The sequence below is a fragment of the Pseudoalteromonas sp. NSLLW218 genome (assembly GCF_015864775.1).
In the GTDB taxonomy this organism is placed as follows: Bacteria; Pseudomonadota; Gammaproteobacteria; order Enterobacterales; family Alteromonadaceae; genus Pseudoalteromonas.
Map to the genome: position 1 here is coordinate 115,344 of NZ_JADYWO010000002.1, position 57,671 is coordinate 173,014.

General features: G+C 39.4%; 50 protein-coding genes (1 of these 50 only partly in view). 32 read left to right on the top strand and 18 right to left on the bottom strand.

Annotation, left to right across the window (positions count from 1 at the left end; all coding sequences use genetic code 11):
- From I6E80_RS03280 to I6E80_RS03320, 10 genes are all read left to right on the top strand, one after another.
- Positions 1 to 364 carry the 3' portion of a hypothetical protein gene (locus I6E80_RS03280; protein ID WP_169044704.1) on the top strand. 59 nt of this gene lie to the left of the window's left edge, so only the last 364 of its 423 coding nucleotides appear in the window; its start codon lies off the left edge, out of view; the stop codon is at positions 362 to 364.
- Positions 365 to 691: 327 nt separating this feature from the next.
- Positions 692 to 1,096 (top strand): GNAT family N-acetyltransferase, encoded by a 405-nt coding sequence (locus I6E80_RS03285; protein ID WP_024599991.1) that lies wholly within the window; start codon positions 692 to 694, stop codon positions 1,094 to 1,096.
- A 777-nt stretch (positions 1,097 to 1,873) separates the two neighbouring features.
- Positions 1,874 to 1,996: a hypothetical protein gene (locus I6E80_RS20530; protein ID WP_269435573.1), complete on the top strand. Its 123-nt coding sequence runs from the start codon at positions 1,874 to 1,876 to the stop codon at positions 1,994 to 1,996.
- A gap of 129 nt (positions 1,997 to 2,125) precedes the next feature.
- Positions 2,126 to 2,428 (top strand): hypothetical protein, encoded by a 303-nt coding sequence (locus I6E80_RS03290; protein WP_165721720.1) that lies wholly within the window; start codon positions 2,126 to 2,128, stop codon positions 2,426 to 2,428.
- Between the two features lie 115 nt (positions 2,429 to 2,543).
- On the top strand, positions 2,544 to 2,861 hold the full coding sequence (locus I6E80_RS03295; protein ID WP_197184786.1) for a hypothetical protein: 318 nt from the start codon (positions 2,544 to 2,546) through the stop codon (positions 2,859 to 2,861).
- Positions 2,862 to 3,362: 501 nt separating this feature from the next.
- On the top strand, positions 3,363 to 3,659 hold the full coding sequence (locus I6E80_RS03300) for a YcxB family protein (protein WP_007584346.1): 297 nt from the start codon (positions 3,363 to 3,365) through the stop codon (positions 3,657 to 3,659).
- A 502-nt stretch (positions 3,660 to 4,161) separates the two neighbouring features.
- Positions 4,162 to 5,700, top strand: a complete 1,539-nt coding sequence (locus I6E80_RS03305; protein WP_197184787.1) for a glucan biosynthesis protein — start codon at positions 4,162 to 4,164, stop codon at positions 5,698 to 5,700.
- A 239-nt stretch (positions 5,701 to 5,939) separates the two neighbouring features.
- Entirely contained in the window at positions 5,940 to 6,302 is a 363-nt protein-coding gene (locus tag I6E80_RS03310; RefSeq protein WP_197184788.1) for a 2OG-Fe(II) oxygenase, read from the top strand.
- Positions 6,296 to 6,544 (top strand): DUF1272 domain-containing protein, encoded by a 249-nt coding sequence (locus tag I6E80_RS03315; protein WP_170071260.1) that lies wholly within the window; start codon positions 6,296 to 6,298, stop codon positions 6,542 to 6,544. The genes I6E80_RS03310 and I6E80_RS03315 overlap by 7 nt, the downstream gene beginning before the upstream one ends.
- A gap of 44 nt (positions 6,545 to 6,588) precedes the next feature.
- Positions 6,589 to 6,891, top strand: a complete 303-nt coding sequence (locus I6E80_RS03320) for a hypothetical protein (RefSeq protein ID WP_024599980.1) — start codon at positions 6,589 to 6,591, stop codon at positions 6,889 to 6,891.
- 127 nt (positions 6,892 to 7,018) lie between these two features.
- On the opposite strand, the gene I6E80_RS03325 is transcribed toward I6E80_RS03320, so the two are convergent.
- From I6E80_RS03325 to I6E80_RS03355, 7 genes are all read right to left on the bottom strand, one after another.
- Positions 7,019 to 8,302 (bottom strand): allantoate amidohydrolase, encoded by a 1,284-nt coding sequence (locus I6E80_RS03325; protein WP_197184789.1) that lies wholly within the window; start codon positions 8,300 to 8,302, stop codon positions 7,019 to 7,021.
- A 14-nt stretch (positions 8,303 to 8,316) separates the two neighbouring features.
- Positions 8,317 to 9,546 (bottom strand): alanine--glyoxylate aminotransferase family protein, encoded by a 1,230-nt coding sequence (locus I6E80_RS03330; RefSeq protein WP_197184790.1) that lies wholly within the window; start codon positions 9,544 to 9,546, stop codon positions 8,317 to 8,319.
- Between the two features lie 3 nt (positions 9,547 to 9,549).
- A complete protein-coding gene (locus I6E80_RS03335) occupies positions 9,550 to 10,374 on the bottom strand; it encodes a sulfite exporter TauE/SafE family protein (protein ID WP_024599978.1) in 825 nt (274 codons plus the stop codon).
- A complete protein-coding gene (locus I6E80_RS03340) occupies positions 10,362 to 11,963 on the bottom strand; it encodes a gamma-glutamyltransferase family protein (RefSeq protein ID WP_197184791.1) in 1,602 nt (533 codons plus the stop codon). The genes I6E80_RS03335 and I6E80_RS03340 overlap by 13 nt, the downstream gene beginning before the upstream one ends.
- The gene (locus I6E80_RS03345) at positions 11,960 to 13,165 is read right to left on the bottom strand and encodes an amidase family protein (RefSeq protein WP_197184792.1); all 1,206 of its coding nucleotides are present in this window, start codon (positions 13,163 to 13,165) and stop codon (positions 11,960 to 11,962) included. The genes I6E80_RS03340 and I6E80_RS03345 overlap by 4 nt, the downstream gene beginning before the upstream one ends.
- A gap of 337 nt (positions 13,166 to 13,502) precedes the next feature.
- Positions 13,503 to 13,985: a putative 4-hydroxy-4-methyl-2-oxoglutarate aldolase gene (locus tag I6E80_RS03350; RefSeq protein ID WP_197184793.1), complete on the bottom strand. Its 483-nt coding sequence runs from the start codon at positions 13,983 to 13,985 to the stop codon at positions 13,503 to 13,505.
- Positions 13,986 to 13,988: 3 nt separating this feature from the next.
- Positions 13,989 to 14,642, bottom strand: coding sequence for a TetR/AcrR family transcriptional regulator (locus I6E80_RS03355; RefSeq protein WP_024597735.1), 654 nt, complete (start codon positions 14,640 to 14,642; stop codon positions 13,989 to 13,991).
- A 448-nt stretch (positions 14,643 to 15,090) separates the two neighbouring features.
- Here I6E80_RS03355 and yddG point away from each other — a divergent pair, with 448 nt between their 5' ends.
- Entirely contained in the window at positions 15,091 to 16,011 is a 921-nt protein-coding gene (yddG, locus tag I6E80_RS03360; protein ID WP_197184794.1) for an aromatic amino acid DMT transporter YddG, read from the top strand.
- Positions 16,012 to 16,073: 62 nt separating this feature from the next.
- Here the strand turns inward: yddG and I6E80_RS03365 are convergent, their stop codons facing one another.
- A complete protein-coding gene (locus I6E80_RS03365) occupies positions 16,074 to 17,624 on the bottom strand; it encodes a PepSY domain-containing protein (protein ID WP_197184795.1) in 1,551 nt (516 codons plus the stop codon).
- Positions 17,621 to 17,917, bottom strand: a complete 297-nt coding sequence (locus I6E80_RS03370) for a hypothetical protein (protein ID WP_101216360.1) — start codon at positions 17,915 to 17,917, stop codon at positions 17,621 to 17,623. The genes I6E80_RS03365 and I6E80_RS03370 overlap by 4 nt, the downstream gene beginning before the upstream one ends.
- A 378-nt stretch (positions 17,918 to 18,295) precedes the next feature.
- Here I6E80_RS03370 and I6E80_RS03375 point away from each other — a divergent pair, with 378 nt between their 5' ends.
- Complete coding sequence (locus I6E80_RS03375; RefSeq protein WP_197184957.1) at positions 18,296 to 20,347, top strand: TonB-dependent receptor; 2,052 nt, start codon at positions 18,296 to 18,298, stop codon at positions 20,345 to 20,347.
- A gap of 116 nt (positions 20,348 to 20,463) precedes the next feature.
- On the opposite strand, the gene I6E80_RS03380 is transcribed toward I6E80_RS03375, so the two are convergent.
- On the bottom strand, positions 20,464 to 21,144 hold the full coding sequence (locus I6E80_RS03380; RefSeq protein WP_076924275.1) for a LytTR family DNA-binding domain-containing protein: 681 nt from the start codon (positions 21,142 to 21,144) through the stop codon (positions 20,464 to 20,466).
- Positions 21,138 to 22,646, bottom strand: a complete 1,509-nt coding sequence (locus tag I6E80_RS03385) for a sensor histidine kinase (protein WP_076924274.1) — start codon at positions 22,644 to 22,646, stop codon at positions 21,138 to 21,140. Before I6E80_RS03385 ends, I6E80_RS03380 begins: the two co-directional genes overlap by 7 nt.
- A 343-nt stretch (positions 22,647 to 22,989) precedes the next feature.
- On the opposite strand from I6E80_RS03385, the gene I6E80_RS03390 reads away from it, so the two are divergent.
- Both I6E80_RS03390 and I6E80_RS03395 read left to right on the top strand, forming a co-directional pair.
- Positions 22,990 to 23,853 (top strand): ABC transporter ATP-binding protein, encoded by an 864-nt coding sequence (locus tag I6E80_RS03390; RefSeq protein WP_197184796.1) that lies wholly within the window; start codon positions 22,990 to 22,992, stop codon positions 23,851 to 23,853.
- Positions 23,847 to 27,002 (top strand): M1 family aminopeptidase, encoded by a 3,156-nt coding sequence (locus I6E80_RS03395; protein ID WP_231616706.1) that lies wholly within the window; start codon positions 23,847 to 23,849, stop codon positions 27,000 to 27,002. Before I6E80_RS03390 ends, I6E80_RS03395 begins: the two co-directional genes overlap by 7 nt.
- A gap of 72 nt (positions 27,003 to 27,074) precedes the next feature.
- On the opposite strand, the gene I6E80_RS03400 is transcribed toward I6E80_RS03395, so the two are convergent.
- The gene (locus tag I6E80_RS03400) at positions 27,075 to 27,590 is read right to left on the bottom strand and encodes an ankyrin repeat domain-containing protein (RefSeq protein WP_197184797.1); all 516 of its coding nucleotides are present in this window, start codon (positions 27,588 to 27,590) and stop codon (positions 27,075 to 27,077) included.
- A gap of 134 nt (positions 27,591 to 27,724) precedes the next feature.
- Positions 27,725 to 29,251, bottom strand: a complete 1,527-nt coding sequence (locus tag I6E80_RS03405) for a catalase (protein ID WP_197184798.1) — start codon at positions 29,249 to 29,251, stop codon at positions 27,725 to 27,727.
- Positions 29,252 to 29,678: 427 nt separating this feature from the next.
- Here I6E80_RS03405 and I6E80_RS03410 point away from each other — a divergent pair, with 427 nt between their 5' ends.
- From I6E80_RS03410 to I6E80_RS03430, 5 genes are all read left to right on the top strand, one after another.
- Positions 29,679 to 30,353 carry an HAD family phosphatase gene (locus I6E80_RS03410; RefSeq protein WP_024597786.1) on the top strand — a complete coding sequence of 225 codons (675 nt, stop codon included), beginning with the start codon at positions 29,679 to 29,681 and terminating at the stop codon, positions 30,351 to 30,353.
- Between the two features lie 280 nt (positions 30,354 to 30,633).
- Positions 30,634 to 32,355 (top strand): cytosine permease, encoded by a 1,722-nt coding sequence (locus I6E80_RS03415; RefSeq protein WP_024597785.1) that lies wholly within the window; start codon positions 30,634 to 30,636, stop codon positions 32,353 to 32,355.
- Positions 32,356 to 32,415: 60 nt separating this feature from the next.
- Positions 32,416 to 33,939, top strand: coding sequence for a mannitol dehydrogenase family protein (locus tag I6E80_RS03420; RefSeq protein WP_024597784.1), 1,524 nt, complete (start codon positions 32,416 to 32,418; stop codon positions 33,937 to 33,939).
- A gap of 2 nt (positions 33,940 to 33,941) precedes the next feature.
- Positions 33,942 to 34,859, top strand: a complete 918-nt coding sequence (locus tag I6E80_RS03425; RefSeq protein ID WP_076924267.1) for a carbohydrate kinase — start codon at positions 33,942 to 33,944, stop codon at positions 34,857 to 34,859.
- Positions 34,860 to 35,116: 257 nt separating this feature from the next.
- The gene (locus I6E80_RS03430; RefSeq protein WP_024597782.1) at positions 35,117 to 36,586 is read left to right on the top strand and encodes a carbon starvation protein A; all 1,470 of its coding nucleotides are present in this window, start codon (positions 35,117 to 35,119) and stop codon (positions 36,584 to 36,586) included.
- A gap of 88 nt (positions 36,587 to 36,674) precedes the next feature.
- Here the strand turns inward: I6E80_RS03430 and I6E80_RS03435 are convergent, their stop codons facing one another.
- Entirely contained in the window at positions 36,675 to 37,193 is a 519-nt protein-coding gene (locus I6E80_RS03435; protein ID WP_024597781.1) for a TetR/AcrR family transcriptional regulator, read from the bottom strand.
- Between the two features lie 389 nt (positions 37,194 to 37,582).
- On the opposite strand from I6E80_RS03435, the gene I6E80_RS03440 reads away from it, so the two are divergent.
- The 4 genes from I6E80_RS03440 to I6E80_RS03455 all read left to right on the top strand — a co-directional run bounded on the left by I6E80_RS03440 (position 37,583) and on the right by I6E80_RS03455 (position 40,026).
- Positions 37,583 to 38,203, top strand: coding sequence for a glutathione S-transferase family protein (locus tag I6E80_RS03440; protein WP_024597780.1), 621 nt, complete (start codon positions 37,583 to 37,585; stop codon positions 38,201 to 38,203).
- 41 nt (positions 38,204 to 38,244) lie between these two features.
- Positions 38,245 to 38,937: a cupin domain-containing protein gene (locus tag I6E80_RS03445; protein WP_101163233.1), complete on the top strand. Its 693-nt coding sequence runs from the start codon at positions 38,245 to 38,247 to the stop codon at positions 38,935 to 38,937.
- 98 nt (positions 38,938 to 39,035) lie between these two features.
- Positions 39,036 to 39,416, top strand: coding sequence for an STAS/SEC14 domain-containing protein (locus tag I6E80_RS03450; RefSeq protein ID WP_002960091.1), 381 nt, complete (start codon positions 39,036 to 39,038; stop codon positions 39,414 to 39,416).
- A 157-nt stretch (positions 39,417 to 39,573) separates the two neighbouring features.
- Complete coding sequence (locus I6E80_RS03455) at positions 39,574 to 40,026, top strand: nuclear transport factor 2 family protein (RefSeq protein WP_024597778.1); 453 nt, start codon at positions 39,574 to 39,576, stop codon at positions 40,024 to 40,026.
- Positions 40,027 to 40,110: 84 nt separating this feature from the next.
- Here I6E80_RS03455 and I6E80_RS03460 read toward each other — a convergent pair whose 3' ends face one another.
- Positions 40,111 to 41,004 carry an AraC family transcriptional regulator gene (locus tag I6E80_RS03460; protein ID WP_197184799.1) on the bottom strand — a complete coding sequence of 298 codons (894 nt, stop codon included), beginning with the start codon at positions 41,002 to 41,004 and terminating at the stop codon, positions 40,111 to 40,113.
- Between the two features lie 172 nt (positions 41,005 to 41,176).
- Between I6E80_RS03460 and I6E80_RS03465 the strand changes: the two genes are divergently transcribed.
- The 8 genes from I6E80_RS03465 to I6E80_RS03500 all read left to right on the top strand — a co-directional run bounded on the left by I6E80_RS03465 (position 41,177) and on the right by I6E80_RS03500 (position 49,726).
- Positions 41,177 to 42,697 carry an aldehyde dehydrogenase family protein gene (locus tag I6E80_RS03465; RefSeq protein WP_197184800.1) on the top strand — a complete coding sequence of 507 codons (1,521 nt, stop codon included), beginning with the start codon at positions 41,177 to 41,179 and terminating at the stop codon, positions 42,695 to 42,697.
- 747 nt (positions 42,698 to 43,444) lie between these two features.
- Positions 43,445 to 43,792: a DUF2282 domain-containing protein gene (locus tag I6E80_RS03470; RefSeq protein ID WP_076924258.1), complete on the top strand. Its 348-nt coding sequence runs from the start codon at positions 43,445 to 43,447 to the stop codon at positions 43,790 to 43,792.
- The gene (locus I6E80_RS03475; RefSeq protein WP_197184801.1) at positions 43,782 to 44,705 is read left to right on the top strand and encodes a DUF692 domain-containing protein; all 924 of its coding nucleotides are present in this window, start codon (positions 43,782 to 43,784) and stop codon (positions 44,703 to 44,705) included. Before I6E80_RS03470 ends, I6E80_RS03475 begins: the two co-directional genes overlap by 11 nt.
- Positions 44,705 to 45,532: a DNA-binding domain-containing protein gene (locus I6E80_RS03480; protein ID WP_197184802.1), complete on the top strand. Its 828-nt coding sequence runs from the start codon at positions 44,705 to 44,707 to the stop codon at positions 45,530 to 45,532. The genes I6E80_RS03475 and I6E80_RS03480 overlap by 1 nt, the downstream gene beginning before the upstream one ends.
- A gap of 32 nt (positions 45,533 to 45,564) precedes the next feature.
- Positions 45,565 to 46,107: a DoxX family protein gene (locus I6E80_RS03485; RefSeq protein ID WP_231616707.1), complete on the top strand. Its 543-nt coding sequence runs from the start codon at positions 45,565 to 45,567 to the stop codon at positions 46,105 to 46,107.
- Between the two features lie 189 nt (positions 46,108 to 46,296).
- Entirely contained in the window at positions 46,297 to 47,535 is a 1,239-nt protein-coding gene (locus I6E80_RS03490) for a sodium:proton antiporter (protein WP_197184803.1), read from the top strand.
- Positions 47,536 to 47,635: 100 nt separating this feature from the next.
- A complete protein-coding gene (locus tag I6E80_RS03495; RefSeq protein ID WP_197184804.1) occupies positions 47,636 to 48,190 on the top strand; it encodes a GNAT family N-acetyltransferase in 555 nt (184 codons plus the stop codon).
- 63 nt (positions 48,191 to 48,253) lie between these two features.
- On the top strand, positions 48,254 to 49,726 hold the full coding sequence (locus I6E80_RS03500; RefSeq protein ID WP_197184805.1) for a S41 family peptidase: 1,473 nt from the start codon (positions 48,254 to 48,256) through the stop codon (positions 49,724 to 49,726).
- A 34-nt stretch (positions 49,727 to 49,760) separates the two neighbouring features.
- On the opposite strand, the gene I6E80_RS03505 is transcribed toward I6E80_RS03500, so the two are convergent.
- Positions 49,761 to 50,663, bottom strand: coding sequence for a LysR family transcriptional regulator (locus I6E80_RS03505; RefSeq protein ID WP_169060758.1), 903 nt, complete (start codon positions 50,661 to 50,663; stop codon positions 49,761 to 49,763).
- Positions 50,664 to 50,793: 130 nt separating this feature from the next.
- On the opposite strand from I6E80_RS03505, the gene I6E80_RS03510 reads away from it, so the two are divergent.
- Positions 50,794 to 51,552, top strand: coding sequence for an SDR family NAD(P)-dependent oxidoreductase (locus I6E80_RS03510; protein WP_076924250.1), 759 nt, complete (start codon positions 50,794 to 50,796; stop codon positions 51,550 to 51,552).
- A gap of 242 nt (positions 51,553 to 51,794) precedes the next feature.
- Here the strand turns inward: I6E80_RS03510 and I6E80_RS03515 are convergent, their stop codons facing one another.
- Together I6E80_RS03515 and I6E80_RS03520 are read right to left on the bottom strand one after the other, a co-directional pair.
- A complete protein-coding gene (locus tag I6E80_RS03515; RefSeq protein WP_197184806.1) occupies positions 51,795 to 54,728 on the bottom strand; it encodes a TonB-dependent receptor in 2,934 nt (977 codons plus the stop codon).
- Between the two features lie 65 nt (positions 54,729 to 54,793).
- Positions 54,794 to 57,454 (bottom strand): glycoside hydrolase family 16 protein, encoded by a 2,661-nt coding sequence (locus I6E80_RS03520; RefSeq protein WP_197184807.1) that lies wholly within the window; start codon positions 57,452 to 57,454, stop codon positions 54,794 to 54,796.
- Between the last annotated feature and the right edge of the window lie 217 nt (positions 57,455 to 57,671).

Below are 57,671 nucleotides of genomic sequence, written 5' to 3' on the forward strand. Positions count from 1 at the left end.
GGCAATTGAAATGAAATTTACTATTATTCCTTTTGGTATATTTATTTGGACGTTAATAGTTGTTCTAATTTTGGTTCCAGTAACAGCATTTCCCATTTATAAATTTATCACTAAAAGCTGTGGTTATTCGCTAAATACAGTGCTCAAATCTTCAGTTATATCTACTTGCTTAGTTTCTTTCTTTTTTGTTTTCCCTTCAGGTTTAGATAGCTCAATTATTAATGGTAAGGTATTGGTCGAAAATGGTTCAATTACGTTAATAGGTTATGGATATAGCTTTTTACAATTGTTTTTATTTTCTATAGTAGGTCTTGTTGCTGGTATTGTATTTTACGTTTCAAAAATAGAGTTAAACAAAAGCTAAAGAATTAGGATGAAATTCATTCTAACTTTTACATAAATAATAAATTAAAGCAGCGGGTTAAGTGAGTTTTATAAAAATGAATCACGCAAAAAGCTGAGCTACAATGAAAGAAAGAGTAAAAAGCCAACCACACTAAACTTTCCCGTAATACCTTCCAAAACACCAATTAAAACAACAGCTAACAATTTTTTATATTCCACGTGAAATTCAGTAAAAGATTGAACCAAAATAGGAACTCAGCTATGGTTTGTTTATCAATAAAAACAAATAAAAAAACGAGTTAATCTACAGGCTCGTTATAAGCCTATGGAGGCTCTGCAAAATCATATGGAAATTCGCAATATTTCCTGGGAGCAAACAATCCCGCTTCGACAAAGTGTTCTTTGGCCAAACAAGCCTCCTGAATATTGCCATGTTGATGGCGATCATGACGCAATGCATTTTGGTGCCTTTGTTAATGACGAGCTTGTTTGTGTTGCCTCCGTATACATAAAATCAGATAAAGCTCGCCTACGTAAGTTTGCTACTAAAACTGATTATCAAGGGCAAGGCATTGGCTCTCAAATGCTAAAGTTTATTCTTCACTCTCTTAATAATACGGTTGTAAATTTTTTTTGGTGTGATGCTAGAGAATCAGCTTTAAGTTTCTATCAGCGCTTCGGTATGCAGCCATACGGGGAACGTTTTTATAAGGCTGATGTTTCTTACTTTAAAATGGAAGTTGCTTTATAGTAAGTTTAAAGCGGCATATAACAACACGCGCTGAGGTGGGCAGCAAGCGCTAAAAGTTAGGATGACACCCATTCTGACTTTTACGTCAATTATCAATGATAGCAGTGAGTTAGGTTACATCCATGAAAGTGCATCACGCAAAAGTCTGAGCTGTATTGACAAGATGAAAGTAGTAATTGGTAGCCCGATAGACGACAACAATTTTTATTAAAAAATGGTAAATAACTCGGCTTCATTGAGCCTAACTTCCTTTAAAATAAAAGTGGAATATTACCAACGTTATGATGATCCTCAACTGCTAGGTTTTTTCTGCTGCATCACTTATTTTAACAAATATATTTTGCCCATCAGAGTAAAAAAACACCCACACCAAATTTTCTAGTAATTCCTTCCAAAACGTCAATTAAAACAACACCAAACTCTTTTTATATTCCACGTAAAATACAGTAAAAGATTGAACCAAAATAGGAACTCAGCTATGGTTTGTTTATCAATAAAAACAAATAAAAAACGAGCCAATCTATAGGCCCGTTATAAACCATAAGGAAGTGTCATGAAAAAATATTTGTCGGAGCAATAATTCTGGTTAGTTCTAGTGTATTCGCTAACCCATATAAAAGTGGGTTCGTTGATGTTTCAATTCAAACACAAGAAGGTAAAGAAACTTTTAAACTAGTTTGTCAGCCTAAAATCACTGTGGGGAAATTACCAAAAAACTGGGTTAGTTCTTGTAACGATATCGGCAAGAAACTTCTGGAGTTAGCTGTCGAAAACGGAGTGAAAGTCGATCCAGTTGACAAAGTATTTGGTATGGCTGGTGACTTTGCTCAAAAGGCTTCTAGTGATCTACCAGAAGATATTGTCCCCGCAGCAATTGTTAGCCGAGAATTTGGTAGTTAATGGTTTATAACAAGTAATAAACTAGGACAAATAACATTTTTCTGCGTCTCTATTTTAACTTACTATTATTTGGCTGTTAGAGCTATTCTACAGCCTCGTTATACGCTTCTAAAGCTCGGTGTAAATAAAATGTTTGATGATGCAATTAGACTTGCTACCAAATTACTTGAAAGCGATGATGATTACTTAAATATAGTTATGAATCTTTGTCAAATTGGAAATAAAAAGTATGGTCAATGCTGGAATACTGAGTTTCATGTATTTGGTGTAATTTCATCTGATACAGATCATTTACCTTTAATTCATGTTAGAGAAAGATGTTCCGCTGAGTTCTTAGTTAAATCAGATAAAGAGTTAGCTGAAATTGTAGAGTATTACCGATCTGATGTGGTGATAGCTTGTAATCTAATAGTGAGTAGTAAAAACGTATAACAAGTCGTAAAGCAGAACAAAAAAAATCTGGTTTTTACTGCTATGTCGCTTACTTTAGCAAATATATTTTGCCTATTTAAGGCAGTACTAGATATAAAAATACAAGGATGCATGATTGAATTATTTAAATTGGTTACAAAAGACATACCCAAAGCTAAATGAGATATCAAATGAAACTATTAACTCTCATATCGACAAAGCAAAGTCTGATACAGAGCTTTTTAGGGAATTCATTAAAGTATTAGGTAGCTTATTTTTTATTATCCCGTTCAACTTATACCTTTATATTTCGGGTATTCAGGCATCTAACAGCTCTTTATATTGGTTGTTGGTTGTGGCTTCAATTGCTGTTGGTGGTTTTATCGGGCTTTATTGCGAGCAAAAGGTCATTAAAAAACGTCTTAAAAAAATAATACAGTTAAAGGCGTTTTAAATGACTAATGATGAAGGGCAGTTAGGGTGACTTTATTCTAACCGTTACGGAAATTATCAATTATAGAATGGTAAACAACTTGGCTTTATTAAGCCTGATTCTCTTTAAAATAAAAAGCGGAATATTACGGTCAATAAATGCATGAGTAAATTGATTTTAAGTTGATAGGAACTCAGCTATGGTTTGTTTATCAATAAAAAATAAAAAACGAGTTAATATACAGGCTAATTATACGTATCTCAGATTATGGAGAATCTTTTGAATCTTAAAATTAAAACATCTAAAGCCGACTATGACGCTTTTTACGCTCACACAGCATCTAAGGTGTTGAAATCCTATACATGGATACCCATGCTTAAAAATGTGTGTCTTTGGTTGGTGCTAACTTTTAGTTTTATGTCCTTCTTTCAGTTTCAGTCTGGCGGAATAGAAAATAAGTTGTTCTTTTCTGTTTTCACATTATCCATTTTATTTTTTATTTACGTCGCTCTCAGTAAATTTATGGAAGTGAAAATTGCGCAATGTTTTACACCAAATGAAAATGGAATAATGATTGGTCCTAAAGAGTTTGAAATAAGCGCTGATGGTATAAAAGAAATCCACCAATATGGTTATAACTTTTATGACTGGGATGTTGTAGAGCATATCGAAGAAGTTAATGGTTCAATCTATGTATATGTTGATAAAGTACTTGCCATAATTTTCAACCCTGAGTCGTTGAAACCTGATAAATGTAAAGAAGATCTTTTAGCTACGATGAACAAGCACGTAACAACACGCCCTGAGGTGGACGACTAGTCAAATTTAGCTATTAATTGCAAATTTTAAAAGTGGTGAGCCTCTTTGTTTTTCAACACCTAAATGTAATTCTTATCGATTTAAATACCAGAGTTCTATATAGGCTTACCCTTCACTTTTTACTGCTTATAATACGCTTTAGCCCAAATCAACTATGTAACTACAACGAATAGAAAAACCAGCCACTCTACAAATATTTGCCTTGGAATAGTGGGCAACTAAAACCTAAATATATCCATACCTCTTGACGGCTTCGTCCAATAAACAGCGCAATCTCCGTTTATTTTCACTTCAGCGATATCATTAAACGCGCGCAATTTCCCTTAAAACCAATTCCCGTAAAAACAAATTAATTATGGGAGGTCCTGTAGTCAAATAACAATACTTTAGTAAACGCTAGTTCATATTACGTCACGTAATATCCATACAGAACTTTAAGTTAAACATACGTTCGTGCAGCGTTCCCATTTTTATTTGACTCAATTTATTGGACATTCTTTTTATGAAATTAAAGTTATTTATCGCAATTATTTTTAGCACTTCGATGTCGTCTTACGCGACAGAAGCAGTAGATCAAACGGAGTTTTCATTCGAAGACTTAAAAGCGCTGGCAAAAGCCTCAGCCGAAAAGCCCTATACGCCAACTAAGGTGCCAGCGCCGAAGTTAATTGATAAAATTACGTATGACGAACACTGGAAAATACGCTTTAAAGAAGATGAAACCTTATACCCAAGTGGAAAAAAGGCGCCCGTACAATTATTTTACCCTGGGCGATATTTTCCTGAGCCAGTAAGTATTTACATCAGAGATGATAAAAATCAGGTTCAAAACATACCTTTTAGTAATGACGTTTTTGATATGCCTGATGATAGCCCAGCTCACGACCTCCCTGAAGGATTTGGATTTGCAGGCTTTAGAATAATGCGGCCAGATATGAAACCAGATTGGATATCTTTTTTAGGCGCGTCTTATTTTCGTACCGACGGGCCAGAGGGGCAATATGGACTGTCGGCTCGAGGTATCGCGATTAATACGGGTATGAATCAGCCAGAAGAATTTCCGCGTTTTTCTGCATTTTGGATTGGTCCTGCAGAGAAAAAAGGTGAAAGTGTGTCTGTTTGGGCATTGCTTGAAGGGCCTTCTATCACTGGTGCTTATCGATTTGGTTTAAGCAAAGATAACAAAGAAGCTAAAGGGCACATCACCTCTGTAACGGCTAATTTGTATATGCGCGCCGATGTTGAACGCTTAGGCGTAGCACCGCTAACCAGTATGTATTGGTACTCACAAAAAGATAAAACAACTGCCAAAGATTGGCGCCCAGAAATTCACGACAGCGATGGCCTGGCGATTCACACCGGATCGGGTCAATACGTTTGGCGCCCATTAAATAATCCTCAGTCGGTTTCGACCAATAGCTTTATTGATGAGAACCCAAAAGGGTTTGGCTTAATTCAAAGAGATCGTGACTTTAATAACTACCAAGACGATGGCGTATTTTATAATAAGCGCTCATCTGCGTGGATAAAACCTACTGGCGATTGGGGTAAAGGGGCTGTTCAGTTAATCGAGATCCCTACAAAAGATGAAACGTTTGACAATATTGTTGCTTATTGGGTGCCTGAAAAAGAGGCGCGTAAAGGTGATGAGTTTACCTTTTCTTATGATATTGAGTGGCGTCCACTCGATCCAAAATCAAAAACACTTGCAAGCGTTGTTAATACTCGCCAAGGCTTAGGCGGAATTCCTGGCCAGCCTATTCCTGAAGGCGTTAACAAAATGGTGATTGATTTTGAAGGCCCAGTGTTTAAAGGCTTAGATAACAAAAGTGGTATAAAGCCGATTGTTGAAGCCAGCAACGGTGAAATACTAGAGCCTATTGGGGTTTATCCGGTAGTTGGTACAAATCAATGGCGATTAGCATTTGACTACAAACAAGCTAACAATAATCCGGTAAACATACGCGCGTATTTAGTTGATAAAAATGATGAAGCTATAACCGAAACTTGGGTAAGTGATGAAAAGGTAACGATTAAATAAGTCTTTAAATAAGCATTAAAGTAAAACGGGTGGCTATATTTTGATTTGCTAGGTAATTATAGCCACCATAATGTCTTTTAAAACATCAATCAAAACACCATTAAAACTCCCTTTTATATCCCACGTAAAATACAGTAAACGATTGAACCAAAATATGAACTCGGCTATGGTTTATTTATCAATAAAAATAAATAAAAAACGAGTTAACTTGCTGTTTGTTAGCTGTTTCGAGGGATTGTATGTTTTTTTTGAGTAAATTATTTTGCTGGGAGCGAGGCCGACAAAAATCAGGCTACGATAAAATGTTGATTTGTGGTGCTACGTGGCCAATTAAATTTGATACATATTTGCTTAAGTTCCCACAAGGGAGTGAAATAGCACCACACACAGACAAAGTTGAATCTGGTAAACACTATCGATTGAATATAGTGCTTAAAAAAGCAGATTTGGGTGGTGAGTTTATTTGCAGTAATCCTATATTTGAAACAAAGCGAATTAAGCTTTTCCGCCCTGATGTAAGTAAGCATCAGGTATCAAAAGTCATAAAAGGTAATAGATATTTACTCAGCATTGGGTGGATAAAACGGAGCTCTAAATGCTAGATTTAAGACCTAATTGTGAATGTTGTGATAAGAATCTACCTGCACAGTCCACAGAGGCTTTTATTTGTTCATTTGAATGCACGTTTTGTTTTGGCTGTGCCCAAACGCTGTTAAATAACGTGTGCCCAAACTGCTCAGGTAATTTGGTTCAGCGGCCAATTCGCCCTTTGGCTGCACTAAAAAATTACCCAGCATCGACTAAGCGGGTATTAAAAGAAAGTGGTTGTGCGCCAAACACATAAGAACATAAAGTATAATAATTACATTTTCTGAATATGGAGAACTGATGAGAAAATCCTTTGAATTTACCGTTAAGTCAATCAAAGTTAAAATAATTAACGCTTGGTTTAGTGGTGCTAAATTATACGTGAATGGTGACTTACGAGATACTGACAAGACTTTGTTCGCCTTTAGGAATAATACTTTACTATCTGCAAATCTAGGTGAGTTGGGTATTCTTGAAATCAAGCCATTATCGGGGCTAATTACTGTTGAAATGGATGCATATTTGGTCAATGATAAAAATATTCAACATGTATATAGCTCACATAAACGCCTTAGCCTAAAAGAGCAAAGGGCAGCTCGATAAAACTACTCTAAATAACGTGTATTCCTGCGTTTTTCTGGGTTCAGTAACAACCTCCCAATGACTTTAGGAGGTTTTAATTCCAAAGCATACCAAGTTAATATACTTGGTTTACTCGATTACCTTAAAATCACTCACACTCTTTCACATAAAGTAAAAGCGCGCTGTACATTACACTGAGTGCCTTTGTTACATCGCCGTCGATAACCGCTTCTGCTGGGTGATGGCTTATACCGCCAGGGCTGCGTATAAACAACATGCCAACGGGGCAAATTGGAGCGATTGCCATTGCATCGTGCCCTGCGCCAGAGGCAAGTGAAGGCGATGCTTGGTTGTTGAGTTTACATGCGCTTGAAAACAAATGCTGAATAGTGGTGTCGCACGCAACGGCACCGGCGGCATGAGTCCATTGCCAATCGAGTGTTAAATTGCGTTTGCTTGCTATAGATTGAGCGCTGCTTTGTATGGCGCTTAGTAAGTTAGCGAGATCGGTGTCGCTTTGTGCGCGTGCATCTAGGCTTATGGTTGTTTTACCTGCAATCACGTTTGTAGCCCCTGGGCGAGATTGTATTTGCCCCACGGTGGCAACTTCGCCATTACTCGCGTTTTTTGCTAGCTGCTCTATGGCAAGAGTAAGTTCGGCGCAGCCTGCTAACGAATCCTGCCTCAAGTTCATTGGCGTTGTACCCGCATGACCACTTTGCCCTGTTAGGGTAAGCATAGCGCGTTTTGCTCCTGCGATTGCAGTTACAACGCCTAACGCTTGATTAACCGATTCGAGTACAGGACCTTGCTCTATATGAGTTTCCCAGTAACCTAGTAACTCGCTTTTATTTAGTGCGGCTTTTGCGTAGTTGTTGGGATTTAAGCCAAAGTCGAGCATGGCTTGGCGCATAGTTATGCCGTTTGTATCTTCAATGTTTAGCCACTGTGGGTCGAATTCGTTAGCGAGTGCTTTTGAGCCAATTAAAGTAGTGGCAAAGCGGGTGCCTTCTTCATCGCAAAAGCCGACTACATCTAAATGAAAGGGCAGGTCGAGCTCTAGTTTATTTGCAAGCGCGGCTATTTCTATTCCCAGTAGTACACCTAAAATACCATCAAACGCTCCTGCGTTTGGTACTGTGTCGAGGTGTGACCCTATAATTAAACGTTTAGCATGTGGGTTTGATGATTTTAGTCGCCCCCAAAGGTTGCCCACTTCGTCTTGCCACGATTGCATGCCCGCCTCAACCATCCATGATGCAGTAACAGCGTTACATTCTTTGTGCTCTTTTGATAAGTACACGCGGTGAATACCATCTTGCATTTGCGATAGTGCGCTGAGGGTTTTACAGCGAGATAAAGCGCGTGTTGCGTATTCATCAGCAAGTTCTTTATCTAATAAAGGGCTGTGTTGTGGGCTTACAATCGTCATGCTAAATCCTTTTTTTATTTATAGTGAGCAAGGGCGGCAATGGCGGCTTCGCCTTTAGGACCTTTGTAACCGTTGGCATGTAAGCAAGCGTCTAGGCTAGCAAGAGTCTGTAGTACGGTGTCTTTTCGGGCGTTGTAGCCCATAGTGCCAATACGCCAAATTTTGCCATGCAGTGGCCCAAACGAGGTGCCAATTTCTATTCCAAAATCGGTTAGCATTTGTCCGCGTACGTGGTCGGCGTTAATGCTCTCGGGTATATAAACACCCAGTACGTTGTTCATTTTATGTGTTAAATCGCCAAATACGTTTAAGCCTAATGCTTGAATGCCTGTTAGCATGGCATCGCCATGTAACTTGTGGCGCGCAACGCAGTTATCTACACCCTCTTCAATTACTATGCGGGCGCATTCTGAGGCGCAATACAGCATGCTGGTGGCTTCGGTATGATGATTAAGGCGCTCCTCTCCCCAGTAATTCATGATCATACCTAAATCAAAATAGTTGGAGCGCACAAAGGGCTCTGTACCATCGGTATGTTCGGCTGTGCGAATGCCTGCTTCTACCTTTTTACGTTTTTGGATCCACTCAGCGCATTTGTCGCTTAGTGTTAATGGCGCAGACCCAGAAGGGCCGCCTAAACATTTTTGCAAACCGACCGAAAGTGCATCGAGTTTCCATTCATCGGCGGGTAAATCGTTACCTACAATCGATGCGGTGGCATCGCAATAAAATAGTACATCGTGCTTTTGGCAAATATCGCCAATATGCTCAAGAGGTTGGTTCATGGTGGTTGATGTATCGCCTTGTACCATGGCAAGTACATGGGGTTTTACATCAATAATGGCTTTTTCGATTTGTTCTGGCGTAAACACTTCGCCCCACGGTACGTCTATTGTGTGCACCTTTGCGCCAACGCGTTCTGCTATTTCAGCAAGTAAGTGGCCAAAGCGCCCCATAATTGGCACCAATACTTTATCGCCTGGGCGTAAAATTGAGCATAATACGGCTTCAATCCCTGCGCGCGATGTGCCATCTATCAGCATGGTCCATTCGTTTTTAGTTTTAAAAATTTCGCGGTAACGCGCCATGGTTTCGTTCATAAAGCCGGTCATTACTGGGTCGTATTGACCTATAAGTTGCGCTGACATAGCACGTAAAACACGAGGATCTGCATTAATAGGGCCTGGGCCCATTAATAAACGCTGTGGTGGGTTTAAGGTTTGAACTTGCGTGTTATTAAACATTTTTTAGGCTCCCAGAGTCTGAATAAGCATGCGTATGCCGGTTATCATTAAGACAACGGCAAAAGCGCGTTTTAGTTGTTTTTGATCCAGCTTGCTACCAATTTTTACGCCAATAGGCGCAAATAAAATAGTTAGCGGAATAATAAGAAAAAAGGCAGGGAGGTTAACTAACCCCCACGTACCTAGGGGAGCATCGGTTGGCGTTGTGCCAATACTTAATAAGGTAATTACGCCAGGTAGCGCAATCAATAAGCCAAAAACGGCCGCAGTACCTACTGCAACGTGGGCACGTACATTAAATGCGTTAAGCATAGGTACGCCAATAGTACCGCCGCCTATGCCAATCATTACTGATAAACCGCCTACAATACTTGCCATAATGCCTTGCCCAAATTTACCTGGTAGTTGGTTTACAAGTGCGGGTGCGCCGGCTCTAAATAACATGTTTAAACTGACTAAAATAGCAATGCAGGCAAACATGAGCACTAATGCGTTACCGCGAACGGTATGAGCAATAATACTACCGACTACCGCCATAACTAATATAAACGGTGCCCAGTATTTTATTAGCGCAAGGTCAATATTTCCTTTGCTATGATGCGAGCGAATAGATGAAAGCGAAGTAGGTACTATGGTTGCAAGTGATGTAGCTGTGGCTATCATCATTGCCGACTCTGGGCTTACGCCAAAGCCTTGCAGTAAAAAATACAGCACAGGTACGATAACAATACCGCCGCCTACACCAAAAAGTCCTGCTAAAATTCCGGCAAAAATACCGGTTGCTATTAAGGCTACTACTATTGGCCATTGGTTTATTATTTCTGACATTGTGTTCCTGCTGTAGTTACGGTTGCACGTCCATCTGAACGAGGATCTGTTGCTGCTTCAAGGCTTGTAGGTGTATCTAAAATAGCCCCAGCGTGCCCCATCATTTCGTTATTATTATCAACGCTTATCCAATCGTGGTCACGTTGATTTAATTCATGTTCTATATGAAAAACTAAATCTTTTTCAATTTTTAAATTTGTACTTGTATCGCCCCATGTGCGCCCAAGCAACCAACGAGGGTCGCTAATTGCTTGCTCTATTGGTTTATTTCGCCACGCGTAGCCTGCAAAAACAGCGGCTTGGGTTTGTGGTTGCCCTTCACCGCCCATAGTGCCGTAGGCAAGGCGACGACCATCGCTAAACTTTGCCATTGCTGGGTTAAGTGTATGAGCCGGCTTTTTATTTGGCGCAAGGGCGTTAATATTGTTATCCGCATCAATACCTTCATTGTTTAAACTAAAGCTTAAACCACGGTTATTCCACACAAAACCGCCTTCGCTCATTAATATTCCGCTGCCAAATTCCCAATAAATACTTTGAATAAAGCTGACTAATTGGCCGTTTTTATCTCTAGCTGCCATCCACACGGTATCGCCAGGCTCTGCGCTAAAAGGCCATTTTTTGGCTTTGGTCATATCAATATTGTTAGCAAGTTGGCTTAAGCAATCATCGGTTAGTGCGTTTTTATAATCATCTCCTAATACTTCAGGGTCAGCCCAAAGAGTAGGGCGGTGGGTAAAGCTTTGTTTGGTTGCCTCAACAATTAAATGCATCCAGTCGGCATCGGTTTTAGCTTTGTGTTTTAGTTTATTTACGGCACCAATTATTTGCAGTGAATGCACGCCTTGTGTTGGTGCGGGTAAGTTATAGCAATCAATACCACTGAGATTTGCATTTAGCGCAGTAACGACCTCGGCTTTAGTATTTGCAATATCACCTGCGGTAATTGAGCTGCCTGCTTTTGCTAAGTCTGCGGCAAATGAGTTGGCAAGTGGGCCCTCATAAAATGCGTTTAAGCCATGTTTTGCTAGGTATTCAAACGTTGCTGCAAGTTTAGGGTTTTTAAAATTTTGACCTGCTTGCAAGGGTTTACCATTTGGTATGTAGAGGTTTTTAAATGCGTCATTGGTATTATTTGCAGCAGCTAGCTTTTCGCAGCCAGCTTGCAAGCTTTCTGTAACGGTAAAGCCCTCGCGAGCAAGTGCGATAGCAGGCGCTAAAATTTTTGACAGTGGTAGTGCTGCGTGTTCATCTAGCTCAAGGGCTTTTTGCCAACCGCGTATTGTACCCGCTTGAGTCAGTGCGCTTAGTCCGCCGCGCTCTGGTATTTGCGTGAGCGTGTTATACGCCGTTGTATTAGTTGCTGCGCGGCCGCAGGCGTCAATAGCAGTGGGCGTTTTTTGGTGTGGGTTATCGATAAGCCAAAAGCTGTCGCCACCAATTGAGTTCATATGGGGATACACTACGCTAATAGCTGCCGCTGCTGCTACCATAGCTTCAGTGGCTGTCCCGCCTTGTTTTAATATATTTATACCCGCCTCAGTGGCCGAAAAATGAGACGAGGTAAATGCAATGTTGTGTGTGGTCATGCCGGTGTATCCTGTTTAAAGTGTGCAGCTAGGTGCTTAACGCAAGCAAGTAAGCTTTTATCGTTACCGTGGCTCATCATTAATGAAAAACCATACGGATGATCATTTGCTAAATCAGCCAGCGGTAAATGCACTTGCGCTGAGCCACTCAGCCCTGCAATTGCCGAAAGCGTAATAATTTGCATGCGTAAGGCGCTTGTGTCGGCGCCTAATTTAGGTGCAGTTGTAGGGGTGGTGGGTAAAAATAAGCAGCTGTGCTTGTTTAAGTTTTTAGCGACGACTGTTTGCCACTCGTGCTGTATTTTTAACGCCTCTTGTTCTTCTTGCTCGGTTAAAGCCAGTGCCATTTTAAAACGAGCTGCAATTGCTGGCGCAAAATGAGAAAGCTGATCTGGGAGTTCAATCCAATCTCGGTGCGTTTTAGCAATCGCACGACCTTGTAATATTCTAAAGGTATCGGCAAGCTCACTTAGTAAGCCAACGTTTGGGAGCTTAAAATCGATATGATGATTAAAATAAGGTTTGGTTTTTTCTAAAAGATTACCCAGTGGTGCTTGTAAAGAGGGGTCAACAAGTTCAAAGAGTGCTTCGCAAATAACTAACGTATTTACTTTATTAATAGGTTGTTGTGGTAACAATACATCGCCAACGCTGCTTAATAGCTCAGCGCTTTGGGTAAGCCAACCTATGGTATCAAAAGGCGGTGCTAACGGTATTAGGCCGTCTTTTTCAATCACGTTATGGCTTGGTCTTATACCAAATAAACCACAATAGCTGGCGGGTATTCTAATTGAGCCGCCAGTGTCGGTCCCTAAGCCAATATCGGCTAAGTTAGCAGCAACGGATGCAGCAGACCCCATACTCGAACCGCCACTTGCATGACCGCTAAGTTTTGGATTTTGTGCTGCACCATAGTGAATATTATTACCCTCTAAGCTATAAGCCAGTTCGTCTGTGTGGGTAAAGCCTATAAAGTTACAACCAGCGGTCATGAGCTTATTAACCGAGCTTGCCGTATTTTGAGCCGGTTTAGCCGTTTTAAACCAGTGTGGGTTGCCAGCGCTATTACGCTCGCCTTTTACTGCAAATACATCTTTTATTGCAAGACGCTTATTAATAAGCGTGCCTTGGTAATGTGTTTGCCATGCCTTAGGACCATGGTCACAAAAAATACCGGTCGTATTATTATTTTTGGTACTCATATCACCACTCGTTATAAAAAATCTGACCAAGCAGTTCAGATTTAGAGTGATTAAAAAGACGGATTAATTTTTATTATTTTTCAGCTCACTGCGTAACATCTTGTTTTTATTTTACAGAGCCTGATCCGCTTTTTAATCGGTTAGCTTATTATATTGTTTAAAACCTAAGCAAGAGGAATGCCATAAATTAAAATCCTGTCCAATTGGTCAGGATTTGGCGAGTTGTATGAGGTTAGTAAATATGGGCTGTAAAAATAGTGGTATTAAAATGAGCTAAAACAAACCAATTTGGTGCGCAGATGCACCAAGTTGGTCTTTATTTATATGGTTTTGAGTGCTAAATAAGGGGCGTTTTACTGATGATTAAACCATTAATATCGGCGTAAACCCAATCGTTAGGTTCTAGGGTGGTGCTAAGCATGGTAACAGCTTGGTTTTTATCACCAAAGCCGCGCTTTAAGGTACTACGCGGTGTAGAGCCTAGCGCCATAACTGGTAAGTCCATAGTGGCAAGTATTTCTATATCTCGGCAACAGCCATTTATTATTACGCCTTCCCAGCCATTATTTAAGGCACGTTCAGCCATAATGTCGCCAATAAACGCAAAGCGTTTGCTCGCAAACCCGTTAATAACTAATACTTTACCTTCACCATTTTCATGCAATATATCGGCGGCAAAAGAGTTGTCTTCTGGGCAGGTAACGGTAACGACTTGACCGTAAAACGTGGTTTTTTTACCAAAGTGATAAAGGCCACTGTCGGCTACTTGTACGCTATCGCGATGATCGTCAAATAAATCGGGTGTAGTAAAGGGTGTCATGGGTTAAGTCTCACTTTGCTCAGGTATTTTAAGACCAATACCTTTTAAAATTATGTGGGCAATTGATTGCGTAATTTGTGCCACATCGGTTTTGTCGTACTCTAATTTGTTCATTACGAGTAAAACCTCAGCCTGAAAGTCGGCGTAATACTGCGTGGTAGACCAAATAGTAAAGAGCAAATGGTAGGGATCAACCTTATCCATTTTATCTGCGTCCATCCATGCTTGAAGTACATCAACTTTTTGCTTAACCCAAGGGCGGGTATTGGTTCTAAAGTAGTTTTGTAAATAAGGGGCACCGCGCAGTATTTCGCTGGCAAATAAGCGAGATTGCATTGGCTGATTTACGGCGAGTATTACTTTACTTTTAATATAGTTATAAAGCACGGTAGCTGGATCGTCGTTAATTGTGACGTTATCGAGCCCTAAGTTCCAATTAGCTATTATGCGGTCGATCACAGACTCGTACAGACCATCTTTACTTTTAAAGTAATACAAAATATTAGCTTTTGGCACCTGCGCTTCTTTAGCAACCATGCTCATACTTGCTCCGTCGTAACCTAATTGCGAAAACAATTGCTCGGCGGCATCTAAAATTAGTTTTTGGTTTTTTTCGCGTGTTACTTCTTTTTTATTTGGTTTTATTTGTGTGGTCATTGTTGAGTTTGCGTGTTTAACGTATTGATTGATTGTAGCTTTACTGACCAAAAGGTCAATTACTAAAAAGTGTGAATGTAAAAAACAGGGGAAGAGGTTTAAGCTATAAACTTTAGGGTCTGTTGATCTTTGCGGATTAAAATTTGTTCAAACTAGGGGCTATTTAATCGCGGCGCGAGATTTGTAACCTAGTGGGCTAAGTAAAAACCGAGCAACAAAGAGTAAGTAGTCCCTAGGAAGAACCCTTTGGGCAGCGCCTGTTTGGCATTAATGCTACGTTATCGCCCATTTATGGGGAATAACCACACTATATAGGCTCTGCCTTGCCTAAATACCAAACAGACTGCTGCAAATTTAACCTTGAAAGATCAACAGACCCTAATTGTTTAATTAAATAATTACTGTTAGTTTAGTTTCAAATTTATGAGTAGTACTTTTGGATTGGCAAATGGAGCTTTTAAGCAAAAATAAATACACGCTTTATGGAGTTGCTGCAATATTACTGTGGAGTTGCTTAGTGGCATTACTACGGGATATTTCTGAGTTGTTTAGCCCCATCGGTGGTGCTGCGGCTATGTACTCTGTCAGTGCGATATTTTTAATTTTGGTTATGGGAGTACCTAAGTTTAGTGGGTTTTCAAGACGCTACCTGGTAGTAGGTACTTTATTATTTGTATCGTACGAAATTTGCTTGGCGCTTTCTATTGGTATGGCAAATAGCCGTCATCAGGCAATGGAAATGGCGGTTATTAATTATTTATGGCCCACGCTAACTATATTGCTCTCTATTATCATTGGTCGCAAAAAAGTAAGTTATTGGGTGTACCCAAGCATGATTATTGCTTTTTTAGGGGTTGCTTGGTGTATTACGGGCGATCAAGAAATGTCATTCGATACGCTTGTCGCTAACTTTGCTGATAATCCTGCTACTTATTTAATGGCATTAACTGCAGCGTTTATATGGGCTATTTATTGCGTGGTTACGCAAAAGCTGAGTAATGGCAAAAATGCCATTACGTTATTCTTTACTGTTACGGCAATGAGTTTATGGGCGCAATATGGTTTTAGTAATGAAGCGCCATTAACGTTTTCACTCAGCTCAAGCATAACATTGCTATTAGCAGGAGTAGTGGTAGGGAGCGGGTATGCACTGTGGAACCAAGCTATTATTGGCGGTAACTTAATGCTGCTTGGCACACTTTCGTACTTTACACCGGTGTTTTCTACTATTATTTCAGCGCTGTATTTATCTATTACGCTGAGCGCTTCGTTTTGGCAAGGAGTTGTACTGGTAACCGTGGGCTCGCTAATTTGCTACTTTGTAACGCGAGAAAAGTCTGTTACAGAGCCAGCAAAAACACTAAACTAAATTATATTTATATGTAACTCGATTAATGAGGCGTCCAATACGCCTCATTAAGTTTGTGGCAACTATGCAGGCATAACGGCATAGCTTGCTGATTTGTATCTAACTTTTTTTGCACAATAATAAAATATTAACGCAAATACTGCAGCGCTAATATCAACAATACCGCTTTGATAATATTTAAAAAAATCATCAGCTAATAAAGCCTGTACAAGTGTTGAAACTCCCATACTAGCAGATAAAAATGCAATGCCGATTAAGCCCCAATAGCTAGCGTGGTGAGTTCCTTTAAAAAAGGTATAAGCAACAAAAACAAAAAATACCAAATAGTAACTATAAAGGTAACTGTAATTTGCGTTCTCTATATATAGGTTTGTCCATTTAGCTTGCAATAACGTGGCAACCACGGCAATTATTGAACCTACACACACACCAATTGTTAAATTTGCCATAAATCGTGTGCTTCGTTTATTTGGATCTTTTTTAAAGCGTTTGTCTAACCACAATAAGTTACCAGAATAAAATAAGAATGCGCCAAGCAGTCCCATAATAAAATACCCCCAACGCCCCCATTCACCTCCATAAGTACCAAAGTGAAGTGAAAAGAAACTTCCTACTATATTACCCCAAACACCATCATCTCCTTGCGGATAGCTTGAGTTAAGTACTTCTAATGTATAAGGATGTAAAAATAAGTAGTCAGTATCAGGTCCGCGAACGACAGCGCTGCTATTACTCATTTTTAATGTTGCTGTTGGACTGTTTGTGTTTAAACGATTAAACGCAATATGAATTGGCTCATAACCTGTAGCGTAGTTTTTTGCCGCTAGGATCTGTTTATCTATACTTGGTAAATTTGCAATATGATAATTATGTGCTGCTGGGGCAGGGCGTTGAAAAAAGGATTTATCGTCATAAAATGCTGATAGACCATCATAAATTAGGTCATGAAATGCAAACACAACAACAGTAAACGCTATAATTAAATGAAAAGGCAGGCTGGCGATCCCAACTAAATTATGGCTGTCGAGCCAAAAACGACTAGCACCTTTTTCTTTTCGTATTGCAAAAAACGTTTTTACAAGCGTAGGTAGTAAAATAATTACGCCAGACACCAATGCTAAAAAGTACAGCGCAGATGCTATACCGAGTATATATACTCCTGATTGGTCGTGACCAATCTCGCCTGCAAACCCTGCGGTTCGATGCAAATAATCTATTAAATCTGCAAGTTTATTCTCACTTTGTTGCTGTATAACCAGATTATTTTGCTGGTTTATATGTAGCGCCTGTAATTGGTTATTAAGTGCCATACCGCGCTCTTTTCCTTGGCTGTACCAAGAGAGCGGTGCTTGATTTGTTAGTAAATCGAGGGAAAAGCCATTGCCCATTTGCTCAGGGTACTTAACTATTGCTTGGTCAACTAATGTTTGGTAATTGTTAGTGTATGGTTTAGTCACTGGTGCACTGACGGGTTTTGCCCACTGTGCTAATTCGTGTTTATACATGGTTAAACTACCAGCATAAAACCCTATAAAAAGGACTAAGCCTGTGATTATTCCTGTCCATGTATGCACACCTTGATAGGTGCGCAAAATATCGGCTCTAACTCTCATAGCCAAGTCCTTAAAATTATAAATAAACTATATAGCGTTACATTTAAGCCCCCAAGCGTCAGCCAAGCTTTTTTTGCCGAGCTAAACAGGTATGTGAAGCTAAAAATGGTTAACCATAGAAGAGGGATTATCCACATATTAAATTGCACTTTATCAGGCGCATCTATGCCTCCCGCTCCATACCATGCAAAAAAAGCAACGAGAATAAACGCTAGTGCGAGCCCTAAAAAACAACCCGCCAAACTTTTTCCAAGCCAAGTTGGTTTTATTTTTTGCCTTTGTGCAGATGACATTATTTAACTTCCTTGCGTTTAATTAGGCTGACGAGCGGAATTATTATTAAAGCGAGCATTATCATTAAAATGATAAAAAATACGGCTGCCGCATTAGAAAAAGCATATAAGGCTAATGGTATTGCAATAACAAAAAGGATAAATGCGAGCTTGCGCCAGCTTTTATTAATGGGTTTGCTTAGTAGTCGTTGGTGGCGGTTACTAAGATAAAACAGGGATGTAGCAGTAAATAAAATAAGAGAAAGGGTAAGTTGCAACATAAATAAAAACACTTGTTAATAATATTGCCATTCTAAATGATAATTAAACTCAATTGCAACAAGCACATGTTTGTGCTATTTTTCCGAAAAATAAAATAACCATCCATAAAAGGGAATAATAGCGGTGCGGTCATTCAAACTAAATAAGCTTTCACTAATCATTACAGGCTCTTTTCTGCTATCTCAAAGCAATGCATTTGCTGATGAAACAAGTCGTGAATCAATAGATACAATTACTGTAACAGGCGAAAAAATCGAAAGGTCACTCAAGGATACGATTACATCGGTTGCAGTTGTAGATAGTTCGTTATTAGAAAATGGGCAACTAGGCTCTGTTTCTGAAGCCTTGGCAGAAATGGCAAATGTGGTGGTACTTACTGGCGCTGTGCCAGATATGCGCGGTGTGTCGGGTAATGGTGGTGCAACTGGGTTTAACTCATTTAGTGGTGGCTCAAAAGCGCGAGTATCAACACTTGTTGATGGGGTTAGTCAGCCATTTGTTGCTGATTTAACTGGTGATACCGGTTTATGGGATATAGAGCAAATAGCGGTATACCGTGGACCGCAGTCAACAAGTAATGGGCGTAATAGTATTGGTGGTGCTGTCTATATGACAACTAAAGCGCCAACACAAGATTTTGAAGGTGCTGTACGCGTTGGTTATAAAAATCAAGACAGCTACCTTGATACAGCGGCCGTTGTTTCGGGGGCATTAGTTGAAGACGTATTAGCATTTCGCTTGTCTACTCAATATGTAAACGGTGAAACCTTTAGTAATCCAAGGGTATATGAAACCAATCCAACAGATAAGAACTTAAATAACCTTAATACCAGCAGTACGCGAGCGAAATTACTGTATACCCCAACAACAGATTTAGCTGTACAGCTGACTTACTCAACGTATAGCGAAGAAGGTAATACGGGTCGTAAGTATTATGAAGGTGATAAACCGTTTGATTATGTGCCTTTATTTCAGCGTGACATGGATACCCAGTCAGACACGACTCAGGTAAATATTGATTATAAAATTAATGATAACTTTTCGTTCGATATATTACTTGCTTATATGGATTATGAATGGGGCTACGAGGCTTATGAAGCACTGGCAAGCGCTGAGTCTGATATTTCTATGGATGAAAAAAATATCACCATTGATAGCAAGTTAAACTTTGGCTTAAATAGTGAATTTTATTCAGGCTTTGTTGGTATTGCTTACTTTGACCGTGACCAAGACTTTAAAAGCGTTGGTGCAACCAATTATTTTGGTGACGATAGTAGTGACTCTAAAGCAATTTATGGCGAAACCAGCTTTAAGTTAACTAATGAGCTTACTTTAACCGCTGGGCTTAGAGTTGAGTGTGAAGAACAACTTCGTAATTTTGACATGGCTTTTGGTGGCAGTAGATTAGTTGAGCAGCTAGACAATTCTAACACTATAAAGCTACCGACCTTAGCTATTCAATATAAAATTAACAATGATACGACCCTATCTGCAAGTGCTCGTCGTGGTTATAACGCTGGTGGTGGTGCGTTGAATTTTACCGCGCAGGAATATTATTACTACGATCAAGAATCAGTAAATACGTACGAGTTGGGCTCGCGTAGCGTACTAAATAATGGTGATTTAAATATTAGTGCTAATATTTTTTACAATAATTTTGATGGTTATCAAGCATTAAGTTCTGATAGGAAAATTACTAATATTGACGACGCACATAGCTATGGTTTAGAGCTTGAAGCATATAGCATGTTAGGTGAGCAATGGCAGTTACACGCAGGGCTGGGTTTATTAAAAACTAAAATAGATGAATCAACTACTTATTCTGATGCAGTGGGCAATGAATTAAATTCAGCACCAGAACTGACTGTAAGTTTAGGGGTATCGCATTGGTTTACAGATACCTTAAAGCTAAATGTGAGCGCTAATTATGTAGACGAGTACTACGGTGATTTAACTAACACCGAGGAGCGTGTTGCTGGCGGTTACACAATTACGCGTGCAACAATAAGCTATAACAGCGATCATTGGTTGGTGAGTGCTTTTATTAATAATACATTAGATGAAGAAGCATTTACGTCGGTAGAGCCTGCAAGCGGGCGTTACCCAACGGGTTATGTTGCTGTTGTTAACCCACAAACATTAGGTGCTTCAGTAACGTATCGTTTTTAACGTGCTTCTAAAATAATGAATTGGAAATTGTAACGCTACCTTTTAAAGGTAAAATAATTTAAAGCCCTAAAGCATTAGGGCTTTTCAATAAAGGGGGAGCTTTAACCGAGCTTAAATTAAATAATGTCGCGCACTTGTTGTTTAAATGACTTGCCAATTTTAACTGACACGCCTGATGCTAGTTGAACGCTTTCATTACTTAACGCAACAACTTTATTTTTGTTAATAACGTAAGATTTGTGGACTTGAATAAATGAAGTATCAAGCTCTTGCAATATGTATTTGAGAGTACTGCTTGCAAGTAATGCTTTTTCACCTTGCCATACTTTTACATAATTTCCATAAGCCTCAAACATGTCTATATCGCCTAATTGAATTTTATGTTTTTCACGATCGATTTTAAGGGTAATAGTCAGAGGTGCCCTGGGATTTAGCGTTATGTGTTTTCTTTTTTTCCGTACTTTATTGAGTGCTTGTTCAAGGCGCTGCGCAGAGACTGGTTTTAGTAGGTAGTCAGTTACGTCAAGTTCAAAACCGGCTAAAGCATATTCTTGATACGCACTAATAATAATCACTTGTGGTCGATTCGCGAGCACTTTTAGTAACGCAATGCCTGATAGTTCGGGCATGTTTATGTCTAAAAATAACAAATCAATAGATGATGTGGCTAAAGCACATAATGCATCTTTAGCGTTAAGGTATTGTCCGCTTACATTAATATCTTTATGGGCACTTAAATGATGCAGTATAACGTCATGCGCGAGCGGCTCGTCATCAACAATTATTGTGTTTAGCATGCAGCCAGCTCCAATTTAAGTGTGGTTTGCCAAAGGTTTTTATTTTCATTAATAATTAATGTGTGCTTATTTGGATATAAAAGAGTTAGCCTACGGCGTAAATTGTTAAGTCCCATCCCATGCTCTGAATTGTTATTAGGTAGAATAGGGTTAGAGGAAAATAGCGTTAGTATGTTATCGGCCATGGTGATTTTAAACACAACCGTTACTTTTTGTGAGGTGGGCTCTACACCATGCTTTATCGCGTTTTCTAAAATCATTATTAACAGTAGTGGCGAAATTAAATAGTGTTGTTGATATTCAGGCCATTGCACATCAAAGTTGCAGCGCTCAGCACTTCGTAAATGCTGCAATGCAATAAAACCTTTTAAGTAATTAATTTCTTTTTCTAAACTCACCTGTGCTTTTTGGCCTTCATAAACACTGTAACGCAGTAAGTTAGCTAATTGCATAACAAGATCTGGTGCATTATCTGCTTTTTTTAATGTCAGTGCGTAAAGGTTGTTTAATGTATTAAATAAAAAATGAGGGTTAATTTGCTGTTGAAGTAGCTTTAGCTCTGTTTTTGTTTGTTGTTGGGCAATGTTGCTAATTTGAACGTGTTGTTGCTGTCGTTCAAACGCTAAAATAATCGGTGTGCTTATAGCCAAAAACAAAAATACGAACTGATAATTTTCAGGGCTAAAAATATTATTATTACCGCCAGGTGTTAAGTTAGCAATGCCTGAGGGTAAATCGTTAATAGGTAACAGTAGCAAGCACGATGTTAATACAGGTGTAAGTGCAACGAGGCTTATTAAACTTGCAAACAAAAACATCAGTACACCATGATAGGTTAATACATAGCGTATTAATAAATATCTATTTAATAAATACACTCCATATACTAATCCGGCACAAACAGTAATTTGCCAAAGATAACCCAAAAAAGTATCAAACTGTATGAATACTTTATAAACGTCAATAACAGGCTCAATAGGCTGGTTTAACATAGGATCAGTGTGCGTATTGAGTATGCTTGATGTAACTATTGCCCAACCTAAAAGTATTATAAACATGACTGTATCAAGTGAAAACAAGGATTTAAGCCATTTATTACTCAACACATTGTTATTTTTATTAGTGCGTTTAGTAATAAGCCATATACCACTTGCAGATGCGCACAGTGTCCAACATTGTGCATCAAGGTGTTGCCATTGCGAAAAGTTAAGAAGCTGGTTATTAAATACTAGCAAGAGAGATGGATAGGCTAAAAAGCCTAACAGCCAAACTATGATTGCGGGTGTAAGTAAAAAACGATATGCAAACGCATGGGCAATAAAAAAGGGAATACACTGTAAAAAAAGTTGAATATTAATAGCCAGATATTGGCTCGTTGAATCCATATGTGATGACAAAAAGCGTATATGAGAGTCGAGCATAATAGCAGCTATTAGCGGTAAAAAAATTATTAGCTGGGTAATGCTAAAGCGTTGCCATATTGGTGTATTGGCTTGCTGCATATGTGACTCCGTTTTTATTATAGTTTCTGAGCAGATACGCTTAGATAAAATTGTCTTTTTATTTTAAACATTACCTTTGCACAATTCACTACGCTGAGCGCGCTAGTTTATCCATAAAATTGTTTCAATCATAATTTATTTTTAAAATAATTATTTTATTTCATAGGGTTAGTAACCGTTTTAAGCATACTAGGCCGTTTATTTAAATGATGAAAGGTCATATTTAAATGACCAACGTTACTTTTTTATGTTCATCATTTATTTCAATACGTTAACCATTATTTTCTCGCTTGTATTGACTTGCTTTCTTAAGCTGGTGCTATACCAATTAAGGATGAAACTAATGCTTACACTGAAAAATATCAACAAAAAATACGCAGATGGTACGCAGGCTTTGAATGATGTGACGATCACTCTACCCGCCGGTATGGTCGGTCTACTTGGCCCTAATGGAGCGGGTAAATCAACACTTATGCGCACACTCGCGTGTTTACAAAATGCCGACTCCGGACATATTAATTTTAATGGCCTTGATGTGATTAGCCAACCAGATGCGCTTAGATCGCAGCTAGGTTATTTACCACAATATTTTGGCGTGTATCCCAATATGAGTTGTCGGGCGTTACTTGAGCATATTGCCGTATTAAAAGGCATAGAAGGTAATGCACGCAAAAACCAAATTAATAGTTTACTTGAACTAACCAATTTGACTCAGTTTGCTAATAAAAAGGTCGTTAATTTTTCGGGAGGAATGAAGCAGCGTTTTGGCGTGGCTCAGGCTTTGTTAGGTAACCCAAAACTAATTATTATGGATGAACCCACTGCTGGGCTTGATCCTGTGGAACGAGAAAGTTTAAATAATTTACTCGTTAGTATTAGTCAAAATAGGTTGGTATTGTTATCGACTCATATTGTTGAAGATGTAGAAAATTTATGTCACTACGTGGCCATTATAGATCAAGGAACACTCATACAAAGCGGTGACGTAAAAGAGTTACTAGTTCCTTTAGAAGGTAAGATTTGGCAGCTCGAAAGTTTACCTACGGGCATACCAAATCAGCATGTATTAAGTAAGAGCCATCGCTATGGTAGAGCGTCATTTCGTGTGTATGCAGACACAGCGCCTGCACAAAATGCAATAAACTCGCCCGCTACGCTTCAAGACAAGTACTTTTTTGCACTCAATAAAGGAAGTCAAACATGTTAATTTTTAATGAGTGGCGATATGCAGTGCGCCAACCACTTGTTTGGCTGTGCATTATTATTCCTTTAATATTTTCGGTTATGTTGTCCTCTGGGCTTGCAACAGTTGAAGTTGATTCGTTAAAACAATTTAAGTTAAATATTACAATGCTACAAATGATGCAGTTACCTGTGCTTGTAGGAGTATTGGCACCCGTTATATTTTTACGAGATCAGCACGCGTCAATGCAGGAGCTTATTTATGCTACGCAACCTAGCTTATTTAAGCGCAGTTTAGCAAGAGTATGCTTACTGATTTGCTTGGTTTTTATTATTAGCTTAATTAGCGATTTAGTAATGATATACATGCATGTAAGGCAATTTGGCTATATACCAAATATGGTTTCTTTTACTGTATTTAATAGCTTTTTAGTGTTGTTACCAAATAGCTGCTTTTTAGTTGTTGTTGCCTTTTTTGTTTGCCATAAATCAACGACTTCATTACCCAATTATGTTGTTTTTGCGGTGTTGTGGATAGGCTACATAATGCTTGCAAGTATTACCGGAAATCCAATGCTTGCTGGAAGTAGTATCATAAGCAATCGCTTTTATACATTATTTGTTTGGCTTGACCCTTTTGCATACACCGCCGTAATAAACGGTTTAACCAATTCATTAGGAGCTTCATTTGCTATTAATCGCGTTGTTGTGAGTATGCTTGCTGTTGGTATTTTTTATATTACTTTTAGTAAAAATAAAAAAAACACATTATTAAAGAGTCAAAAAGGTAAAAATAATAACGAATGCGTTCGTTACAACACGTTAGAACCCGCTGAATATAAAACTGCGAGAGTCACGCAAAAACCGTTTTTGATGATGGCCAGTTTATACAAAATTACGCTGGTTAATTTGGTTTCACACCCTGTTACTTTACTGATTATTTTTGTTTGGCCGGTGATGGTTTTTAATAGTGTTGCCTCGTCATCTGGTTATGTTGAACCAATGAGTATTATGAGCACCACAAGCCTTGATGCAATTAGCTATTATGCATTTGATATTCAATTGTTGTTTGGCACTTTATTAATGGCTTTGTGGAGCTGGCAAGTAAGCTGTTTCGCTAAATACTATAATATAGCTGAGCTGATCGCTGCCACACCGCTCAAAACATATTACTTTTTAAACAGTCAGTTATTGGTCCTAGGTACTATGATATTGGTTTTTTTAACAATGAGCTTATTAGGGGCAAGTGCAGCTCAGTGGTTTTTACACAGTGCATATCAATTTGAAGTGCATTTAACCATTTTATTTTTGATGGCAATTGTGCTTGCCATTATTGCGTGTGTATTTTTGTGTGTATTTAATTTGTGTCGTTCGCAGCTTATTGCGGGTTTGCTAATTGCTGTTATTTTACTGATCAAATTTACACCGATAATGACTTATCTTGGTCTTACGCATACATTGTGGAGTGTTGGTTGGACGCCTTTGCAGGCACCTGATAACTTTTGGGGTTATCGTGCAAGTATAAGTAGTTATTGGCCTTATATATCAGTTTGGTTAGTTGCGTGTATAAGCTTAGTTATAATTACGGGGATTTTTAATCACCGAGGTGCCGGGTTGAGCCGAAGAGTAATGGGGGTTAAACATTTTTGGTTACTTATTCCTTTACTTATCACTGTGGCACTATTTACTCAATTACATTTAAGACTGGTTGAGGAGAAGCCTTTAACCAACTCGCATAAACGCGAGGCATTTAAAGCACAATACGAAAAAGCATTCTCACAATGGCGCAATGTAGCACAGCCAAACATTGTGCACATTGATGCTAATGTAGACTTTTATCCGCATCAGCAGCAAGCTCATTTTTCCTTAATATATACCTTAAAAAACACCCATCAAGATCCTATTAAAGAGATATTGGTTGGGCGCTCAGGTTTTTATACATGGGCCGATATTGAAATCGATGGCGCGCAAAGGGCTAAAAGCTTTCCCTTGCTTAATCAAGCTGTGTTTAAGTTTGAGAATGAAATGCAGCCAGGAGAAATACGTAAACTAGTTACACGGTTTGATGTTCATCAAGCTAAGCTTTGGCCAGTGAGAGGCCATCAGATAATAACCCCTGAATTTAGCTATATACGATCAGTGCCTTTATTGCCGACTGTTGGCTATCAAGATAATTATGAATTAACCGATCCTATACTTCGTCAGCAACACGCACTTAAAGTGAAATCGGTGATTAGACCCACGAAGCTATTTGCTAAAACGGCGAAAGCAAGTACTCATTACCAGTGGCTTACTATGTCGAGTAAAGTGAGTACAACAAGTGATTATCAGGTTATAACCCAAGGAGAGGAAATATCACGTACCAGCAAAGATGACCGCGAAATATTTCATTTTGAGACTCGTACACCCATAAATGCAATCCCAGCTTGGGTGACGGTGCCTTATTCCCCTGTTATCAAGCAGCAAAATGGCGTGATGTTAAACGTGTTTGCTAAAGATAAAAACGAGCCAGCACGAGGGGAGTCTATAGCCGTAAACCTCAGTGCAATGGGCGACACAATAAAATGGCTTAATAATATAAGCCCATATAGAGCAAAACAATTGAGCTTAATAGGCTCGCCTAAATTTGGTGGAACAGGTTATGCCCTGCCGCAACTTATACTTATTGAAGACAGTGTTGGTTTTAGAGCAAAGCCAAGTGCTAATGCAGGCTTTGATCAACGCTATCGCCGTGCAGTTCACGAAACTGCGCATCAATGGTTTGGCCATGATATTGGTAATGGAGTATTTTCAGATAGCGCTTTTTTAGTGGAGTCTATGGCAAAGTATATTGAGCTTGTTGTTATAGAGCAGCGTTATGGGAAAGCGACCATGCAAGCGCTGGTTGAGTATGAAACAACACGCTATGAGCAAAGTATGTTGATGAACATAAAGGAGCGATCAGCCTTAGTTGATGCTACACAAAGCTTTGACCAATATTCGCGAGCAACCATTGTCTTTGCTAAGCTACGCGCTGCGATTGGGGATAAACCCATTATTAATGCGCTCAAGTTGGTTTGGAAAAATCATGCTTATCCAAACAGTCCCGCCAATTCTATGGATTTTATACGAGCATTAAAACATGAAGCTGGGAAAGAACAAGAAAGCTTAATAAACACACTGTTTTTAGAGTAAGTACGTTTAATTTGAACATATATTTAGTAAATCAAAAGCCCTATTATTTTAGGGCTTTTTGTTGCGCGCAGATTACTTTGCATTATTTACCTGTGCTAGTAACTCTATAACTTTTTGTTGACCAAAGGTTTGTGCAAATTGCTCTGCTGTTTGGCCGGCTTTGTTTTGATGCGCGTTGTCGCAATCAAGTGATACGAGTGTTTTAGCAATACTAAATTCACCTCTGAATATAGCAGCCATAAGTGCAGTGTTGCCTCGGTTGTCTTCCATGCAGGCATTAGCACCTAAGTGTAAAAGCGTGTTAACCGTGTCTTTATTACCGTGATAAGTGGCAATCATTAACGCGGTGTAGCCTTTATTGTTGTAGCTGTCGATAGGAATACCGGCATCTACAAATTGCTCTATTACAGCGGTGTCGTTGGTACGTGCTGCGGCAAAATAATAAGCAAATAAGCTGTCGTATTGAGTTTTTGCAGAGTTTTGGTTTTCAGCTTGCGTACTAGACGTTTGTGTATTGGGAGTATTTTGAGCGTAAACGCTACTGGTAAAGCTCAGCAGTAGAGCGACTATAATTAATAAATTACGCATAACAATTGCCTCTTATAAAAAGAGGAAGGGGTTTATCCCTTCCTCATAATTGTGGTTGTTTATATAGCTGCTTGCTTAGTTGGGACTAATTTTTACAACTGCTTACTTACAACTAAATACCTTCAACTAGCTACTTACAAGTTAGCTGCTAGTTGTTTAACCATTTTAATATCGCCTTTTACAGCTTTTGTTAAGCGTGTACCGTATTCAGTATCAGCTTTGTAAAAGTGACTAAGCATTTTGTGTTTAACATCGCTGTTTTGCACTTTACCTAAATCACCCGCTAGGTTATTAACTAGATTTGTACGTTCTTGCTTGCTAAAGCCACGGTATAAAACACCGGCTTGAGCAAAGTTTTGCTGCTTTTTAATCGCTGCTTGTTGTACGTAGCCTTTAAGCTCTGTATTACTTCTGCGTGCAATTGGGTTTTCAGCTACGTTTTCTTGGCTTGGCTGGTAGTTCACATTGCTTGTTGTGTTACCAATATTCATTGCGCCGTCTTGGTTGTAGTTAACTACGTCAACTTTTGCACGGTTGATTGGCAATTGCTGGTGGTTAGCACCTAGGCGGTACATTTGTGTATCAGCGTATGAAAACATACGACCTTGTAATAAACGATCTTCTGATGGCTCAATACCAGGAATAATGTTTGCCGGTGCCATTGCTACTTGTTCCGTAGATTGGAAGAAGTTAGTTGGCATACGGTTTAACGTCATTGTTCCTACTTTAGTTTCTTTAATGTCTAGCCACATTTTTGTTGCATCTAATGGGTTGTAATCAAAGTCATCAAGTTGTGATGGATCAAGCGTTTTAATGTACAGATCCCATTTAGGGAAATTGCCTTTGTTTATTTCAGTGTATAAATCTTGTGTTAAATGCTGAAAGTTTTGGCTTTGTACTTTAGCTACTTCTTTAGCATCAAGGTTATCAATACCTTGTTGGCTTACCCAATGAAACTTAACGTATTTAACATCACCCGATTTATTAATCATTTTGTATGCATGTACACCCCAACCGTCCATTTTACGAAGACTTGCTGGTGTTCCGTAGTCGCTGTAAACCCACGTTAGCATTTGTGTAGAACCTGGTTCGTGCGAGAAAAAGTCAAATACACGGTTAGGATCTTGAATGTTATCAACCGGAGATGGTTTTAAAGAGTGAACCATGTCTGGAAATTTAATTGCATCGCGAATAAAGAACACCGGTAAGTTATTACCTACTAAATCCCAGTTACCTTGATCTGTGTAAAACTTAGTTGCAAAGCCACGTGGGTCGCGCAGTGTTTCTGGGCTACCTTTAGAGTGGATTACTGATGAAAAGCGAACAAATACGTCTGTTTCTTTACCAGCTTGTGTAAACGGTGCTGCAATTGTTAAATCGTCTAGCTCTTTTGATGCTACAAACACACCGTGTGCGCCGGTACCACGAGCATGCACAACACGCTCAGGAATACGCTCACGTGCAAAGCGTTGCAGTTTTTGAATTAGTTGCACGTCTTCTAGTAATACACTGCCACGTTCGCCAGCAGTAATTGAATTTTGGTTGTCGCCAACAGCTGCGCCGTTATCTTTAGTAAGTGTTGTTGCTGCGCTTGCCGGTAATGCCATTGCAAGTGCTAGTGCAGTTAGTGTTAATTTTGTTTTGTTTATTTGAGTATTCATTGTCGACCTCATCTATTTAAAAGTGCCGGCAGTGGTGCAGGCTGTTAATCTGTTAACGATAGTATTGATTTTATTAACTTCGGTAAAACTGATTAATTAGATTGATGTGATTTGTAAAACAGATGAAATAAATTAACAGGAGCACTTTTTACGTTAACGGAATTTTTTTACTACGACCTTGGTCGCAATATGCTTTTATAAAGTTGATTAAATACAAAGGTTTTTAGTTTTATCTGAGCGTATTTTCACCAAGCTGGTGCGTTTTATACTTACAGTGTGTTGACATATTCGTGCAATAAAGGGAATATGCTCAACTCCTGGGCTTGTGCTCATTGTTGAGTTGCACTAAAAAGTTGCACAATATTAATCGCGCTTAACTCGTTATACTTAAATTAGCTAAACCAAACAGTTTTAATAAGGTGACAAGATGAATACTAACATTGAGCTGGTGATATTTGATTGTGATGGCGTTGTTATTGATAGCGAAATTTTAAGCGCACAAGTACTCATTAATATGCTTGTTGAAAAAGGCGTTGAGATTGACCGTGCTTATGTACAGCAACACTTTTTAGGCTGCAACTTTAAAACAGTAAGCCAAAAAATAGCGGATGCATTTAATGTCACTCTTCCTGAAAGCTTTGAAGGTGACTACCGCGAAGCACTGTTAAACGAATTTGAAACAGGGCTAACCACGACCGACGGTATAAACGACGTACTTAACAATTTAGCTGTGCCTATTTGTATAGCCACTAGCAGCAGCCCAGCACGCACCGCAAAAGCGTTGAGCGTAGTGAGTTTAAGTAAGTACTTTAGCGATACGGTTTTTACCAGCAGCGAAGTTAAGCGTGGTAAACCAGCACCCGATTTATTTTTACATGCAGCTAAACAAATGGGTGTAAAGCCAGCGCATTGTTTAGTGATTGAAGACAGTAAAGCAGGCGTAAATGCAGGAATTGATGCCAACATGCAAGTGCTGCATTACAGCGGTGGGCAACATATGCAAGGCTCTGTTAATCATGTGCGCAGTGCTTACCCAAATGTTGATCATTTAACGCATTGGCAAGATTTTTTTAGTGCATACCCTGCACTTAAAAAGCAGTAAACACGCAGCTTTTTAAATACACAAAGTTTTAAACGCGATTTGCTCGCCTTACTCACTGACAGGTAAGCAAACGCAAAATATAAATGTAGATGGTTTTGCTTTACTAAAAATAAATAGAACACGGCAAAACATCATGCGTTTATAAACCAAATTATAAAAGGCAAAGTATTTAGGTACTATACCAATCTGCTTGAATATGGGGTTTATTTAACTCGTTAAATTATTCAAATAGTTATGCAGATTAGTATCAAATGCTTTGCTGTTAACAATAGGAAATACCATGGCAACGAGTCCACACACACAAACATTTAAAGATGTAAACGAAGAGCAACTTCCTGTTGCTAATAATAAGCTTCACGGCTGGAAACATTTTGCAGGGCTATATGCCGGCGAACATGTTGCGGCTACTGAATTTGTTATTGGCGCAACGTTTGTTGCATTAGGCGCTTCAACCATCGACATTCTACTGGGTTTATTAATAGGTAACCTGTTAGCAATGTGTTCTTGGTGGCTAATTACTGCACCCATTGCAGTAGAAACCCGCTTAAGTTTATATAACTACTTAAACAAAATTGCTGGTAACTCTATGACCAAGCTCTATAACTGGGCTAACGTGGTTATTTTTAGTGTTATATCGGCCGCGATGATCACGGTATCCTCCACCGCCGTGCGGTTTTTGTTTGATATACCAGCGCAACTTGATTGGTATCCAAATAGCTTTTGGTTTGTAGCCATTGTTTTAGCTGTTGGCTCTATTGTTGTGTTTGTTGCTATGTATGGCTTTTCTACGGTTGCTGACTTTTCGAAACTGTGTGCGCCGTGGCTATTTGTTATATTTATTGCAGGTTCGTTCGCGTTATTCCCTGAACTTTCAAATCACGTATTAGGTTCTACTTCTTTAACTAGCTTTAGCGACTTTATGACCATAGGCGACTCCTCCATATGGACGGGCACCAATGCCGATGGTGAAAAGGGCATAGGCCTATTAGAAGTGATTGGCTTTGCATGGGCTGCTAACTCAATTACTCACTTTGGTTTAATCGACATGGCTATTTTTAGATTTGCTAAACGCAAAAGCTATGGCTTATTTTCTGGTGTGGGCATGTTTTTTGGTCATTACTTAGCGTGGATCTCTGCCGGTATTATGGGCGCAGGTGTTGCGGTATTACTTAAAACAACTATTTCATCACTTGATCCGGGCGATGTTGCATACCATGCATTAGGTTGGACTGGTTTTGTTATTGTAATTATTGCCGGTTGGACTACAGCTAACGCAAACCTTTACCGCGCAGGCCTTGCAGCGCAATCTATATTTGTTAATCAATCACGTGAACGCACCACCGCTATTGTGGGTGTTGTAACCGTAATTATTGCGTGCTTCCCGTTTGTATTTTCACAAATGCTTCCGCTACTTACCTACGCAGGCTTATTAGTTGTTCCAGTAGGCGGCATTGTGTTTGCTGAGCATGTGTTATTTCCTAAAATTGGCTTAACTCGTTACTGGGCTAAATATAAAAATATTACCCGCAGCGTACCGGCTATAGCATCTTGGGCGTTAGCGCTTGTGTTTGGCTTTGGTTTAAACGCTATTGATGTAATGTCGTTTTACTACTTGTTTATTCCTACGTGGATTTTCACAATCGTTATTTACACGCTATTAGCTAAAAAATACGGAGCCGATGAAGATTACACACAAGAGATTGCAGCAGAAGAGCAAGAGCAACGTGATATTAAAGAGTATCAAGCTGCTGAAGCGAAAGACATTCCAAAGCCAGTAATTGATAGCTCTGTATTTACCAAAGTACTTAATGCAGTTTCTACGGTTTCACTGATTATTATTTTTATATTTGCCAGCCAGGTAATGTTTTTCAGTGAAACTATGAGTATGTACAGCGCTAATAAATCGCAGTTCGAAATAGCCTGTTTTATTTGTACTGTTATTTATTTTGTTACTGCGTACTGGTCGTTAAAACGCCATAAAGTACTCAATACAGCATCGTAATTACTTATCGTAATACAGTATCGTAATTTATATTTTATTTTTGTTTAGTAAGGTCGCACCATGACGCAACATCAACACACTGACGCTCTAGTTACAGGGCTAAACCAACAAAGCTTGGCTCAATTACCAAGCCATGTTGATACACCAACCTACGACCGTAGCGCAGTTAAAGCCGGTATTGTTCATATTGGCGTGGGCGGTTTTCATCGTGCTCATCAAGCGGTATATGTTAACGAGCTTTTAAAAACCCCAGGCTCTGAGCAATGGGGCATATGTGGTGTTGGTCTTTTAGAGGGTAACCGTGGTCTGCGTGATATTTTAAAGCAGCAAGATTACCTTTATACGCTTACTGTTAGACACCCAGACGGTACAATAGATAACAAAGTAATTGGTTCAATGATCGACTTTTTGTTTGCTCCAGAGGACAAACAAGCGGTAATTAATAAGTTAGCGCACAGCGATACTAAAATTGTGTCGCTTACTATTACCGAAGGCGGCTACAACTTTAACCCTGCAACGGGCGAGTTTGATTACAGCAATCCTGATATTATTAACGACATTAATAACCCGAACGACCCAATTACAGCGTTTGGTTACATTACTGCTGCGTTAAAACTGCGTAAAGAGCAAGGTTTAGGCGCATTTACAGTGCAGTCGTGCGATAACATTCAGCACAACGGTAACGTAACACGCAAAATGCTTTTAGCCTTTGCTACAGAGCAAGACAAAAACCTAAGTGAGTGGATTGAGCAAAACGTATCGTTTCCAAATGCGATGGTTGACCGTATTACACCGGTATCTAAAAAGAGTGATATTGATTACGTGGTTGATGCATATGGTGTTAGCGACGAGTGGCCAATTACTTGTGAGTCGTTTACACAATGGGTAATAGAGGACACATTTAGTGACTCTCGTCCAAATTGGGATGTTGTTGGTGCACAGTTTGTTACTGATGTAACGCCTTATGAAACCATGAAAATACGTTTACTTAATGCAGGGCATTCTGTACTTGGTTTATTAGGTTCAATCCATGGCTACGGCACTATTGACGAAACGGTATCTGATGAATTATTTGCCACATACCTACGTGCTTTTATGGATAAAGAAGTAACGCCAAATCTTGAACCACTTGAAGGCATTGACCTTGAAAGCTACAAAGATACGTTAATAGAGCGTTTTGCTAATCCTAATATTAAAGATAGCCTAGCGCGTATTTGCAGTGAAAGCTCAGCTAAATTGCCTAAGTTTTTAATTGCCACAATTAACGAAAACCTAGTACAAGGTCGAGATGTGTCACTGGCAACGCTTGTTATTGCTACTTGGTGCTTATACAGCGATAAAGGTTTAAGTGAAAACGGCGAAAAGCTTGAAATTCAAGATGCGATGCACAAAGAGCTTAATTCTTACGCTCAAGAGACTCAAACTAGCCCGACTGCATTTTTAAAGTTAACGAGCTTGTTTGGTAAGCTTGAGCATAACGAAGCATTTACTGCTGAATATAAAAAGTCGATTGCTGCGTTGTATGCACCTAATAGTAAAATTAAAGCCATTATGCAGGCTGTACTTGATCAAAAGAGTAACTAATTATGAGCATTTTAATTAATCATAAATCAAGTGAAACCGTAAGTGTTAGCTGTTTTGGCGAAGTGCTGTGGGATTGTTTTGATTCAGGTAAACGCTTAGGTGGCGCGCCACTTAATATGTGTGTGCGTATTAACTCACTAGGCATTAAAGCCGATATGATCAGCGCTGTTGGTAACGACGAGTTAGGCGCTGAGCTACTAGGCGAAATTACTAGCAAAGGCGTAAGCTGCGAATACATTGCTATCAATAGTGATAAAAAAACTAGCACGGTTGAGGTAACGCTCGACAGTGGAGGTTCTGCAAGTTATGAAATAGTTGCAGACACTGCGTGGGATAATATAGCGCTTACAGATGAGTTACTTAGTAAAGTTAAAAGTAGCGATGTATTTGTATTTGGCAGCTTAATTGGGCGAAGCGAAGCGTCTTTAGCAACATTAAATCAATTAGTTGATGTAGCAAACTTCAAAGTGTTTGACGTAAACCTGCGTGCACCGCATTACAAGCTAGAAACACTTGTAGATTTAATGAATAAAGCAGACTTTATTAAATTAAATGATGAAGAGCTATACGAAATAGCAAAAGCGATGGGTTGTAAGTTTCATTCGCTTGAACAAAATTTAGCGTTTATTGCACAGCAAACAAATACCGATTACTTATGTGTAACCAAAGGTAGCCACGGTGCTTTGTTAACAATCAAAGGCGATAATTTTTATAATTCAGGTTATTTAATTAGCGTAATTGATACTGTTGGCGCAGGGGATTCGTTTTTAGGTTCGTTAATATATCAGCTTTGTAGCAACGACGACGCGCAATATGCCGTTGACTTTGCATGTGCTGTTGGCGCTATGGTCGCCGAAAGCTCTGGTGCAACACCTACTTTAACGCATCAACAAATTAGTGAGTTTATGAACCCACTTTAAAAAAACATTGTGTGTGAAAGCGGTTATACGTAAAAGTTTAACCGCTTTTTTTGTGCCTAAAATAAGACGTAGGCGATAAGTGAGTGTTAAGTGTGCATGTTGCGTAAATAGTGACTTATATCGATTATTGTATTAGCTAAACGTCTTATTGTTAGGGTTATGACGCTTTGATAAAATCGTCGATTATTCACGGATTGAACAGGCGGGGCGACACACATGCGCTCTATAACACACATACAAAAAGAGAAACGTGCTTTATGATCATCTTTTTTATCTGCCTTACCATTTTAATACTGGGCTATAAGTTTTATAGCCCATTTGTTGAAAAGCAAGCAGGCTTGGATTCAACCGTTGATACACCACAAAAACGCTTTAGCGAAGGTGTTGATTACGTAGCTATCCACCCTGTAAGAGCATTTTTAATTCAGTTTTTAAACATAGCAGGCGTAGGTCCAATATTTGGCCCAATTTTAGGTGCTTTATACGGACCTGTTGCATTGGTATGGATTGTACTTGGTAATGTTTTAGGTGGTGCTGTACACGACTTCTTCTCAGGTGTAATGAGTATAAAAGAAGATGGTAAAAGCTTACCAGAAATCGCAGGCCATTATTACAATGTGGTATTTAAAGGCTTTATGCTTATATTTACTGCCATGCTACTGTTTTTTGTAGGTGTAGTATTTATTATGAGCCCTGCAGGTTTGTTAAGTAACCTTGATTTTTTTGAAGGTACAATACTGGCAAATAACACCTTTTGGGTACTTGCTATTTTAGCGTATTACTTTTTAGCTACCTTGCTACCAATTGATAAAATAATAACAAAGTTTTACCCAATTTTTGGTGCGCTAATGATTGTAATGACAGTGGCAATTGCTATTTCATTACTTATTAATGCGCCGCACTTGCCTGTTCCAAGTGACTTTTTAGCTTACTTTGAAGCTGACCACGCACATGACTTTTTAGAACCAAACCCAGATGGGTTACCAACGTGGCCATTGCTATTTATAACAATTACCTGTGGTGCTATTAGTGGTTTTCACTCTACTCAAGCGCCAATTATTGCGCGCTGTTTAACTAACGAAAAATACGTACGCCCAGTTTATTACGGCGCTATGATGTGTGAAGGTATTGTTGGTTGTGTATGGGCACTTGCAGGTATTGCAGCGTTCCCAGATGGTTACGCTGGCTTAAAAGCATTGCTTGATCAAGGTGGTCCAGGTTTAGTTGTAAACCATGTAGCTAACAGTTACTTAGGTGTATTTGGCGGTATAATGGCAATTATTGCAGTAGCCGTTTTCCCGATTACTTCTGGCGATACAGCGTTCCGCTCACTACGTTTAACCGTTGTTGATGCGTTTAATATTCCGCAAAGTTTACGTAACCGCTTATTGGTAGCGGTACCTATACTTGCTATTGCATACTTTATGACGAAACTCGATTTCTCGTTAATTTGGCGCTACTTTGCATTTTCAAACATGCTGCTTTCTACAAGCGTATTATGGCTTGCCACTAAGTACTTGTTTGACCGTGGAGCATTCCACTGGATTGCGAGTGTTCCTGCTGTTATAGCAACAGCGGTAACGGTTTCTTATATTGGCACTGCAGCAATTGGTCTTAACTTATCAAGCGATTTAGGTAAACCTATTGGCGCTGTAGTGACAGTGATTGGCTTAATTGTTTTAGCAATTGTGCACTCTAAGCATAAAGTTAAACCAACAGCGGTTTAATAATAATCACATAAGTTATTTCTAGCATTAAAAAAGCGAGCTATTCATAATGAATAGCTCGCTTTTTTTTGTGCACTAAATTTAGGTATTACTGAGTTGCAAGTTCAAAGTAACTGTTATCGTCGAGCGTTTTGCTTATCATCATAGCGCCCTCAAGCAAGCTCACTGTTTGAATAGCCGCTTTAGTAGGGTTAAGCTCACCATTAGCTAGGTGCGCAGCGCTAAGCCATGTTAGGTTTTGATTAAAAAAGCGTTTTACTTCAAGGCGTACTTTATCTGGAAGGCTATCGCTTTCGGCTCCTAGTAACCCACATAAACACATTTTTCGGTCGGTAACTAAAGCACTTCTAAAAAGCTGAGTGTACACATCAATAGGATTTTTACCGCTAGCTTTAAGCTCGCTTGGCTCGCCTAACGCAGCTAAAAAAGAATTTGTATATTGATGAGCAAGCTCTGCACCTAAATCGGCCTTAGTCGGAAAGTGATAGTGCACACTGGCGCTTTTAATTCCAACTTCGCTGGCAAGCTCTCTAAAGCTAAAATTGCTGTACCCGCCAAGGCGTACCTTGTTTTCAGCTGCTTTTAATAAAGCTTCTTTTTTACTCATTTTTAATATTTCCTATCCGTAGCAATACCAATTTTATTAAAACATGATCATTCTATCGCATTAAATAACTTACTAACTGCGTTAAAAATTACTCATATAGAACAACTATATGTCATAATTTTCGCCTTGTTATTGCGCTATTTTCTTAGCGTAATAATAGGTCACCTATTTAATGCAATTGGTATAGTAAAATTATCGACCAGTAGGTAGTTATTTACAAGCGATTTTATTTTTAAGCAACCCCCTAATTTTACAATGAATTAAGTTAAATCCTATACATCAGAAAAATTTAAACGTTGACTTAAATTTAGTTTAATATTATAAATTACCTATCGGTAGGTAGGTTTCTGCCACTAATTCACTTTTAAACAATAAAGATAGAGATTGCTATGAAAATTTATGATGTAGAAAACTTTCCAAATCCACTTCGTGTTCGTATCGCTTTAGCTGAAAAAAATGCCACTTCAAATGTTGAGTTTGTACCTGTTGATTTATTAAATGGTGAGCACAGAACAGAAGCCTTCTTAGCTAAGAATCCACTAGCAGGTGTGCCCGTATTAGAGCTAGATGACGGCACGTTTATATCAGAAAGTACCGCTATTACTGAGTATATTGATACCGCATTTGAAGGCCCGTCATTAATGGGTGAAACCGCAAAAGAGCGAGCAGTAATTAACATGATGCAAAAGCGTGCAGAGTCTATGGTGCTTGACGCTGTGGCAACTTACTTTCATCATGCAACTGATGGCTTAGGTCCAGAGCTTGAAACGTATCAAAATGTGGCTTGGGGTGAAAAACAAGGTGAAAAAGCACGCCAAGGGTTTAGCTATTTTAATGATGTACTAGCGCAGTCGGCGTTTGTTGCTGGTGAGCAGTTTAGTATTGCTGATATTACATTGTATGCTGGGCTGGTATTTGCTGGATTTGCACAAATAGCAATCCCGAATGAGTTAACTCATTTATTAGCATGGCAAGAAAAAGTAGCAAAACGCCCAAGTGTTGCGGCGTAATTAGTTTAAAGTTTAAGTGGAGTTACGGTTAGGAGCCAAATATGAAAATTGCTGCCGATTTTAGTAAACGAGTTGTTGTACACAGCGAAACGCTCCCGTGGGTTGCATCGCCAATGGCGGGCGTTGATAGACGAGCACTGGACCGTGTGGGTGACGAAGTTGCTCGCGCCACGACCATTGTTCGTTATGCACCAGGCAGTGAATTTTCGCCGCATGTACACACCGGCGGTGAGGAGTTTGTTGTACTTGAAGGGGTATTTCAAGATGAGCATGGTGACTTTGTGGCAGGTTCTTATATCCGTAACCCACCGCAATCAAAGCACAAACCGGGGTCTGAAAATGGCTGCGTTATATTTGTAAAGTTATGGCAGTTTCAGCCTGATGATAGAACCCACGTGCGTTTACAAACGGACTTGATGCAAAGTACGGCGCACCCTAGTTTTAAAAATGTAGCTGTAACTCCTTTGTACAAAGACGACTTTGAAGACGTAAGCTTGTTGCACTTTAAGCCCAACGCCAGCATGGTTATAAACGCAAAAGGTGGAGCAGAACTGCTAGTACTTGAAGGTTCATTTGATGAGCAAGCCGATACCTTTGTAAAAAACAGTTGGTTAAGAGTGCCTATTAATAGCTCCATTAACGTTAAGGCGGGAAGTAATGGCGCAAAAGTATGGCTTAAAACGGGCCATTTAACTGATGTAGAAAACCAGATATCTCGCGTACAAAATGCGTAAATCAGTCGTTTATTTGAGATTATTTATTGATTTAGTTCAGGACTAATTAATTTTAGAAGGTGTACTTTTACCGCTCAGCCTATTTAAGGAGAGCAGTAATGGTACACACAACACATGGTTTATCGATTGGTCTTGAACGTGCAGGAAGAGAGTTTTTTTTAAAACTTAAAGCCGTTGGTACGCTTACTCACGACGACTACAAAATAATTACCCCAATGATAAATTCAGCTCTTGGCGAAGTTAAGCATCCAGTCGTGAACGCCTTAATAGATGGTAGCGAACTTGAAGGTTGGGAACTACGCGCAGCGTGGGATGACTTAAAGTTAGGTGTTAAGCACTCTAAAGAATTTAAAAAAGTAGCTATTTACGGTAATAAAGAGTGGCAAGCTCGAATGGCAAAAATAGGTAACTGGTTTATATCGGGTGAGGTTCAATACTTTGAAAATGCTACCGCAGCCATAGATTGGCTAGACGAATAGCCTGGTTTAAAAACTTAAATTAAAGCACTCTTATAGAGTGCTTTTTTGCTCTATAGGTAACGTTATTAAGTAGTTACATTCGCTTTATTTCAATTGTTAATACTGCTCTATTAAAATACACTCATTATTATTGAGCAAATTACATATTATAAAAACAATGAAACAAGTACTTACCTTTATTACATTCCTGATATTTTCTACATCAATACATGCAAAAGATAACAACATATTCACGCCAGTTAGCGATCTTTTTTTAGCTGTTTCTAACGTTGATCACTCGCAAATGCGTGCAGCCGTTGATGATTCATTTCTACTTTTAGAACACGGTGAAGTGTGGACTATTAATGACTTTATAAATGTAGTTAAGCCTTCTGACTTTATAAGAACTAATTATTTTAGTGTTATAAATTCGCGTGTAGTGGGTGATGTTGCATTTATTAATTACTGGAATAAAGCCAATATTAAAAACACTCAAAGAAGTATTGATATTTATTGGTTAGAAAGCGTTGTTGTATCAAAAGTGGGCGATAAATGGTTGTTATCGCAAATGCACTCTACTCGGTTACCCCAAGATGAAATACCTAAAGGTGTCACCTTTATAAAGCAATAGATATAACTCTAATTTAAAGCCCTGTAATATGGGGCTTTAATCGTTTAAATTACATCAGCCAACTCAGGTAATGCCCCTTTAGGGCTAATGTCGGCACTCTTTAGGCGCAATGCCAAAGGTTTGTTTAAATAGGCGACTAAAGTGGCTCGCGCTATTAAATCCAACATCAAAGCAAACTTTGCTAATTGCATGGCCTTGTAGTAATTGAGTACGCGCTTTTTTAAGTCTTAATTGTTGCTGCCAAAGGGCTGGGCTAGTGCCAAATGCGAGTTTAAATTGCTTATAAAACTTACTTCGGCTCATACATGCTATTTTGCATAAGGTATTTATGTCGAGCGTTTCACTTAAGTGTTCTTCAATATAAAGCAGGGCATCGCTGACTTTTGTTTTAAGGCGTGGCTTATCGCAGCTAGCTAGCAATAGCTCGCGGCTTTGTTGTTGTAATAAACGGGTGATCAATTCGTTCAACGACAAATCAATCAAGTAATGTCGCTGTGCGCCTTGCTCACTAAATAAATGCACCATGCGCTCTAATAATTGCTGCGTTTGAATATTATGTTGGGTATGTACTAACTGAGGTACATATTCAAATAAGCCATCGTGTGCAAAGTTTTGCTGCATGTTAAGTGCATTCGCCACGCTCGTTATTTTATCTGTGCTAATTTCAATGGCTAAACAGGTGGTTGGGGCGTGCATTGATGCTTGTGGAAAATCAATTAAAACACCTTGCTCTGGCGCTAATACAAACGACTCGTGTGGTAAAAATGCTTTATGGTATTGGCTGCTTTCTACGTGCATTACCTTTTTGCCGCTAAGCATGGCACAAAACAGCAGCTCGTTTGAGTGCAGTGCTACCTTTTGCGCGCTTTGATACGTGTCGTAAATACTCAACTCACTGCTATCTGCAGCGAATGTGACTTTATTTTCTATTAATACATCAAGTTGTTGGCGTTTTTTGTTTAACTGAGATGTGTGCATATCAATCCTTTAGGTTTTTATTAGTTTGGACTCACAGACAACTTTTGTGGACAGCTAATCAAGTTTTTAGGTACTTGTTAGTTTAATGTCAATCAACATTGATTAAATATAAAGCATTTTGTTTTATATAAATGTTCGACCTTTAGCTAACAACAATAAAGAGAGCACACACATGATATATGCAAATCCAGGTAGCGATGGCGCACTCGTAAACTTTAAACAACAATACGGGAACTACATTGGTGGAGAGTGGGTGAAGCCAGTAAATGGCCAATACTTTGATAATATAAGCCCAGTAAACGGTAAGGTATTTTGCCAAATACCGCGTTCAGACAAAGACGACATAGAGCTGGCTCTCGATAAAGCGCATGCAGTGCGAGAGCAATGGGGCACAACGTCGGTGACCGACCGAAGTAACATACTGCTAAAAATAGCCGACCGAATTGAGCAAAACCTAGAGTTACTAGCTGTTGCCGAAACATGGGATAACGGTAAAGCAATTCGTGAAACACTCGCTGCTGATATTCCGCTAGCGGCAGATCACTTTCGCTACTTTGCAGGGTGCCTACGATCGCAAGACGGCACTATAGGTGAAATAGACGCAACCACCGTTGCGTATCATTTTCACGAGCCACTAGGTGTGGTTGGGCAAATTATTCCGTGGAATTTCCCTATTTTAATGGCCGCCTGGAAACTAGCGCCAGCACTTGCTGCAGGTAACTGTGTAATTTTAAAACCGGCTGAGCAAACACCAGCTTCTATTTTAGTTTTAATGGAGATAGTTGGCGATTTACTCCCTGCAGGCGTATTAAATATAGTAAACGGCTTTGGTAAAGAAGCTGGTGAAGCACTGGCAACAAGCAAGCGTATCGCTAAAATTGCATTTACGGGTTCAACGCCTGTGGGCTCACATATTTTGAAATGCGCTGCTGAAAATATTATTCCTTCAACGGTCGAGCTCGGTGGTAAATCACCTAATATATTTTTTAATGATGTAATGGAAAAAGACGATGCGTTTTTATCCAAAGCTATTGAAGGCGCCGTGCTTGCTTACTTCAATCAAGGCGAGGTGTGTACGTGCCCATCAAGGTTGTTTATTCAAGAAGACATTTACGAGCAGTTTATTGAGCGAATACTCGAACGTACCTTAAAAATTAAACGCGGAAACCCGCTAGACAGCGAAACTATGGTTGGCGCACAAGCTTCAAAAGCGCAATTTGATAAAATACTGAGCTACATTGAAATAGGCAAAAAAGAAGGCGCTGAAGTACTCACTGGCGGTAATGTAGAGCAGCTAAGTGATGACTTAAACGGTGGTTACTACATACAACCTACGTTATTAAAGGGCACAAACGATATGCGTGTGTTCCAAGAAGAGATTTTTGGCCCCGTTATTTCAATGTCGACCTTTAAAGATGAAGCTGAAGCCCTCGAGCTTGCCAATAGCTCTGAGTTTGGTTTAGGTGCCGGTGTGTGGAGCAGAAACATGAATCGTGCTTATCGTATGGGTCGCAAAATAGAAGCAGGGCGAGTGTGGACTAACTGTTATCACATGTATCCAGCTCACGCTGCGTTTGGTGGTTATAAAAAATCAGGAATAGGGCGCGAAACGCACAAACTCGCACTTGAGCACTACCAACAAACTAAAAACCTATTAGTGAGCTACAGCGAAGATCCGCTCGGCTTCTTTTAAATAAAGAGCCTAAGCTTTAAATAAACAACCATTAAGTAATAATGCCAGCGCTACCTATTTGTAGCGCTTTTTTTATAGGCAATCAACCGTTGGTAACGGCCATATAGTCCAACATTTTAGCGTTGCAAAAAATAACATTATAATGACGGTGTTTACGAGTCCTACTTAAAAACGCTAATTTAGCGAGTATAGAGTGGTGTAAATATAAGGAGCCTTTAAATAATATTTTTATCCTTCCTCAATTGAGTAAATTTCTATTTGTAGATCATTACCAGAATAAAGTGCCGCAATGCATCTAATCCACTAAATATGGACTTTTTCAAGCTTCTTTATTATCAAAATAATTAGGTTAGCTTTTCTAATGTTTGTATTAACTGCTTAGCCCACTATATTTACTTCTTGTTTACAGTTGTTTTTTCGTTGTAAGCAAATAACCTGAAAGTTTTTATAAGAACGATAGGTCTATTAAATTGATAAAACGGCGATATTGCTTATCTCCATTGTGCTTGTTTATCAAAATATGAGTGTTTTTATACCAATTCGCTTAATTAAGTGATTTATTTTGAGTATGGAAAAACGTGTTGATAGCTAGGCAAAAAATTCGCTATTTAGTTGTTCTAAATGAGAATTTTTTAACGCAGGTAGCGACACGTTTAGTCCCGCAAAATGATTAAGTATTATTGCGGATTGGTATTATTAACAATCATTGATAAAACAAGAAAAAATATTTTAATCCGGAGCATAAAAATGAAAAAAGTAAATTTAACTAAGGCTTTATTAATCGGCGCATCAGCAGCAGTTCTAAGCGCAGGCGCAGTAGCTGGTCCTAATAGTCAATTAACTGTTGCAGAAGGTGCTTCAGCAAAAGTACAAGAGCAATTTAAAGGCTGGGTAGCCGGTGATAAAGTTCGCGGTCGTAAAGATAAATGTTTTGGTATTGCTTTAGCGGGTGAAAATGATTGTAAAGCAGGTGCAGGAACAAGTTGTGAAGGTACTTCAACGACAGACTTCCAAGCTAATGCATGGACATATGCACCTAAAGGTGTATGTGAATCAATTGTAACTCCTAATGGTAAAGGTTCGCTTGAAGGTTAATAAAGCAGGTTTTCCCCAGCACATTGTTGCTGGGGAGCAATTAGGCGCGGGTCTCAGTTTAAAACCAGAACATCTTAACGACATTTTAGCTTTACCCGTAGAGCTGCCATCTACAAATAATAATCTTTGGTTTGAAGTGCATACAGAAAATTATTTTGTGGCAGGTGGTCCTCGATTAAATTATCTCAGAGCTGTACGTGAAAACTTTGATATTAGTTTTCATGGTGTTGGCGGCTCGTTAGGCTCTGATCATAAAGCTATGCTTGCTCATACTAAACGGGTAAAAGCGCTAATTGATGAATTTCAGCCAGTGCTGGTATCTGAACACGCTGTATGGTCTAAGTCGGATGGCAAATATTTTGCAGACTTAATGCCGTTACCTCGCACCCAAGATGCACTTGCGTCTTTAATTAATGGTATTGACTGTTACCAGGCGGGCATAGGTCGGTCAATATTAGTTGAAAATCCAAGTAACTATTTAGATTTTATAAGTGATATGGATGAACCTCAGTTTTTAGTTGAGGCAGCGAAGCGTACTGGATGCGGCTTACTTATCGATATTAATAACTTATATATCAGTAGTAAAAACACGGGTATTGATGCGCTTGATTATTTAAAGCAGATCCCTGCTGAGCTTGTTGGAGAAATTCATATTGCAGGGCACGATCCTGATCCAGCTCTTGGTCAGTCACTATTGATAGACAGCCATGGCGCACCAGTGGCAACGCCTGTTTGGGATTTGTTAGAACAAGCAATTGGGATATTTGGTCCGCGACCAGTACTTGTTGAGCGAGATGCGAATATTCCATCGTTTGAAGAGCTTATGATCGAGCGGGAAACTGCGCAAAGCTATTTGAATCAAAGTGAGCTACAAAGTCGCTTAAATATATCTCATAAAGAAGTGGTTCGCTGATGAGTACCAACCAATATATTGATGCTTTTACTCGCTATTTGCGAACTGGCGATCCAAGTGAAATGGAGCATTTTTGCGAAAATCCATCGCATATTAAAAGGTTAGCTGTGTATCGTAACGGGTTTTATAAAGGCTGTGTTGATGCATTAATAGCTAACTTTCCTATGTGTGAAAAAAAAGTAGGTAGTGAGAACTTTCGTAAAATGGCACGACTTTATGTTGACCGTTTTCCGCCAGAGCAGGGCACTTTGGTGGGGTACGGACTAAGCTTTCCTGGCTTTGTAGCCGATTTGATTAAAGATGGTGAGCTTGAAAATAAACATATTTTAGAAGTTACTGAAAATCAGCAAAGCACATCAAATTTATACATGAACTTTGTTGAGATTGCGCATTTAGATTACGCATGGTTAATGAGTTTGATGAGCGCTGATTCAGCTGAAATTTTAACTATAGAATATGTTACTCAACTAATGGAACAAGGTATTGAGCTTACTGAACTCAATGTAAAGCTCAATCCCAGCGTGCTGTTGCTTAGTGTGAGTGAAAGCGCTTTTTTGGAATGGATTTCGCTAAAAACAAATAATAATGATGGCGTTGTAACTAAATCCTCTGCTGAGGATTTTATTATGTTATGGCGTTTGCAAGGTGCGGTGCAAGCCCGCTCTCTTTCTATCGCAGAAGTTGCACTTATGCAGGCTCTACAAGGTACAGGTAGGTCTTTAGGAGATGCTTTTGATGCAGCAATAACGGTAGATGAAAACTTTGAGGTGAGTGATGCATTTACAGCATGCTTACAAAATGAATTATTAGAAATCCAAATCAATTAGTACACATTACAAGAGTAGGAATAAATATGGGCATGATAAAAAAAATACAACAACTGTACGTGCAGATGGGAGAACAGTTATCGCGGTTCTTAGAACCTATTGCACTGTTTTTTCTTCGTTTTATGGTGGCTAAAGTATTCCTCGACTCTGGATTGAGTAAATGGGATGGCTTTTTACAATTTAATGTTGATAAATACGACCTATTTAAATATGAATTTTTCTGTCCTGATCCTGTTAGAGAAGGTGCTTTGCAGCTTTGTAATCCTCAAACCTTAGATTATGTTGATGGCTCATTTCTTGTAAAAGTAATTGAAACGCTTGCTGTGGTTGCTGGTGTTGTTGAAGTGTTACTCCCAATATTACTGATTATCGGTTTGTTTTCTCGCTTTGCAGCGTTAGGCCTTATTGGTATGACACTGTTTATTCAGCTTGCAGTTTTTCCTACACTCGATCATTGGATTAATCCTGCATCGTGGTGGGCTGTTTCATTATTAGTGATTTTTGCTCGTGGACCTGGCTTTTTGTCTATTGATAAGTTACTTGGTTTAGACGCAAAACGTGCAGCAGCTAAATAAGCTTTTATATATTAAACGTTAAACGTAACCGGCACGCTAATATCACTTAGGTGCCGGTTATTATTTAGATTAAAGTTAAAAATACACTTATACAAATTAACTCAATAAATTGTGCTGATTTAATATAGCTAACCCCAACCCTGATATTTTCTAATAAAAATACCAAGCCATGCCTAATAGGATTTCCCAATGGAAATAGGATTACTCATTCTTCTTTTCTCAGTTAGTGCTTACGCTATGCTAGCTAAAAAGCTGTCCACAACCATTATTACCGCACCAATGGTATTTTTGGGTATTGGTTTTGCGGTTTCTCAACTTGGGTTTATTAGTATTGGAGACGCACATGAAACCGTATATTTAATAGCAGAAATATCGCTAGTTGTATTATTGTTTTTAGATGCTTCACAAATAAACCTACGAAGATTAAAAAGGCAAAATACGTGGCCTCTAAGAATGCTATTGATAGGTTTGCCGTTGAGTATTTTGATTGGTACAGGCTTTGCTTATTTATTCTTCCCACAGTGGCCTTGGGCAATGCTAGCCCTAGTTGCGGCAATTTTAGCACCTACTGATGCAGCTTTAGGTCAAGCGGTTGTTAGTAATGAGAGCGTACCTTTAAACGAGCGACAAAGTCTATCTGTTGAAAGTGGTTTAAATGACGGGCTAGCATTACCTGTCATATTATTTTTTGCCAGCATAGTTGCTATGGAAACCGGCTCTCAAGAAAATGAAATGTCATGGTTAGTGTTTGGATTTAGCCAAATATTTATAGGTATTTTGGTTGGCGCATTAATGGGATACTCGAGCGGACGTTTATTTTTATACTCTGAGTCAAAAAAAATATCGTCGACTATATATGAAGGGATTGGCGTTTTAGCACTTACCGGCACATCATATTTAATGGCTACTTTAATGGGTGGAAATGGATTTATATCAGCGTTTGTTGCAGGTTTAGCTTTTGGTAATAGTGTAAAAGGGCATTGCCGATTTATATACCAATTTACTGAAAGCGAAGGGCAAATGTTAATATGGTCTTCGTTTGTTATTATTGGGCTTGGTTTACTGCCTTCAGCTATTGAGCATTTAACCTTCCCCGTTGCTGGTTATATTCTGGTAAGTATTTTTATAGTGCGCCCTCTTGCTATTTACCTATCGTTAATTGGTACAAAAGCTAAAGTATTAACAAAAGTGTTTATGGGGTTTTTTGGACCTCGAGGTCTTGCCACAGCGCTTTTTGCACTTATTATTTCTAAAGATATTTTAGGCGAATACGGCCACTCAATACTTATAGTTGCGATTAATGCAGTGTGGATGAGCACGTTAATACACGGTATTGCAGCAGCACCTATGGCTAATTGGTATGGCGCTAAAATTAAAGTGCTAAAAATTAAATCAAGAGAGCTCGCTAGGTTAAAAAACAGAAAGTAGCAATTGAACCAAAATAGGAACTCAGCTATGGTTTGTGCACAAATAGAATGAATTTAACGCGGGTGTTTTTGTAAACTCGGTTATGGCACGGAGAGCTTAAGTGAATTTCCCAGAGCTAGAAACAGCACGTCTGATACTTACTAGCTTATCAGCAAGCGATAGTGAAGCACTTCTAAATATCTATTCAGATGCAGAAGTTGTTAAATTTTACGATATAGAGGCTTATAAGTCAGAAGCTCAATCAGCTAAATTAATTGATTTTTTCAATGCTCGCTTCACTGGGAATATTGGTATTCGATGGGCTATTCGTCTAAAGGCTACAGGTAAGTTAATTGGCACTTGCGGCTTTAATACATGGAACCAAAAGATGAAAAATGCCAGCATAGGGTACGAAATAGCTTCTGAGTATTGGGGGTGTGGGTTTGCCTCTGAAGCATTACATGAGGTTATTAATGCTGCATTCTCAAATCAACTTCTATTCGGTGAACTATACCGAATTCAAGGAGATACTATGATTGGTAATCTTGCCTCAGAGTCGGTCTTGAAAAAGCTAGGCTTCAAAGAAGAAGGTATTCGCCGTGCAAGTGGTTACTGGAAAAATGAGTTTCATGACTTGAGGTGCTATGGGTTATTAAAGCCTGAATTTAAACAATAATTACAAAGTATAGAAGTTACTCCTACCGCAGCTCTATTTTGGTAAATAATTAAATGGATTTTTATGACTATAAAAAAAACAACAACCAACTATGTATTACTCGCTGCTTTTCTAATATCACCTATTGTTAATGCAGCTAAAAACCAAGCATTACCAGTCACGCCAGAGCAGTGGCGCAGCATAACAGATCGCGATATTAACGCGGCTTATAGTATTACCGCACATAATCACCCTGGTATGTTTGATGTTAATAACCCAACTTTCCCTGATTTATTAAATCAAGCAAAAGCGGAGGCACTTACATTGTCGGCTCAAGCGAGTGGGCCGCAGGCGCATGTAGCGGCAATTGCGCGCTTTAGCACTATTTTACAAGATGGTCACGCTGGTGCGTTTTCAAGTGTAGATAGACCCGCGCGCCGCTGGCCGGGCTTTAGAACTGTATGGCGAGGTGATGCGCTAAAAGTGTATTACAGCGAAACCAGCAATATTAGTAAAGGCGACGTTGTAAGCCAATGTGATGGGCAAAGTACCGATACCTTAATGCGTGAGAGAATATTTAAGTTTCATGGTGAAGTTGCACAACCTGGGCATTGGTGGCAGCAAGGTTGGCGGTTACTAATTGACGAGGGTAATCCATTTTTAACCCCTCTAAAAAAATGTGAATTTGTTAAAGCCAATGGCGATACCTATACACACGTATTAAATTGGTCAGTAAGGCCTAAGTCAGCAAGCAGGCATTTAGAAAATGCTTATAACGGTGATGAACTCCCCATTGATTTAACGTGGCCTGAAAAAAACATTGCTTGGATTGCTATGCCTAGCTTTTCATCAACCGATAAACAAACTGCTGCTTACAATAAAGTGTTTGAAAAAATAAAACAGCAGCGTAGCAAGTTACTTACTGCAAAAGCCGTGGTATTAGATTTGCGTCATAACCAAGGTGGCTCATCTTATTGGAGCTCACAAATAGCCAAAGAATTATGGGGTGAAAAGGTAGTAGAACAAAAAGCAAATGATAAATCTCAAAACACGCAAGTGTGGTGGAGAGCATCAAAAGATAATACCGACCATGTAGTGTCTTTATTAGAGATTGTAAAAGATCAGCCTGAATTATTGAAAATAGTTAAAACCGTAGCAGCTGGTATGGCTTTATCACTTAAAAATGATGCCCCATTTTATGTAGAACAAGAAACTAATACGCTAAATAATATGCCACAAAATCCTTTAACTACTGACTTTAAAACCAAAGTGTTTGTTATAGTGCCGCCGCAGTGCGCCAGTGCTTGTTTAGATGCGCTTGATAAGTTTAAGCTTTTTGAAAATACAACGTTATTCGGTGCGCCAAGCAGTGCTGATTCTATGTATATGGAAGTACGCTTAGCTGATTTACCTTCAGGGTTGGGGAAAGTGATTGTACCTAACAAAGTATACGTAAACAGAGCGCGAGGGGCAGGGTCTTACTACAAGCCAAATATTGCATATAACGGCATTGACTGGACAACTAATGTGTTGCTTGAGCAGATTAAAAATCTGTAACTTGTATTAGTAACTCAAGCGAGCAACTAGGTTATTACTTTGTAAATACACTCAATTGTTCTTCAAGCCAAAGCATAAATGCACTTACTCGTTTAGGTAAGTGACGCCTATTCGGGTATAAAATATTGATTGGTAGGTCGGGCATAGCGTATTGAGGCAAAACTTGGACAAGTTCGGCAGATTCCAAATGTTTACTAATACCATGAATAGGGGTTTGAATAAGCCCAAAGCCATTTAGTGCGGCGCTTAAATATGCCTCTGAGGAGTTAACAGTAAGCTGGCTTTTCATCGTCATTGATTGCAATTGATTATTGCTATCTAAATATTCGAAACCCGGATCAGGGATACCAAGTGTTTGACTGTAGCGAACAATGTAATGATTTTTTAAATCTTTTAGAGTTTTAGGTAAACCATGATTTTTTACATAATAACGGCTTACGCAATTTAAAACTTTAAAGCTTCCTAATCGCCGAGCAATTAACGATGAGTCGGTAAGTTCGCCCACTCTTACTACGCAATCAAATCCTTCTTTAATGACATCTACTCGTCTATCGGAGCTGCCAAGTTCTATTTCAAGATTTGGGTGCATTTTTAAAAACGAACTTAAGTTTGGAATTATGGTATCTCGACTAACAGCTTGTGGCATATCTACACGTATTCTGCCTGTTAAACCTTTATCCTCAGTTACAAATAAATTTTTTAAATCGTCAGCGTCACTGATAATTCCCAGTGCACGTTGATAAAATAGCTCACCGTCTGAAGTCATATTTACAGTGCGTGTAGTACGGTGTAATAAACGCGTATTTAATGTACTTTCGAGCATGGTTACTGCTTGCGATACACTTGACTTAGGAAGATTTAAGCTTGTTGCTGCTTTAGAAAAACTACTGAGTTGCGCTACTTTAATAAAAATACGTATTGCGTTTAGGTCTTTCATAATACCGTTTATTGTTCGTTTATTTTGAACAGTGTAACTCTTTTCAGCCTGTTTATCTTTGTTGCTTGAAAAAATATACTGGCTTGGAAGTTATTTAATTCCCCGCTTTTATTTTCAACAGGATATAACAATGAACAAACGAATTGCAGTGATCACCGGTGGTAATCGTGGGCTTGGTAAAAGCACGGTGCTTTGCCTTGCAAAGCAAAGTATCGATTGCATTTTTACTTACCGTAGTCATGAAAAAGAAGCAAAAGAGGTTGTAAAGCAAGTACAGGATCTAGGCTCTAAAGCGGTTGCATTGCAATTAGATGTAAGTGATATGCTCGGCTTTGAGGATTTTGCACAGCAACTACAAAATGTCCTGCAGACTCATTGGCAACAAAGTGAGTTTGATTACTTAATTAATAATGCAGGGGTGGGGCTTACTAGCAGTTTTGCAGACACAAGTGAATCAACTTTTGATACGTTAGTAAATATTAACTTAAGGGGAGTATTTTTTGTTACCCAAACGTTGTTACCCTTTATAAAAAACGGTGGTCGTATTATTAATTTATCAAGTGGTTTAACGCGTTTTTCATTACCCGGTCATATTACTTATGCAATGACCAAAGGTGCAATAGAAGTAATGACAAGGTATTTAGCTCAAGAACTTGCACCTAAAAATATTGCGGTAAATGTTGTAGCCCCTGGTGCAATTGAAACCGACTTTGGTAATGGCGTCGTTCGTGATAACGATGAAGTAAATGCGTTTATTACATCACAAACGGCAATGGGCAGAGTTGGTGTAACAGACGATATAGGGCCTATGATTGCTAACTTATTAGCGGACGAAAACCGTTGGATGACAGGCCAACGACTTGAGGTATCGGGCGGTATGTATATGTAATCATACCAACCGGCATGAATCTTTGAGCAATTTAGTGAATTAAATTGCACTATAACGTCGCTGAAATTTTTATTTAGAACAACTAGGTACAAAAATTTTTGTCTAGTTCTAGCGTAATTTTCTTAACGTTAAATAGATCCTATATAAACAGATTGGTACCATTTATTAAAAAATTATAACTTTAGACAATAAAAAACCGCTCAGTGAGCGGTTTTTTGCATTTTTTACTAAAGGAAATTTAGTTAGAACGTGTAACGGGCACCAATTGAGTAACGTGGACCGTATTGATTAGCAAATAAGAATTGCTCTTCGTAACGTCCGTAACCCTCTTCGGTGGCATTATTTAAGTTTATGCCATCAAAAAATACCGTTACGTTTTCGTTTACATCGTAGTTAACGCTCATATCCCATTGGCCATACGCTTTAGCATATTGCGGAGGCGCATCAGCTGAACCTTGCGCTTGGCCAACACCAATTAGGTACGAGTCGCGCCATGCATAAGTAATTTTAACTGATAGGCCGTCTTTTTCGTAAAAGCCTTGGAAGTTAGCTGAGTCACTTAAGCCTGTAAGCGGTGCTTGTTGATCAAGGCTTTCGCTATCAAATTCAACGTCGCCATCTACAAATGTTGCGTTAACACCAACACCAAAACCGCTTTCACCAATTAAGTGCTGTACTGCAACTTCAAAACCATCTACCGATTTACTGTCGGTGTTTTGCGGTTGGCTAATATTCCATGTAATTAGCGGATCGTCGCTGTTTGGTTCAATAACGCCATTTGCATTGCCGTAACCGCTGGCAATCATTTGTGCAAAAATAGCGTCGGTTGTTGCTTGTTCACCACGTGATTCAATATCGCTTACGGCTTGTAAGTAACGAGGGCCGTTTAAAATATCGTGCAAGCCATCAATAGTGGTTTGCGTAATGGTGGTTTGAATAAAGTTATCAACGTCTTTTTTAAAGTAACCAACAGATGCGTAGCTGCCTTCTGCGTAGTAATACTCAAGTGATAAATCAAGGTTTGTTGATTCAAATGGCAATAAGTTTGTATTACCTTGGCTACCTGTACGAGAACCCGGTTTTGGGCTGCCTGTTAAACTACGGCCACCGGCTAAATTACCTAGTGGTGCACGCGACATTGTTTTACCCCAAGATACGCGGGCTACTACGTCTTCAGTTAAATCAACACTTACGTCGATTGAAGGCAGTAAAACATCGTAATCACCTTGTTGCTCTAAGAAGTTATCATCGCCGCCAGCAGCGTATTGCATGATCCACTCTGAAGCGCTGATCCAGTTAACTTGATCTTCAACGCGTTGACGTACAGTACTGGTTACGTCTGTTTGCTCATAGCGTAGGCCTGCATTTACTTTTACGTAGTAGTTACTTACGTCAAACTCCCAGCTTGATTGAACATAAAAGCTATTAGTGATTTCTTCTACGTAGCTCTCGCTATCTATTCCGTCTGCGTATGCATTAGCGGCATATGCATCGCCACCTGTTACATCTGCCGTTAAATAAGCAATTTGGCGTGCAACAGCTTCGTCAAAGTCATAGGTATAGTAGTAACCAGGTTGTAAGTCACTGCCGCCGCCATCAAACTGATCTAAAAGGCCTGATGTATCATTACGGGTAAACATGCCGTCTGGGAATATTTCTGTATATGATGGGTTAAAACCTGGGCCACCTACTAAACCACTCCACGCGGTGTAACCACCTGTGTTTTGTTCTGTACGTGATGCGCCAAATTTAACTTTAACTAAACCAATGTCATAACTTTCGTTATACCATGTTGTGTGTAGCTGTAATTGTTCAATGTTTGATTCACCCGGTGAGTGAGTAAACTGACTAAAGTTTGAATCAATTTCGCCAGGTGTTAATTCACTTGTGCCATTTAACCAATTAACTTGTGCAGTGGGTACTTCGCCCGTGCGGTAATCATAAATTTTATTAGCTAGCTGATCAGAACCTAAAATTACTTGGCCTGCACTTCCCAGCCCGTTGTCGGCGCCGTTATCGGTTTCGTTTTTAGAGTCGTGGTAATCAAGCTCTACGTGCCACGTGTCGCTAATTTCCCAATCTAGGTTTAAACCAAGAGAGCGGGCTTTTACTTCTGTAGTGCCTTTATTAGCTGTGAATGACGCGTCATTACCGCTAATGTCTGCATATACTGCAGTACCATTTTCATCTAGTTCGTAGCCATTTATATTGCTACCAAAGTCGTTCCAAATACCCCAACCAATGCTTTGAGAGCCAGTTACAGCTTTACTTGCTGTGTAATCAAGTGTTGCTACAAAGCCATCGACCGGTGCGTATTGAAAAGTAACTTGCCCATTTGTACGTTCACGCTCTACATCTTCAATAGAGTAGTTCATGTCTTTAGGGAAGTAGTAGTTACCTGCAGAATCTGTGCGGTTATCAACTACGTTGCTGCTATCTAATTCAGGTAAATCTACGTTTGCCTGCCAGCCTTGAATATTGGCACTTTGTTTTTGAAAGTCACGCTCTTGGCGCGAAAATGAAAAACCGAAACCAAAAGTGTCATCTACAAAGGTATTGCTGTAAACAGTAGAAAACTCTGGTGTTACGTCATCGCCAGCTTCGTTCGACGAGTCGTGGTTTGCTTTAACAGTTGCCGAAAAATTTTGACCTGGCTTTTGAAAAGGTCGCGCAGTAGAAATATTAACCGTTGCACCTAAGCCACCGCTTGGCACGTCTGCACGAGCTGTTTTAAACACTTCAAGCGCACTTACGCCTTCAGAGGCAACGTTTTCAAGGTTATACGAGCGTGTATAACCTGTGCCCGGCATTTGGCGGCCATTTAAGGTAATCAAGTTAAACTCAGGGCCAAAACCACGTACTGTAATTTGGCTACCTTCACCGTTAGCGCGGCTTACCGATACACCGGTAATACGCTGTAATGATTCTGCTAAGTTTGTATCTGGGAATTTACCCATTTCTTCAGACGAGATAGCATCTACAATACCCGAAGAGTCACGTTTCATATCCATAGAACGAATAAGTGAACCACGAATACCTTTTACTTCAATAATTTCTACATCAGGCTTTGCTGATATGTCTGCTTCTGCAGCGATAGCTGTGTTTAATGTGCTCGCAGCAATGATGAGAGACACAGAAGCCGCAAGTTGGCTCTTTTTAAAATTGAATGTGTTCATAATAGCTCTGCTTTATAAAATGTTGTTGTGTAGCAATAGGCGCTAAGCGCCCATTGGTGTGTGTTTTATGGATTTGCAATAATCACGTTATCTATACGGTAAAGCGCGCCATCGCCCATGTCCCAGCTAGGAAAAACCATAATTACGTTTAATGCGCTAATGTCTAAGCCTGCATCAAACAATTGCTGAAGAGGGAAGGTGTATGTTTGCCATTCGCCCGTTACAGGTGCTTGGCCCTCAACACTGCTTGATAAAGCAAGCTCTACTGCGCTTGATGTACCAATTGATTCAATTTTAAATAGCCACTGAGCATCAATATTTGAAGGCGCAGAGACTAGTTTCATATCAAATTGAACTACACCATTGTCAAGTATTGCAGAGGCATCAAACGATACGTCTTCATCAGCTATAAAGCCCATTACTGTAGCAGTAGAACCAATGCTAAATTGCGCTACTGTGCCATGCGCGTCATCATCGGTTTCTGTTGTTGGTGTAGAGCCACCACAACAATCCCAAATACTCCATTGCTCGGCCGCCGCATCTTTAAATACAGTAAGCTCACCCGTTGCAGCTGGCGCTGCATTTGGATTATAAATTTTAACGTTATCTACACGGTAAACAGAGCCTTCACCTGCACCCCATGCTGGGAAAATCATTAATACATCTATAGTACTTACATCTAAGCCAGCAGCTGCAAGATCAGAGAGTTTAAATGTATATGTTTGCCACTCGCCAGTAACTGGTGCTTCGCCTTCAACACTTGCCGTTAATTCAAGCTCTACTGCAGAGTCACCTTCATTTGACTCAACTTTAAACAACCACGGTGTAGCTGGATCGCTAGGCGCTGAGGTTACTTTTAAATCAAATTGAATAACACCTTCATCTAAAATGCTACTAGCATCAAACGATTCGCCTGCGCCACCTGACGATGTGCGGCTATTAAAGCCCATTACAGTAGGCTCTGCACCAATGCTAAATTCTGCGGTTAGACCATGTTCTTCATCATCCATGGCTTCAACTGGGGTTGAGCCACCACAACAATCCCACATTGGCCATGCTAGATTTTGCTCATTTTCAAAAATAGTAAGCTCAGGTGATACGCCTAAGTTATCTTGAGTAATCTCAACATCGTCAATTAAATAAACAGCGCCTTCACCTGCGCCCCATGCTGGAAACACCATGATCACATCAATTGCGCTAATATCTAAATCTGCAGCATCTAAATCTTTTAGTAAAAATGTATAAGTTTGCCATTGGCCAACAACAGGGCTTACGCCTTCAAGACTATCTGTAATTGGCATTTCTACTGCGCTAGAACCTTCATTACTTTCAAGTTTTACAAGCCAAGCTGCATCAGCTGTGCCTGGTGCACTTGTTACTTTCATTTTAAAGCGAACGTAACCTTCATCCAGCATTGGAGATGCATCAAATGGGCTAGCTTTTCCTGCTTCGTCAGTAATAAAAATTTCACGGCTAATAAAGCCCATTACTGTGGGTTCTGCACCTACTACAAATTCAACTACATCACCTTGGGTTTCATCTGCAACAATAGCGGGAGTAGAACCACCACAACAATCCCATGCAGGCCAGTTTGGATTAAATGACTCACCAAAAATAGTTAATGGTGTTGCAATGCCTGTCGAAGGTGGGCTAGGAATTGGTGCATCGCCTTCAAGCAAAGCATCATCTAGGCTATTGTAACCAGGGCGAATAGTTTCACAGCCTTTACCTGTTTCAGGGTTTGATGCACATTGATAAACACGTACGTAATCAATAGCAAAGGTTTGGCCATTTTCAAATGCGCTAGCATCTACACCTAAATCATTTACGTTTTCAGGCCAGTCACCACCTACTGCTAGGTTTAGCAATAAGTGAAAGTCTTTATCAAATGGTGCGCTATCCCAGTGAGTTTCAAGCTCGCCAGAACCTTGTTCAAAATATTCTGCAAACCAGCCACGATGTTTTAGACCTACAGCCTCGCCACTTGCATTAGTACGAACTTCAGATTGACGCTGAGTTGCATAAAGGTAACCGTCTACGTACCAGCGAATTTCACCTTCTTGCCATTCAACAGCATACGTGTGGAAGTCATCTGCTGGATTAGTATCTTCAGGGAATTTAAATTCTTGCCCTGTATAGCTGTTATCTGGCCACGCGCGTCCGTAATGAAGGGTGCCGTGGATACTAGACTCTATACCGCCGTCTTCATCTGGTGTTTTAAGGTTTACTGATTCTAAAACATCAATTTCGCCAGAACGAGGCCAAGTGCCGTAAACTTCATCAGTTGGTAGCATCCAAAATGCTGGCCAGCTACCTTGTCCTGATGGAAGTTTGGCGCGCACTTCAAAACGGCCATACGTAAAGTCGGCGTTATAACGCGTATTTAAGCGTGCTGAAGTGTAAGGTTTTTCTGCACCTTCCTCAGCGGGTAGGGCAACAATGTTTAACACACCGTCTGCAATAAATGCATTTTGCTCGCTGTCGGTGTAACACTGTTTCTCGTTGTTACCACCGCCATCGCAGTTTAATTCATAGTTCCATTTGTTTGTATCAATGGCTGAGCCTTCAAACTCGTCGCTCCAAACCATTTGCCAATCTGAAACTGGCTCAGAGGCATCTACATTTTCAAAATTTGATTTAGTGGCAGAGTCGCCACCACAGCCAGCTAACGTAACTAAAGAGATAGCGGCAAGTAAACGTGTAATGTGCGTTGTTTCAATGTTCATAACTGAACCCCGGTTTCAACAGATTATTGTCAGATTAATTGTTTTTTGAGCTTTGTTTTTTCATGCTGTAAGCGCTTACATTTTGATATGTGTTTTGTAAGCGCTTACAAATGATATTGTGGAGTACGCAAATGGTCAACATATTTGTTTATTTTATTTACAATTAGTTTACGGTAAGACCAGTTTACCAATTTTAGATTGTATATAAATTGCAGTT

Bases quoted from the DNA above. Each gene is read 5' to 3' on its own strand.
- I6E80_RS03400 (WP_197184797.1), bottom strand. From the start codon at position 27,590: ATGCGTAATTTATTAATTATAGTCGCTCTACTGCTGAGCTTTACCAGT.
- I6E80_RS03485 (WP_231616707.1), top strand. From the start codon at position 45,565: ATGATAAAAAAAATACAACAACTGTACGTGCAGATGGGAGAACAGTTA.
- I6E80_RS03335 (WP_024599978.1), bottom strand. From the start codon at position 10,374: ATGTCAGAAATAATAAACCAATGGCCAATAGTAGTAGCCTTAATAGCA.
- I6E80_RS03350 (WP_197184793.1), bottom strand. From the start codon at position 13,985: ATGACACCCTTTACTACACCCGATTTATTTGACGATCATCGCGATAGC.
- I6E80_RS03440 (WP_024597780.1), top strand. From the start codon at position 37,583: ATGAAAATTTATGATGTAGAAAACTTTCCAAATCCACTTCGTGTTCGT.
- I6E80_RS03470 (WP_076924258.1), top strand. From the start codon at position 43,445: ATGAAAAAAGTAAATTTAACTAAGGCTTTATTAATCGGCGCATCAGCA.
- I6E80_RS03410 (WP_024597786.1), top strand. From the start codon at position 29,679: ATGAATACTAACATTGAGCTGGTGATATTTGATTGTGATGGCGTTGTT.
- I6E80_RS03330 (WP_197184790.1), bottom strand. From the start codon at position 9,546: ATGTTTAATAACACGCAAGTTCAAACCTTAAACCCACCACAGCGTTTA.
- I6E80_RS03520 (WP_197184807.1), bottom strand. From the start codon at position 57,454: ATGAACATTGAAACAACGCACATTACACGTTTACTTGCCGCTATCTCT.
- I6E80_RS03445 (WP_101163233.1), top strand. From the start codon at position 38,245: ATGAAAATTGCTGCCGATTTTAGTAAACGAGTTGTTGTACACAGCGAA.
- I6E80_RS03320 (WP_024599980.1), top strand. From the start codon at position 6,589: ATGAGAAAATCCTTTGAATTTACCGTTAAGTCAATCAAAGTTAAAATA.
- I6E80_RS03340 (WP_197184791.1), bottom strand. From the start codon at position 11,963: ATGACCACACACAACATTGCATTTACCTCGTCTCATTTTTCGGCCACT.
- I6E80_RS03465 (WP_197184800.1), top strand. From the start codon at position 41,177: ATGATATATGCAAATCCAGGTAGCGATGGCGCACTCGTAAACTTTAAA.
- I6E80_RS03500 (WP_197184805.1), top strand. From the start codon at position 48,254: ATGACTATAAAAAAAACAACAACCAACTATGTATTACTCGCTGCTTTT.
- I6E80_RS03355 (WP_024597735.1), bottom strand. From the start codon at position 14,642: ATGACCACACAAATAAAACCAAATAAAAAAGAAGTAACACGCGAAAAA.
- I6E80_RS03365 (WP_197184795.1), bottom strand. From the start codon at position 17,624: ATGAGAGTTAGAGCCGATATTTTGCGCACCTATCAAGGTGTGCATACA.
- I6E80_RS03395 (WP_231616706.1), top strand. From the start codon at position 23,847: ATGTTAATTTTTAATGAGTGGCGATATGCAGTGCGCCAACCACTTGTT.
- I6E80_RS03490 (WP_197184803.1), top strand. From the start codon at position 46,297: ATGGAAATAGGATTACTCATTCTTCTTTTCTCAGTTAGTGCTTACGCT.
- I6E80_RS03310 (WP_197184788.1), top strand. From the start codon at position 5,940: ATGTTTTTTTTGAGTAAATTATTTTGCTGGGAGCGAGGCCGACAAAAA.
- I6E80_RS03305 (WP_197184787.1), top strand. From the start codon at position 4,162: ATGAAATTAAAGTTATTTATCGCAATTATTTTTAGCACTTCGATGTCG.
- I6E80_RS03450 (WP_002960091.1), top strand. From the start codon at position 39,036: ATGGTACACACAACACATGGTTTATCGATTGGTCTTGAACGTGCAGGA.
- I6E80_RS03415 (WP_024597785.1), top strand. From the start codon at position 30,634: ATGGCAACGAGTCCACACACACAAACATTTAAAGATGTAAACGAAGAG.
- I6E80_RS03435 (WP_024597781.1), bottom strand. From the start codon at position 37,193: ATGAGTAAAAAAGAAGCTTTATTAAAAGCAGCTGAAAACAAGGTACGC.
- I6E80_RS03390 (WP_197184796.1), top strand. From the start codon at position 22,990: ATGCTTACACTGAAAAATATCAACAAAAAATACGCAGATGGTACGCAG.
- yddG (WP_197184794.1), top strand. From the start codon at position 15,091: ATGGAGCTTTTAAGCAAAAATAAATACACGCTTTATGGAGTTGCTGCA.
- I6E80_RS03425 (WP_076924267.1), top strand. From the start codon at position 33,942: ATGAGCATTTTAATTAATCATAAATCAAGTGAAACCGTAAGTGTTAGC.
- I6E80_RS03510 (WP_076924250.1), top strand. From the start codon at position 50,794: ATGAACAAACGAATTGCAGTGATCACCGGTGGTAATCGTGGGCTTGGT.
- I6E80_RS03315 (WP_170071260.1), top strand. From the start codon at position 6,296: ATGCTAGATTTAAGACCTAATTGTGAATGTTGTGATAAGAATCTACCT.
- I6E80_RS03455 (WP_024597778.1), top strand. From the start codon at position 39,574: ATGAAACAAGTACTTACCTTTATTACATTCCTGATATTTTCTACATCA.
- I6E80_RS03380 (WP_076924275.1), bottom strand. From the start codon at position 21,144: ATGCTAAACACAATAATTGTTGATGACGAGCCGCTCGCGCATGACGTT.
- I6E80_RS03285 (WP_024599991.1), top strand. From the start codon at position 692: ATGGAAATTCGCAATATTTCCTGGGAGCAAACAATCCCGCTTCGACAA.
- I6E80_RS03300 (WP_007584346.1), top strand. From the start codon at position 3,363: ATGGAAGTGAAAATTGCGCAATGTTTTACACCAAATGAAAATGGAATA.
- I6E80_RS03515 (WP_197184806.1), bottom strand. From the start codon at position 54,728: ATGAACACATTCAATTTTAAAAAGAGCCAACTTGCGGCTTCTGTGTCT.
- I6E80_RS03370 (WP_101216360.1), bottom strand. From the start codon at position 17,917: ATGTCATCTGCACAAAGGCAAAAAATAAAACCAACTTGGCTTGGAAAA.
- I6E80_RS03460 (WP_197184799.1), bottom strand. From the start codon at position 41,004: ATGCACACATCTCAGTTAAACAAAAAACGCCAACAACTTGATGTATTA.
- I6E80_RS03385 (WP_076924274.1), bottom strand. From the start codon at position 22,646: ATGCAGCAAGCCAATACACCAATATGGCAACGCTTTAGCATTACCCAG.
- I6E80_RS03290 (WP_165721720.1), top strand. From the start codon at position 2,126: ATGTTTGATGATGCAATTAGACTTGCTACCAAATTACTTGAAAGCGAT.
- I6E80_RS03420 (WP_024597784.1), top strand. From the start codon at position 32,416: ATGACGCAACATCAACACACTGACGCTCTAGTTACAGGGCTAAACCAA.
- I6E80_RS03505 (WP_169060758.1), bottom strand. From the start codon at position 50,663: ATGAAAGACCTAAACGCAATACGTATTTTTATTAAAGTAGCGCAACTC.
- I6E80_RS03430 (WP_024597782.1), top strand. From the start codon at position 35,117: ATGATCATCTTTTTTATCTGCCTTACCATTTTAATACTGGGCTATAAG.
- I6E80_RS03345 (WP_197184792.1), bottom strand. From the start codon at position 13,165: ATGAGTACCAAAAATAATAATACGACCGGTATTTTTTGTGACCATGGT.
- I6E80_RS03325 (WP_197184789.1), bottom strand. From the start codon at position 8,302: ATGACGATTGTAAGCCCACAACACAGCCCTTTATTAGATAAAGAACTT.
- I6E80_RS03480 (WP_197184802.1), top strand. From the start codon at position 44,705: ATGAGTACCAACCAATATATTGATGCTTTTACTCGCTATTTGCGAACT.
- I6E80_RS03405 (WP_197184798.1), bottom strand. From the start codon at position 29,251: ATGAATACTCAAATAAACAAAACAAAATTAACACTAACTGCACTAGCA.